General features: G+C 42.3%; 52 protein-coding genes (1 of these 52 running past the window's edge). 25 read left to right on the forward strand and 27 right to left on the reverse strand.

All coding sequences use genetic code 11. The features are described from left to right. Positions 1 to 928, forward strand: a 928-nt coding sequence (locus AC1DRQ_RS12180; protein ID WP_477424697.1) for a hypothetical protein, incomplete at its 5' end; no start/stop codon positions are given. Positions 929 to 952: 24 nt separating this feature from the next. Here the strand turns inward: AC1DRQ_RS12180 and AC1DRQ_RS12185 are convergent. Further along, complete coding sequence (locus AC1DRQ_RS12185; RefSeq protein WP_429400586.1) at positions 953 to 1,270, reverse strand: ArsR/SmtB family transcription factor; 318 nt, start codon at positions 1,268 to 1,270, stop codon at positions 953 to 955. 214 nt (positions 1,271 to 1,484) lie between these two features. On the opposite strand from AC1DRQ_RS12185, the gene AC1DRQ_RS12190 reads away from it, so the two are divergent. From AC1DRQ_RS12190 to AC1DRQ_RS12200, 3 genes are all read left to right on the forward strand, one after another. Beyond that, a complete protein-coding gene (locus AC1DRQ_RS12190; RefSeq protein ID WP_477424699.1) occupies positions 1,485 to 4,256 on the forward strand; it encodes a TonB-dependent receptor in 2,772 nt (923 codons plus the stop codon). 68 nt (positions 4,257 to 4,324) lie between these two features. After that, complete coding sequence (locus AC1DRQ_RS12195) at positions 4,325 to 5,758, forward strand: hypothetical protein (protein ID WP_477424701.1); 1,434 nt, start codon at positions 4,325 to 4,327, stop codon at positions 5,756 to 5,758. A gap of 82 nt (positions 5,759 to 5,840) precedes the next feature. Further along, positions 5,841 to 6,518, forward strand: a complete 678-nt coding sequence (locus AC1DRQ_RS12200) for a helix-turn-helix domain-containing protein (RefSeq protein WP_477424703.1) — start codon at positions 5,841 to 5,843, stop codon at positions 6,516 to 6,518. Positions 6,519 to 6,542: 24 nt separating this feature from the next. Here the strand turns inward: AC1DRQ_RS12200 and AC1DRQ_RS12205 are convergent, their stop codons facing one another. The 5 genes from AC1DRQ_RS12205 to AC1DRQ_RS12225 all read right to left on the reverse strand — a co-directional run bounded on the left by AC1DRQ_RS12205 (position 6,543) and on the right by AC1DRQ_RS12225 (position 11,621). After that, positions 6,543 to 7,526 carry an NAD-dependent epimerase/dehydratase family protein gene (locus AC1DRQ_RS12205; RefSeq protein WP_477424705.1) on the reverse strand — a complete coding sequence of 328 codons (984 nt, stop codon included), beginning with the start codon at positions 7,524 to 7,526 and terminating at the stop codon, positions 6,543 to 6,545. Between the two features lie 248 nt (positions 7,527 to 7,774). After that, a complete protein-coding gene (locus AC1DRQ_RS12210) occupies positions 7,775 to 8,005 on the reverse strand; it encodes a hypothetical protein (protein ID WP_429400591.1) in 231 nt (76 codons plus the stop codon). A gap of 74 nt (positions 8,006 to 8,079) precedes the next feature. After that, complete coding sequence (locus AC1DRQ_RS12215) at positions 8,080 to 8,445, reverse strand: response regulator (RefSeq protein ID WP_477424707.1); 366 nt, start codon at positions 8,443 to 8,445, stop codon at positions 8,080 to 8,082. A gap of 210 nt (positions 8,446 to 8,655) precedes the next feature. Beyond that, on the reverse strand, positions 8,656 to 9,285 hold the full coding sequence (locus AC1DRQ_RS12220) for an NAD(P)H-dependent oxidoreductase (protein ID WP_477424709.1): 630 nt from the start codon (positions 9,283 to 9,285) through the stop codon (positions 8,656 to 8,658). A 101-nt stretch (positions 9,286 to 9,386) separates the two neighbouring features. Next, positions 9,387 to 11,621 (reverse strand): transglycosylase domain-containing protein, encoded by a 2,235-nt coding sequence (locus AC1DRQ_RS12225; protein ID WP_477424711.1) that lies wholly within the window; start codon positions 11,619 to 11,621, stop codon positions 9,387 to 9,389. Between the two features lie 116 nt (positions 11,622 to 11,737). Here AC1DRQ_RS12225 and AC1DRQ_RS12230 point away from each other — a divergent pair, with 116 nt between their 5' ends. From AC1DRQ_RS12230 to AC1DRQ_RS12240, 3 genes are all read left to right on the forward strand, one after another. After that, positions 11,738 to 12,823: an Mrp/NBP35 family ATP-binding protein gene (locus AC1DRQ_RS12230; protein WP_477424713.1), complete on the forward strand. Its 1,086-nt coding sequence runs from the start codon at positions 11,738 to 11,740 to the stop codon at positions 12,821 to 12,823. A 146-nt stretch (positions 12,824 to 12,969) separates the two neighbouring features. Then, positions 12,970 to 13,248: a NifU family protein gene (locus AC1DRQ_RS12235; RefSeq protein ID WP_429400596.1), complete on the forward strand. Its 279-nt coding sequence runs from the start codon at positions 12,970 to 12,972 to the stop codon at positions 13,246 to 13,248. Between the two features lie 115 nt (positions 13,249 to 13,363). Continuing rightward, a complete protein-coding gene (locus AC1DRQ_RS12240) occupies positions 13,364 to 14,002 on the forward strand; it encodes a hypothetical protein (protein ID WP_429400597.1) in 639 nt (212 codons plus the stop codon). A gap of 154 nt (positions 14,003 to 14,156) precedes the next feature. Here AC1DRQ_RS12240 and def read toward each other — a convergent pair whose 3' ends face one another. Together def and AC1DRQ_RS12250 are read right to left on the reverse strand one after the other, a co-directional pair. Continuing rightward, entirely contained in the window at positions 14,157 to 14,729 is a 573-nt protein-coding gene (gene def, locus AC1DRQ_RS12245) for a peptide deformylase (protein WP_429400598.1), read from the reverse strand. 20 nt (positions 14,730 to 14,749) lie between these two features. Beyond that, entirely contained in the window at positions 14,750 to 15,976 is a 1,227-nt protein-coding gene (locus AC1DRQ_RS12250; RefSeq protein ID WP_477424780.1) for a M16 family metallopeptidase, read from the reverse strand. 159 nt (positions 15,977 to 16,135) lie between these two features. Here AC1DRQ_RS12250 and hpt point away from each other — a divergent pair, with 159 nt between their 5' ends. Continuing rightward, complete coding sequence (gene hpt, locus AC1DRQ_RS12255; RefSeq protein ID WP_477424715.1) at positions 16,136 to 16,675, forward strand: hypoxanthine phosphoribosyltransferase; 540 nt, start codon at positions 16,136 to 16,138, stop codon at positions 16,673 to 16,675. Positions 16,676 to 16,882: 207 nt separating this feature from the next. Continuing rightward, the gene (locus AC1DRQ_RS12260) at positions 16,883 to 17,365 is read left to right on the forward strand and encodes a hypothetical protein (protein WP_477424716.1); all 483 of its coding nucleotides are present in this window, start codon (positions 16,883 to 16,885) and stop codon (positions 17,363 to 17,365) included. 53 nt (positions 17,366 to 17,418) lie between these two features. Here AC1DRQ_RS12260 and mfd read toward each other — a convergent pair whose 3' ends face one another. Continuing rightward, positions 17,419 to 20,775, reverse strand: coding sequence for a transcription-repair coupling factor (gene mfd / locus AC1DRQ_RS12265; RefSeq protein WP_477424718.1), 3,357 nt, complete (start codon positions 20,773 to 20,775; stop codon positions 17,419 to 17,421). Between the two features lie 155 nt (positions 20,776 to 20,930). On the opposite strand from mfd, the gene AC1DRQ_RS12270 reads away from it, so the two are divergent. The 3 genes from AC1DRQ_RS12270 to AC1DRQ_RS12280 all read left to right on the forward strand — a co-directional run bounded on the left by AC1DRQ_RS12270 (position 20,931) and on the right by AC1DRQ_RS12280 (position 22,467). Beyond that, positions 20,931 to 21,338, forward strand: coding sequence for a DUF4199 domain-containing protein (locus tag AC1DRQ_RS12270; RefSeq protein WP_429400601.1), 408 nt, complete (start codon positions 20,931 to 20,933; stop codon positions 21,336 to 21,338). Then, the gene (locus AC1DRQ_RS12275) at positions 21,331 to 21,660 is read left to right on the forward strand and encodes a DUF2752 domain-containing protein (RefSeq protein WP_477424720.1); all 330 of its coding nucleotides are present in this window, start codon (positions 21,331 to 21,333) and stop codon (positions 21,658 to 21,660) included. The genes AC1DRQ_RS12270 and AC1DRQ_RS12275 overlap by 8 nt, the downstream gene beginning before the upstream one ends. 444 nt (positions 21,661 to 22,104) lie before the next feature. Further along, positions 22,105 to 22,467: a TM2 domain-containing protein gene (locus AC1DRQ_RS12280; RefSeq protein ID WP_429400603.1), complete on the forward strand. Its 363-nt coding sequence runs from the start codon at positions 22,105 to 22,107 to the stop codon at positions 22,465 to 22,467. 196 nt (positions 22,468 to 22,663) lie between these two features. Here AC1DRQ_RS12280 and AC1DRQ_RS12285 read toward each other — a convergent pair whose 3' ends face one another. Both AC1DRQ_RS12285 and serS read right to left on the reverse strand, forming a co-directional pair. After that, complete coding sequence (locus tag AC1DRQ_RS12285; protein WP_477424721.1) at positions 22,664 to 24,319, reverse strand: M28 family metallopeptidase; 1,656 nt, start codon at positions 24,317 to 24,319, stop codon at positions 22,664 to 22,666. A 376-nt stretch (positions 24,320 to 24,695) separates the two neighbouring features. Then, positions 24,696 to 25,967, reverse strand: coding sequence for a serine--tRNA ligase (gene serS / locus AC1DRQ_RS12290; protein ID WP_477424723.1), 1,272 nt, complete (start codon positions 25,965 to 25,967; stop codon positions 24,696 to 24,698). Positions 25,968 to 26,117: 150 nt separating this feature from the next. Between serS and rsmI the strand changes: the two genes are divergently transcribed. Further along, positions 26,118 to 26,846, forward strand: a complete 729-nt coding sequence (gene rsmI / locus AC1DRQ_RS12295) for a 16S rRNA (cytidine(1402)-2'-O)-methyltransferase (protein ID WP_477424725.1) — start codon at positions 26,118 to 26,120, stop codon at positions 26,844 to 26,846. A gap of 269 nt (positions 26,847 to 27,115) precedes the next feature. After that, positions 27,116 to 28,738: an apolipoprotein N-acyltransferase gene (gene lnt / locus AC1DRQ_RS12300; protein WP_477424727.1), complete on the forward strand. Its 1,623-nt coding sequence runs from the start codon at positions 27,116 to 27,118 to the stop codon at positions 28,736 to 28,738. 425 nt (positions 28,739 to 29,163) lie between these two features. Here lnt and AC1DRQ_RS12305 read toward each other — a convergent pair whose 3' ends face one another. From AC1DRQ_RS12305 to AC1DRQ_RS12330, 6 genes are all read right to left on the reverse strand, one after another. Next, the gene (locus AC1DRQ_RS12305) at positions 29,164 to 30,018 is read right to left on the reverse strand and encodes a BadF/BadG/BcrA/BcrD ATPase family protein (protein WP_429400608.1); all 855 of its coding nucleotides are present in this window, start codon (positions 30,016 to 30,018) and stop codon (positions 29,164 to 29,166) included. Next, positions 30,015 to 30,395, reverse strand: a complete 381-nt coding sequence (locus tag AC1DRQ_RS12310) for a response regulator (RefSeq protein ID WP_429400609.1) — start codon at positions 30,393 to 30,395, stop codon at positions 30,015 to 30,017. The genes AC1DRQ_RS12305 and AC1DRQ_RS12310 overlap by 4 nt, the downstream gene beginning before the upstream one ends. Before the next feature lie 65 nt (positions 30,396 to 30,460). After that, a complete protein-coding gene (locus AC1DRQ_RS12315; protein ID WP_477424730.1) occupies positions 30,461 to 31,780 on the reverse strand; it encodes a TolC family protein in 1,320 nt (439 codons plus the stop codon). A gap of 5 nt (positions 31,781 to 31,785) precedes the next feature. Further along, on the reverse strand, positions 31,786 to 34,914 hold the full coding sequence (locus AC1DRQ_RS12320) for an efflux RND transporter permease subunit (RefSeq protein ID WP_477424732.1): 3,129 nt from the start codon (positions 34,912 to 34,914) through the stop codon (positions 31,786 to 31,788). 5 nt (positions 34,915 to 34,919) lie between these two features. Then, positions 34,920 to 36,002 (reverse strand): efflux RND transporter periplasmic adaptor subunit, encoded by a 1,083-nt coding sequence (locus AC1DRQ_RS12325; RefSeq protein WP_477424734.1) that lies wholly within the window; start codon positions 36,000 to 36,002, stop codon positions 34,920 to 34,922. A 39-nt stretch (positions 36,003 to 36,041) separates the two neighbouring features. Beyond that, positions 36,042 to 36,476, reverse strand: a complete 435-nt coding sequence (locus tag AC1DRQ_RS12330; protein ID WP_477424736.1) for a MarR family winged helix-turn-helix transcriptional regulator — start codon at positions 36,474 to 36,476, stop codon at positions 36,042 to 36,044. Between the two features lie 168 nt (positions 36,477 to 36,644). Between AC1DRQ_RS12330 and AC1DRQ_RS12335 the strand changes: the two genes are divergently transcribed. Then, a complete protein-coding gene (locus AC1DRQ_RS12335) occupies positions 36,645 to 38,399 on the forward strand; it encodes a M61 family metallopeptidase (protein ID WP_477424738.1) in 1,755 nt (584 codons plus the stop codon). A 77-nt stretch (positions 38,400 to 38,476) separates the two neighbouring features. On the opposite strand, the gene AC1DRQ_RS12340 is transcribed toward AC1DRQ_RS12335, so the two are convergent. Then, the gene (locus tag AC1DRQ_RS12340; RefSeq protein ID WP_477424740.1) at positions 38,477 to 39,523 is read right to left on the reverse strand and encodes a hypothetical protein; all 1,047 of its coding nucleotides are present in this window, start codon (positions 39,521 to 39,523) and stop codon (positions 38,477 to 38,479) included. A 167-nt stretch (positions 39,524 to 39,690) separates the two neighbouring features. On the opposite strand from AC1DRQ_RS12340, the gene AC1DRQ_RS12345 reads away from it, so the two are divergent. Beyond that, positions 39,691 to 41,022, forward strand: a complete 1,332-nt coding sequence (locus tag AC1DRQ_RS12345) for an APC family permease (RefSeq protein WP_477424742.1) — start codon at positions 39,691 to 39,693, stop codon at positions 41,020 to 41,022. A gap of 7 nt (positions 41,023 to 41,029) precedes the next feature. Here the strand turns inward: AC1DRQ_RS12345 and AC1DRQ_RS12350 are convergent, their stop codons facing one another. Then, positions 41,030 to 41,443: a response regulator gene (locus tag AC1DRQ_RS12350; RefSeq protein ID WP_477424744.1), complete on the reverse strand. Its 414-nt coding sequence runs from the start codon at positions 41,441 to 41,443 to the stop codon at positions 41,030 to 41,032. A gap of 306 nt (positions 41,444 to 41,749) precedes the next feature. Here AC1DRQ_RS12350 and AC1DRQ_RS12355 point away from each other — a divergent pair, with 306 nt between their 5' ends. Beyond that, on the forward strand, positions 41,750 to 41,965 hold the full coding sequence (locus tag AC1DRQ_RS12355) for a hypothetical protein (RefSeq protein WP_477424746.1): 216 nt from the start codon (positions 41,750 to 41,752) through the stop codon (positions 41,963 to 41,965). Positions 41,966 to 42,396: 431 nt separating this feature from the next. Here AC1DRQ_RS12355 and gltX read toward each other — a convergent pair whose 3' ends face one another. Next, the gene (gene gltX / locus AC1DRQ_RS12360; RefSeq protein WP_477424748.1) at positions 42,397 to 43,920 is read right to left on the reverse strand and encodes a glutamate--tRNA ligase; all 1,524 of its coding nucleotides are present in this window, start codon (positions 43,918 to 43,920) and stop codon (positions 42,397 to 42,399) included. Positions 43,921 to 44,152: 232 nt separating this feature from the next. Between gltX and AC1DRQ_RS12365 the strand changes: the two genes are divergently transcribed. Both AC1DRQ_RS12365 and AC1DRQ_RS12370 read left to right on the forward strand, forming a co-directional pair. After that, on the forward strand, positions 44,153 to 45,367 hold the full coding sequence (locus AC1DRQ_RS12365) for a sensor histidine kinase (protein WP_429400621.1): 1,215 nt from the start codon (positions 44,153 to 44,155) through the stop codon (positions 45,365 to 45,367). After that, on the forward strand, positions 45,345 to 45,860 hold the full coding sequence (locus AC1DRQ_RS12370; RefSeq protein ID WP_477424750.1) for a DinB family protein: 516 nt from the start codon (positions 45,345 to 45,347) through the stop codon (positions 45,858 to 45,860). Before AC1DRQ_RS12365 ends, AC1DRQ_RS12370 begins: the two co-directional genes overlap by 23 nt. Positions 45,861 to 45,916: 56 nt before the next feature. Here the strand turns inward: AC1DRQ_RS12370 and AC1DRQ_RS12375 are convergent, their stop codons facing one another. Continuing rightward, the gene (locus tag AC1DRQ_RS12375) at positions 45,917 to 46,291 is read right to left on the reverse strand and encodes a DUF6249 domain-containing protein (protein ID WP_477424752.1); all 375 of its coding nucleotides are present in this window, start codon (positions 46,289 to 46,291) and stop codon (positions 45,917 to 45,919) included. 241 nt (positions 46,292 to 46,532) lie between these two features. After that, positions 46,533 to 47,222 carry an SIMPL domain-containing protein gene (locus tag AC1DRQ_RS12380; RefSeq protein ID WP_477424754.1) on the reverse strand — a complete coding sequence of 230 codons (690 nt, stop codon included), beginning with the start codon at positions 47,220 to 47,222 and terminating at the stop codon, positions 46,533 to 46,535. A 338-nt stretch (positions 47,223 to 47,560) separates the two neighbouring features. On the opposite strand from AC1DRQ_RS12380, the gene ku reads away from it, so the two are divergent. The 5 genes from ku (at position 47,561) to AC1DRQ_RS12405 (ending at position 50,820) form a co-directional block, all read left to right on the forward strand. Beyond that, positions 47,561 to 48,331 carry a non-homologous end joining protein Ku gene (gene ku / locus AC1DRQ_RS12385; protein WP_477424756.1) on the forward strand — a complete coding sequence of 257 codons (771 nt, stop codon included), beginning with the start codon at positions 47,561 to 47,563 and terminating at the stop codon, positions 48,329 to 48,331. A 255-nt stretch (positions 48,332 to 48,586) separates the two neighbouring features. Continuing rightward, the gene (locus AC1DRQ_RS12390) at positions 48,587 to 49,132 is read left to right on the forward strand and encodes a YciE/YciF ferroxidase family protein (protein WP_477424758.1); all 546 of its coding nucleotides are present in this window, start codon (positions 48,587 to 48,589) and stop codon (positions 49,130 to 49,132) included. Between the two features lie 210 nt (positions 49,133 to 49,342). Beyond that, positions 49,343 to 49,498: a lmo0937 family membrane protein gene (locus AC1DRQ_RS12395; protein WP_429400627.1), complete on the forward strand. Its 156-nt coding sequence runs from the start codon at positions 49,343 to 49,345 to the stop codon at positions 49,496 to 49,498. A gap of 237 nt (positions 49,499 to 49,735) precedes the next feature. Beyond that, the gene (locus AC1DRQ_RS12400) at positions 49,736 to 50,317 is read left to right on the forward strand and encodes an RNA polymerase sigma factor (RefSeq protein WP_477424761.1); all 582 of its coding nucleotides are present in this window, start codon (positions 49,736 to 49,738) and stop codon (positions 50,315 to 50,317) included. Then, positions 50,314 to 50,820, forward strand: a complete 507-nt coding sequence (locus AC1DRQ_RS12405) for an anti-sigma factor family protein (RefSeq protein ID WP_477424763.1) — start codon at positions 50,314 to 50,316, stop codon at positions 50,818 to 50,820. The genes AC1DRQ_RS12400 and AC1DRQ_RS12405 overlap by 4 nt, the downstream gene beginning before the upstream one ends. A 403-nt stretch (positions 50,821 to 51,223) precedes the next feature. Here AC1DRQ_RS12405 and dapF read toward each other — a convergent pair whose 3' ends face one another. Further along, a complete protein-coding gene (dapF, locus tag AC1DRQ_RS12410) occupies positions 51,224 to 52,021 on the reverse strand; it encodes a diaminopimelate epimerase (RefSeq protein ID WP_477424765.1) in 798 nt (265 codons plus the stop codon). A gap of 200 nt (positions 52,022 to 52,221) precedes the next feature. Here dapF and AC1DRQ_RS12415 point away from each other — a divergent pair, with 200 nt between their 5' ends. Next, positions 52,222 to 53,760: a Do family serine endopeptidase gene (locus AC1DRQ_RS12415; protein ID WP_477424767.1), complete on the forward strand. Its 1,539-nt coding sequence runs from the start codon at positions 52,222 to 52,224 to the stop codon at positions 53,758 to 53,760. 353 nt (positions 53,761 to 54,113) lie between these two features. On the opposite strand, the gene AC1DRQ_RS12420 is transcribed toward AC1DRQ_RS12415, so the two are convergent. The 4 genes in view from AC1DRQ_RS12420 to AC1DRQ_RS12435 are tightly spaced (at most 30 nt apart) and all read right to left on the reverse strand, a layout consistent with a single transcriptional unit that may run on beyond the window. Continuing rightward, positions 54,114 to 55,814, reverse strand: a complete 1,701-nt coding sequence (locus AC1DRQ_RS12420; protein ID WP_477424769.1) for a carboxypeptidase-like regulatory domain-containing protein — start codon at positions 55,812 to 55,814, stop codon at positions 54,114 to 54,116. 21 nt (positions 55,815 to 55,835) lie between these two features. Continuing rightward, positions 55,836 to 56,816, reverse strand: a complete 981-nt coding sequence (locus AC1DRQ_RS12425) for a FecR family protein (protein ID WP_477424771.1) — start codon at positions 56,814 to 56,816, stop codon at positions 55,836 to 55,838. Between the two features lie 4 nt (positions 56,817 to 56,820). After that, complete coding sequence (locus AC1DRQ_RS12430) at positions 56,821 to 57,444, reverse strand: RNA polymerase sigma-70 factor (RefSeq protein WP_429400634.1); 624 nt, start codon at positions 57,442 to 57,444, stop codon at positions 56,821 to 56,823. 30 nt (positions 57,445 to 57,474) lie between these two features. Further along, positions 57,475 to 57,671: the 3' portion of a DUF6134 family protein gene (locus tag AC1DRQ_RS12435; protein ID WP_477424774.1), read on the reverse strand. It continues 484 nt past the right edge of the window; only the last 197 of its 681 coding nucleotides appear in the window; its start codon lies off the right edge, out of view; the stop codon is at positions 57,475 to 57,477.

Below are 57,671 nucleotides of genomic sequence, written 5' to 3' on the forward strand. Positions count from 1 at the left end.
GCTCTACTACCAGCTTATCCGTAAAACGGCCCAACAAATATCTCCGAAGGAAAAAAACTATGGTAATTATACTTTGTATAAGTGGTTTTTGCTTTCAAAATCGGGTTACGACGCTCGGCTGGCTATAACAACAGACAAGATCATATTTTATGTATACAACAGCGAGGATATCTCAGATATTCCATTTTTTATGATAGATGGCAAAAAATACATGTGCCTGAACATTCACGATTACCCCAAAGCCAATTTAAACCAGGACCCGCCTGTTCCGGTAAATGTTAGCATCCCTGAAGGAAAAAAAGCATTTTCATACAAAGTGACAAGGATGCCTGATTTTATTCCTGACAACTATTTTGAAAAAGACCTGCAATTTACTTATCGCCGCAAAGTTTATTACTTTAAAATAAAGCTTAATGCCGATGTAGAGCGGATTTTTGCAAATTACCCCGGGGTTGATTTTGAATCGTATTTTAATATTCCGTTAAGTAAGGAAACATATAGTTCTCTTATACCATTGCTCAGAAAAAACACACAGGGAATGAGTAAAACAAAAGGGGTTGACTACCTGATGCGCTTTACCCGTTACGCTTTTTTATATGAGGATGATCATGCGAATTTTGGGAAAGAAAAAAGGTTGTCGCCCGAAGAAACCTTATTTTCTAAATACAGTGATTGCGATGACAGGGCTGCTCTGTTTTTTTATTTGGTAAAAGAAATTTACAACTTACCGATGATAGCCCTATTGTATCCTACGCATATCAGTATGGCCGTTCAGTTTGATAAACCTGTTGGCAATACGGTTATTTACAAAGGCAAAGCCTACTCATTTTGTGAACCAACTCCACAACAGAAAGATCTTGGTATCGGGCAGATTTCGGCAACATTGAAAAAAGTGCCCTATCAGGTTGTTTATCAGTACAACCCTTAAATGAGGGGGAGGAGCAGTAAGTGTTTAGTTTCTACTCATTGCTGCAATCAGGAGGTCAAGCTCACCGGTATATTTATTCCAGCTATTCCAGTTAACATCATATAATGACTTCTTTCCGTCAATGGTAACGGTAATAAGCCCCGATTCCATCAATTCCTTTAAGTGATGAGAAACCGTTGGTTGGGCTAAAGGCAATACGTCTACAATTTCGCCGCAGGTAAATTGTTTGCGCAAAGCAAGAATCCGGAGTATAGCAATTCTGGCGGGATGCGAAAGCGCTTTTGCCACCATTGATATATGTTGATCTGTTGAGGCAAATTCCCCCTTTTTATGATTAGCCATGTTTAGAGAATGCACAAAGATAAAGCCCTTGATTATAATTTAATCACCAATTAATAGCCCTTCATAATTTCTTCATGAAATCTTCATTTTCCCTAAAGTTAATTTCATGTTGCTTATAGTCAAATCTAACATCTAAGATATTCGATTTGATAATCTTTTGTTAACATGGATTTAATGATGCCGGGGTAATTTTGACCCGTCATTAAAAATTATTATGTTGAAAATAAAACACTTACTCTTTATAGCTTTTCCTTTCCTGTTAATTAACTCAACGCTTTTTGCACAAAGTAGCGGAAAGATTGCAGGTAAGATCATTGACCAAAAAACCAGCGAAACACTGATTGGAGCAACTGTTGGCGTACAAGGAACAGCCCAGGGTGCTGCCACCAATGTTGACGGACGGTATGTTTTAAATAACCTGCAGCCAGGCAGGTATACTATAATTGTAAAGTATATAGGCTACCAAAGTAAATCAGTTTCTGATATTGAAGTAAAAGGCGGCGCAGTTACCAATCTTGATGTTGTTTTACAAGAAGCGGCCTCTACAGCACTTAAAGAAGTAGTTGTAAAAGCAACTTATCGCCAGGCATCTGTAGCCTCATTATACGCCATTCAAAAAAACAGCGTATCCATATCTGACGGTATATCTTCTGAGCTGATCAAGAAGTCACCAGACAGAAGCACAAGTGATGTTTTAAAAAGAGTAAGCGGTACTACCATTCAGGATAATAAATTTGTGGTGGTACGTGGTCTTAGCGACCGCTATAACAGCGCCTCACTTGATGGTACGCCATTGCCCAGTACAGAGCCTAACCGTAAAGCGTTTTCATTTGATATTGTTCCGGCCAACCTGATCGAGAATATCGTTATCAGCAAAACGGCAACTCCCGACATTGCTGCCGATTTTGCAGGAGGTAATATACAAGTACTTACTAAAGATATACCTGATCAAAACTTCGTTAGCATCGGAGCCGGTTACAGTTATAACTCGCAAAGTACCTTTAAAAACTTCCAAAGCGGCTACCGCAATACAAGCGATTATTTTGGTTTTGATGGTGGTGCAAGGGAGCTGGTTGATAATTTCCCAACCACAAAACAGGTAATTGGTCCGCCAAGGTTAACCAACCAGCAAAATATACAATCTATCAACTCGCTTAACAATGATTTTAACATCTATAACAAAAAAGCGTTTTTAGGGCAAAGCTATCAGTTTACCCTGGGTAACGTACAGGAAATAGGCGAAAACAAAAACCGTTTCGGTACTACCATAGCTTTAACTTACCGTAATGCCGAAACCACAATCCCTGATTTGATCAGGCAATATAATAACTTTGATTTTACAGAAAATCAATACAAGTTTTCTACAAATGTTGGAGCGCTGGCAAATTTTGCATACAGCTTTGGTAATAACAAAATAACCCTCAAGAATCTTTACAATCGTACTTTCGACGATATTTTCACCTATCGTACCGGCACAAACAATTCAAACGGTGCCAATGATAATAGGTTTTACGCGTATGATTTAACGCAAAAAGCGTTGTTTAAAACCACATTGGATGGTGATCATAAGCTTGGAGCGTCAAATGCAAAAATAGACTGGAGCCTGGGCTACAGCAATATTTTAAATAGCCAGCCCGATCAAAGAAAAATAAACTACGTACAGCCAAATGCCGGCAGTGCTTATGTGGCAAGCATAACCAATTTAGGAAAAGAAAATGCCCGTTTCTTTTCAGATTTGAATGAGAATATCTATTCAGGTAAAGTTGATTTCAAGTTGCCTGTTAAGTTATTTAATCAAACCAGCAATTTCAAGGTCGGCATTGCTTCTCAATATCGTAAACGTGATTTTAATGCCCGTTTTCTGGGAGTAATAATAAAAGACGGAACAAGTGATATCAGGGAAAGACCGATACAAACACTTTTCGGGCCAAATGCAGTTAACTCAGGAGCATTTGAGCTTGATGAAATATCTGCCCCTAATGATAATTACAATGCACACAGCTACACCAATGCGGGTTATGTGATGCTTGATAATAAGCTAAGTGATAAATTGAGAGTAGTTTATGGTGTAAGGGTTGAAAAATTTGATCTGAAATTAAACACCCTCGATCCTGATCAACAACAACCACAGGCCGAATTAAATAATACCGATTTCCTGCCATCAGTAAACATTACTTATAGCTTAACAACCAAAGCAAATTTAAGGGCATCGTACTATCGCACCCTGGCACGTCCGGAGTTTAGGGAACTTGCACCCTTTTCTTATTATGATTATGAGCTGTTAGCTACTCAGGAAGGTAATTCCAATTTACAAAGAACAGCTATTGACAACGCCGACTTAAGATATGAGTTTTATCCTTCTGCTGGTCAAATATTCTCCGTATCAGTTTTCTATAAGAAGTTTTATAACGCCATTGAGCCGAGTATTGATGACGTAAACTCATCAACTACTATAAGCTATTTCAATGCAAAATCGGCCTACGTTTATGGTGCCGAAATGGAAGCCCGTAAAACGCTTGATTTTATTGATGACGCCGGATTTTTTAAAAACAGTACGCTTTATGCCAACCTGGCTCTAACCAAATCACGTGTCCAAAACCCGGCTAACCCTAATCTGCTTGAACCCACCAGATCATTGGTAGGGCAATCACCTTATGTTATTAATGCCGGTTTTCAGCATAATGCCTTTAACAACGCCTTATCACTTAACATCCTGTACAACCGTTTAGGGAAACGAATTTTTTATGCCGGAGGGTCAAATTTCCCGAGTGTGTATGAAGCTCCAAGAAATGTACTTGATTTCCAGATTGGCTACAAAGTGCTCAAAAACAAAGGTGAGATTAAATTAAACGGTAACGATCTGTTTAATCAGAATTACAATTTTTACTACGAGCTCGACAAAAACCCTAAAGGCGGCACCGGTAATACATTCAAAAAATTCAAGCCGGGATCTACCTATGCCCTAACCTTCAGTTACAATTTTTAATACAAGCAATAAAGGAATCTCACAACTAAATTAACAATACAGATTTAATCGAACCCAAAAAGAAAATCATGAAAAAACAAGGATTATTTTTAGCGCTTGTTGTAGCTCTTTTCTCAGCTGCATGTAGCAAAAAATCGGCGACTATTGACCCGCCGGTTACAGATACTACTAAAACAAGCAACACTGTTACAGTAACCGGTGATATTGCAACAGCCACCACCTGGAAAGCCGATAAAATTTATTTAATCAAAGGCTTTGTTTACGTAACTAACGGAGCAACATTAACCATTGAGCCAGGAACCCTGATAAAAGGAGATAAAGCAAGTAAAGGTACTTTGACCATTACCCGCGGTTCAAAAATCATGGCAGAGGGTACTGCTGCCAAGCCAATTGTATTTACATCGGCATTTGAATCAGGTGCAAGGACAAATGGAGATTGGGGTGGTATCATCCTGTTAGGAAAAGCCCCGGTTAACCAGGGTGATAATGTAGGTATTGAAGGTGGTTTGGACGCTAAAGGCAATGCTGCTAAATACATTCAGTATGGCGGTACAGAGGTTAATGACAACTCTGGTACTTTAAAATATGTACGTATTGAATATGCAGGTATCCCTTTTTCACCTGATAACGAAATTAACGGCCTTACCTTTGGTGGTGTTGGTAAAGGAACAACTATTGATTATGTACAAGTTTACCGTTCTGGTGACGATGCTTTTGAGTGGTTTGGCGGTACAGTACAATGTAAGCACCTTATTGCCATGGGTAGCCTTGATGATGACTTTGATACCGACTTTGGTTTCTCTGGTAAAGTTCAGTTTGGGATAAGCCAACGCTTTAAAAGCCTTGCAGATAATTCAGGCTCAAACAGTTTTGAATCAGATAACGATAATAATGGCTCTGATAAAACACCTCAAACCTCGGCTGTTTTCTCAAACATGACCTTATTAGGCCCAATAACAAAAGTTGGTGAAGCTACCGTTAACGCCAACTATCAGCACGGTGCTCAAATTCGTCGTAACTCTGCTATAAGCATTTTAAACTCTGTATTTTCAGGTTATGTAGATGGTGTTTATATTGACGATTCAAAAGTAACTACCCCGGCTTCAACCTCTACCAATTACACCGCCGGTCGTTTAGTTTTCACAAACAATATCATTTTAGGAACCAAAACCAATGAAGTTAAAGGCGAAAACAAAGGTCTATTTGAGACTAAATTAAGAACAGATAACGTTTTTAACCCTGCTTTATTTGCTGATGCGGTTATCACTGATCCATTTAAGTTCTCATCTGATTTTGCAAGCCCGGGCACACCTAACTTTACAGTTAAAGCCGGATCAATCGCTGCTGCCGGTGCTTTATTCACTGATGCTAAGGTGACCGATGCTTTCTTTGAAAAAGTTACATACAAAGGTGCTGTTGGTACAACCGACTGGACAACTGGTTGGGCTAATTTTGACCCTCAAACAATGCCTTATACTACTCCTGGTGCAGTAACCAAGTAATATAAAAAACATATCAAAGGCTGCCTCAATAAATTTGAGGTAGCCTTTTTTTATAGAAATAATTGAAACGCATGGAGAACATATGAAATTAACGAACCTTAATTTCAACGATAATGAATTATCACAATTTGCCAGGGCCCTGGCATTGCCGGTAAGGGTTTTTATTGTTAGAACGATTATTGAAAATGGGTTCTCGATCAATAGGGATGCGCTCTATACTACAAGTTTCAATATAGAGACTATTAATAAGCATGTTTCAGAATTAAGGTCCCTGGGCCTTATAAAAGCCAATGGCGCAAAAGGTAACATCACCTACAGTATTGAGCAAAGCTGGTTTGAACAAATGTCTATTAGGTTTTCAAGCCTGTTTGAAAGTATAAACCGGTTCAACCCCAACTCGGTTGACGCTGATGCTCCTGTTGATATCCCTACTTTTGTTTCAAAAAAAGAAGAAAAAGATAAGCTGCCAAACTTCGGCGCGTATATTAAAAGGCAACGCCTTGAGCTAAATATTTCACAAGAAGACCTGGCAAAAAAGATCAAGATAGATCGTGCTCAGCTCAGTCGCATAGAGTGTGGCAAAAACCAATTAAACGCCGATAAATTAAAAGCGCTCTCTGAGGCATTGTATTTGAATACAGATGTTTTGACTAAAGAATATTATGGCTACAAGCTTGCAGAACTGATAGAGGAAAGCGGCTATAAAGAAATGATATTAAATAGCGCCAAAGAAAAGCTTAATAATTTATTTTCATTGTAAAATCGTTGCCGCGCCGCCTGCTCTTTATTCAACAGGATAGGGCCCGTGCTCAAATAGGGCGTCATGATACCCCTTGCTGCCAACTTCGCGTGCTAAGGGGCTTCTGAAATCCCTGCCTGTACGAATACATTCAAGTACGTACGGGAAATCATATTTCGGTCGCCATTCCAACTCTTCCTGAGCCCGGCTGTTTACATAAACACGATCAATACCCGGGAACATGTTCCATTGCTGTTTGGCAAAAAGACTGTCATAATCAGGGAATAAGCGCCGTACCACTTCTGGGGCATTCATGCGGAGCATGGTCAGGTCATCATGAGTAAACGGGGTTGTAGCCGATATAATATAGCGGCCAAATCCAATGTGCTGCGCTTTTTCAACTGCCTGCAAGTGGGCGCTAACCACATCTTCCATATCAACCCGGCGATAAAGCAATTCATTTGCCTGCACGTTGGCCGAACTGTATTTTCCTCTTATGGCGGCATCATCATCAGCTTCGGGAAAGAACCGTGATGTGCGTAAAACTATTGCAGACAAGTGCTGTTTCCGGGCAAAAAGCTCGCATAAATTTTCGGCTGCAACTTTGGTTACGCCATATATATTCCTGGGAATGGGAGCCACGCTCTCCGTTATCCATGCCGCGGGTTCATCTTCGGCGGGAGTAAGCGCCGACCCGAACGTGCTTGTAGTGCTGGTGTAAATAAAAGATCTTACGCCTGCTGCCGCAGCCTCCTCGAGCAATGCCAGCGTACCGCTGATGTTGGTGTCAATAAAATCCTGGTAAGTGTGGGTTGCAATATGTGGTTTGTGCAAAGTGGCTGTATGAATAACTGCCTGCACACCAATCATGCACTGTTTAATAAAACCTCTGTCGGTTACTGACCCTACAAAATTGGTAAAAGGCGACGGTTTGATATCCACCCCTTGCGCCTGCCTCCCCTGGGTGCGTAAGCTCCGCATAATGGCTTCGCCAAGGTGCCCTGCGCTCCCTGTTACAAGAATGCTCATGATCGCCCCTTGGTTAAAAACTTATAACAAAGGGTTGGGCTGGTCAGCGGGGTTTCCCGGTATGATCTCGGCTTTTTTAATGTTTTAGGTAATGGAATTGCAGGCATGATACAAAAATATCATGTTTGGTTGTCAAAATCAATAACGTTCAGGGCTGAAAAGCTATTAAGTATTATACTTAACGCTTCGGCGAGTGGTGGGCGGAGAAACTAATTAAATAAACGGAAAAAGATAGCAGGAGACAGGCCTTACATCCTGAACCGTAAAGAAACAGAGCGCCCCAGGGCCTGAGCAAATTCAGGATCGATCAATGGCCCTTCGCCCATTTGTACCCATGCGCCACGTATATCTTTTTGTAGGGTTATTTTTTCGCCGTTCAGCAATATCTCAAGCTCACAGGTAGTCTTGTTAATAGGTGTTGTGTTGATCTGGTAAACGTGGTCAGTTTCGTTATAAGTTATGCGTAGTGGCAGTCCCATCTTTTTCTCCTCGGGGGTAAATATACAACTGTTGCTAATAAATCAAGCATTTAAAAAAAAACGAAACAAATTATTTAGGCCGCTAACTGTAATTTTACCTTTTCAATCAGGTTATTCATATCAAAAGGCTTGTGCAGCACATCATCAGGAGCTCCCTTTTTTCGTAAGGATTCATCATTCTCATCACCTTCTGAACAAATAATTACCGGGAGATTTTTGGTTTCCTTGTTTAGCTTCAGCAGGCGGCATACATCCCGGCCATCAATTCCGGGTAAAAGTGTGTCAAGTATAATCAGATCGGGGTGGTTTAAGCGGATGTTATTAAATATATGATCGGGCCGGGTCAGTGAAATTACCTCATAGCCGTTGCTCGTCAATATATATGACATAACTTCTATCATTAACTCACTGTGGTCTACAATTAATATTTTCTTTGCCATGATCTTCCCATCTGTCCGGTTCAGATAATGCAAAGGGCATGCCATTGATTAACTTGCGGTTATGTGAGTGGATAACCCGAAATATGTACAGAAAGGCAGTCGGTTAAAAAACAATTGGGCCAACCGGACACAAAGAAAAGCCAATAACCCAATCAACTATCCCTAACAACAACATTATCAAAATGTGTCCGGTCAAACCCAATTATTAATTTATACGTGAATAAAAAGTTCTTCTTTTGGTCTGCGTACTTTGATCATTTTGCTGTAAACATCATCTTCGGCACGGAAACCAACTGCAGCTATTACAGATGTGGTTAAGCCCTTTTCTTTGAGCCCAAGTATTTCATCAAATTTTTGTGGGTCAAAACCCTCCATTGGTCCGGCATCAATGCCAAGGTCGGCAGCGGCGCTTAACAATACACCCAGGGCAATGTAAGCCTGTCTGTGTGACCAGGCCAGTTTTTGCTCATCGGTACGGCCGCTTAAGGTACCTAAAACCATTTGCTCATAACCTTCCAGGCTTTCACGTTCAACACTGCGGGTTGAGGCAACAAGATCAATGAATTTTTTCCCGAAGTCTTCATCGAGATTAGTTAAGGAGGCGAAAACAAATAACGCGGCAGAATCTGTGATTTGCGGTTGGTTATAACCCGCAGCCCTTAATTTTTCTCTTGTTTCGGCATCCTGAACAACAATAACTTTAAATGATTGCAGGCCCAATGAGGTAGGGGCAAGCTGTACAGCGCTTAAAAGGCCATCTAACTGTTCGGCAGTTATCTTTTTAGTAGTATCAAATTTTTTAATGGCAGCGCGCCATTGTAATTTTTCTATGAGTGACATGATGATTTCTTTTTTGTTTAAACAAAATTAGATGTTTAAACACACACTGGCGTCACCCGCATGTAAATTAGATGTTTAAACATCTAATTTACATGCGCAAGCTATAAGTTGGCCTTTTCTTTCAGCTCATCTTCCTTATCATTTTGCTCTTTTTTCAGACGCCGTTTTTCCTGCCGTATTTCCTTTTTAGTCTTTCCTGTAGTATCAACATTATCTATCCTGACTTTATAATCTTGTTTAAGCGCCTCAATTTGCTCTTTTAGTATTTCTTTGGCTGTTTTTTGCTTCTCTTCCTCTTTTTTAGCGGTAGAATCTTTTTTGCCAAAAAGGCGCTGAAAAAAGTTTGGTTTCTTTACAGGATCCTCAAGTACGGGTAAAATTTCGGTGTCGTCACTTTGTTTCATCAGGCTATCGGCAGTAGCGGTGTCAACAGGAGCAATGGTCCGGCGCAAGCCCTCTCTTAAACGGACGGTATAAAACCCGTAAGCACTGGTGTCGCGCTGTGTAAGCCCCTTGCCAGCCATTAATCTGCCAATTAGGTTAAAGTAGCCATGCAAACCCGGCCTAAGCGTGCCATCGGGCTGAAAAGCGTACAGACCGCCTTTGGGATACGGAACAATGCTGGCCAGGTAAATACTCTCGCCCAGGGTAAGCTCTGAAGGGGATTTGCCAAAGTAATAATGCGATGCCTCTGATATACCATATATACCGCGACCCCATTCAATAATATTCAGGTAAACCTCCAGCATCCGGTTTTTAGTCATGATGCGGTTGTTTTCGATTATCCAAACAATCAGAATCTCCTCAATTTTACGGGCAAGTGTTTTTTCCCTGCTCAAAAAAGCATTTTTAACCAACTGCATAGATATACCGCTGCCGCCGCGTTTAAATTTCTTGGTCTTAAAGTCTGTAACTAACGATTTGCGAAATGCTTCTTCCACAAAGCCGTGATTAGTGTAAAAAGAAGGGTCTTCGGCCGTCATTACGGCGTTACGCAGGCTGGGCGCAATCTGTTCAAGCGGCGTAAATTCCGGGTTTTCCGGACCAATCAAATGAGGCGACATCGGTTTGCCTCTTTCATAAGGTGTATGTACAAATGGGCTGTTTAGTTTAGTAAGGTCGGTTTTGCCATATTTCACCACCCTGAAATTATCCTTGCTAAGCCGTGAGTCAAACTGCAGATCGTCGGGCTTGCTGGCATCCATATAAAAATTAAGGGCATAGTTTAATTTACCGGAAACCTGTATGCCATCAAGCGCGTCAAACATCCCCGAAGGGAAAGAATCAAAAATATCAGTAGCATTTAACCAGCCGGTATTAATTTTAAGTTCATAAATTTTAACCGGGTTCAGGGTGTACTTGATAAAAGGCTTTGCTGTAAGTTTTTTAATATGTATAAGCGATGAACTGTCAAGAGAGATGTAATTACTACCCACAAATAAGTTAGCATCAATGGAAGCGTTAGGAAACACAATATCGCCGGAGGATATGGCCGGATGATTGATCAATAAATTATGCACCGCCCATGAACCATAAATTCTTGTTTCGCCGCCACTATGCTCCACTTTTGTTAGTTTGGTGCTGATGGTATCAAAATTCAGTCTAAGCTTTAGCTTTTTTTCGATGATAGGCAACTCTACTTTTTTACCATCGGCGTAAAGCTTTACGTCGATATCTTTATCAGACGGGTGCATTTTACCGGCAACATGCCAAATGGAAGCACCATTATCCACATTAATAGTTGATGTTAGATCACCATCTTTTATCAGCGCGGTTTTGGTCAATAAATTTATCCGGCTGCTATCGCCCTTAAAATTTATGGTGAAATTATTAAGATGCAGGTTATCCGGGATTTTGTAAAGTAACTCATTTATCAGGTTACCGGCCAGCTCAGACAGGTCGACCTTTGGACGCGTGACGGTGGTATCTTTTTTCTTTTTAAAAAGAAAATCAAAATTCTTAACCCCCTTAATATTGGTGAGTTTAATAAATCCATCCTGTAAAACAACATCGGCCAGTTTAATATCGCCAATTACAAGAGGTAACAGCTTAACACTTACTACCAGATTTTTGATGTTAAGCAAGCTGTCGCGCTGCTCGGGCACTATGGTTATATCAGAAAATGATACAGTGCTCATACCTGTAAAATGGGCCGACCCTATTTTTACATCTAAATTATAATCCCTTTTTGCTTTTGCTTTAGCTTTGTCAATAGCTTTTTGAAGCAGGGCCTCACGTTTTGAATAGGCTATATAACCGCCGATTAAAAATATAAGTAACAACGGTATCAGTATAAATGCGGCTATGCGTATGTATTTAGGATTAAGGCGCTTCATATGTAAATTTTTCCAAAACTAAACTAAATCTTATCCCCTGCAAACGGTTGTTTCTGCAAATTGTTTCTTTAACAAACACAAATCAACGGCCTGTTTTCATAAATTTGCCATATATTATGATAATTACCAAAGAACAAGTTTTACAAGCACTGGGCAATGTTGAGGAACCCGATCTGAAAAAGGACCTGGTTACCCTTAACATGATACAGGACATACATATAGATGGCAACAACGTTAGTTTTTCAGTCATACTAACCACACCGGCCTGTCCGCTAAAAGCAATGATAGAAAACGCGTGCCGTAATGCCATCAGCTATTTTATAAGTAAGGAGGCCGTGGTGAGTATTAATATGACATCAAGGGTTACTTCGCAAAAAAACACCGGGGTGCCCGGCGTTAAAAATATTATAGCGGTTGCATCGGGCAAGGGGGGCGTTGGCAAATCAACCGTGGCGGTAAACCTGGCACTGGGTTTAGCCAAAGCCGGGGCTAAAGTAGGTTTAATTGATGCCGATATTTACGGCCCATCGATACCTATTATGTTTGGTTTGGAGGGGGTGCGCCCGCAGGCCAGTCAGGTTGATGGCAAAACCCGTATAGAGCCGATAGAGAAATACGGTATTAAGTTATTATCCATAGGTTTCTTTACTGACCCTAACCAGCCGGTGCCATGGCGCGGGCCAATGGTATCAACCGCGGTAAAACAATTGTTTAATGATGCCGACTGGGGCGAACTGGATTACCTGGTAATTGACCTGCCACCCGGAACGGGCGATATACACATTACTGTTACGCAAACTTTCCCGGTAACGGGGGCGGTAATTGTAACCACACCACAAAACGTGGCCCTTGCCGACGCTAAAAAGGGGATAGGCATGTTTTTAATGCCGGCTATTAATGTGCCGATACTGGGTGTGGTTGAAAACATGTCGTACTTTACACCGGCCGAGCTGCCCGAAAACAAATATTATATTTTTGGTAAAGGCGGCGGGCAAAAACTGGCCATGCAACTTGATGTACCATTTTTGGGTKAAATTCCGTTAGTAAAAAGTATAAGCGACTCTGGCGATGCCGGTAAGCCCACTATACTGGAAGAGGATGGCGTAATGACCCAGGCGTTTTTAGAGATGGCCCGCCGCGTAGCGCAGCAGGTTGCTATTTCAAATGCAAAGGCGCTGGGTAATGAGGCTATTGTGAATTAGAGATAACGTTAAGAAACAAGAATCAGGAGATAAGACCTTTAGAACAATAATATTTATGAGGATAGTGTAATGGCCAGAGGCAAATTATTCGAATTAAAATATTGTAAATAATTAAGTAACTTTACTTCTGTTATAAATTAGTAAAAATGAGTTTATTAAGTCAGGTAGAAGCAGCTTTAGATACCATCCGTCCGTATTTGGAAGCTGATGGCGGGAATGTTTCGGTTGAGGAAATCACCCCTGAAGGTGTAGTTAAATTAAAGCTATTGGGTTCATGTGGGTCATGCCCCATGAGCATCATGACACTTAAAGCCGGTATTGAAGAGGCTATTAAGAAAGCGGTTCCTGAAATTACCGCTATTGAGGCTATTAATTTAACGGATATTGACGACCCCAACGCGGTACTTCCTGAAAATTTAAGGTAGTGTTAAGTATTGTTAAAAACCGGGTATATTTACGGTATTAACGTACTTTTGATTAAAGTTTTGAAACTTTTTCCGCCTATAACGGGTAGTATATTCAGGAAAGAGTGATTGGTATATGAAATATTTAATTGCCATTTTATTTTTATTTGCAACAATTGGTGCCTTTGCGCAAAACCACGAAGAAAGGCCGATTGTACAATTTACTGGTATCGTACATAATGCCGATAGCAGCAATGTTATAGTGCCCTACGTAACCATTACCAATACGTCTGTACGTAACACGATTAGTTTATCAAACTATAAGGGCTATTTTTCTTTTGTTGCGCATGAACAGGATACCCTGCGATTCACCTGTGTGGGTTATGGCCCGGTAACTGTAGTAATACCAGCAAATGTGCCCAATAAAAGCTATACCCTGCAGGTATCGCTTAAAGCGCAAATTATAAACCTGCCAACCTTCCATGTATTCCCATGGGCTACCACGGATGAGTTTAAAAAAGACTTTTTGGCTATAAAGCTGGCCGATGACGATCTGGATATTGCCCGGAAAAATGTAAGCCGCACATCAATGGTGGCCTTATCGAACGTATTACCGAGGGATGCACAGGAAATACAATCAGCCAATGCACAAGGCATGCATACCAGTATCCTGAATTCGCATTCATTAACACCCAACCCACTGCTTAATCCGCTGGCCTGGGGTAGTTTAATCAAGCAAATAACCGAATCAGATAATAAGAGCAGTAATAATTAGTCTTAAGTCTAAGGTCCTCAGTTCTAAGTAGGAAATACTATTAAAAAGATAGTCCTAAGTCGAAAATCGTAAGTCTAAGGAGGATATTTAAACGGCTACTTAAGGCTAAGGGCTTTGAACTTAGGACTCAAAAAATTGAACCTAATATTTAAAACTACCGCCCTTTTTTAACGGCCGGGAATTTCATTTTATAGTCTACGTCAACCATCCCTTTTGAAATATCGTTCAGCTTTTTCTCAATAAGGCGCTTGCGCAGGGGGCTAAGTTTATCGGTGAACAGCTTGCCTTCAATATGATCATACTCATGCTGTATAACACGTGCCGCTAAACCATTAAAGGTTGCTTCATGGTGTTTCCAGTTTTCATCATAGTAGGATAACTTTACAACCGGCTTGCGGTACACATCTTCTCTTATATCCGGAATGCTCAGGCAGCCTTCGTTAAATCCCCATTCTTCGCCGGTTTCCTCTAAAACAGTAGCATTTATAAATACTTTTTTAAAGTCCTTAAGATCGGGCTCCTCATCACTAAAAACAGTAGCATCAACTACAAACAAACGCATGGACATACCCACCTGAGGAGCAGCTAATCCTACGCCGCGCGCGGCATACATGGTTTCGAACATATTTTCAACCAACTCTTTTATATGCGGGTATTCTTCAGGTTCAATTGCTGTTGCTTTTTTCCTTAAAACAGGGTCTCCGTAGGCGATGATAGGGTATTTCATTATGCAAAAATACAGGATTATTATTTAGGCTCAAAAATCAATGTAATCAACTTGTCAATATCAAATATTTCATTGCTTATTTCAAGCATTTGTTCGGCGGTTACGGCGTTTATCTTTGCAAAAACATCTTCCAGCGTATCAATGTGGTTAAAATCGAGCAAACTTTTAGCCATTGATATGATCAGACTCATCCGGTTTTCTTCGGCAAGGGCTATCTGGCCAATAAATTTTTCTTTGGCCTGGTGCAGTTGCAGGGTGCCCAGTTTTTGTTCGCGCAGTTTTTTAAGTTCCTTATGCACCAGTCGGGCCGCCTTGTCGGCTTTCTCGGTATCGGTTCCAAAATAAATAGAAAAAATACCCGTATCTGTGAGGGCCGTATAGTTCGATTCGATGGTATAGGCAATGCCGTGCTTTTCGCGGATCTCCAGGTTAAGGCGACTGCTCATACCCATACCGCCCAACAGGTTATTTAACAACAACAGGCCATTTTTGTATTTGTGCGATGATGAATAGGCCTGGTTGCCAATAATACAATGCGTTTGTGATATGGTTTTTTTAACAAGATGGATACCGCTTAAGTTGGCCTGCGGTACGATCCTGTTTTTTTGAGGTTGATTTACAGCAACGGCACCAAAATACTTTTCAGCTAACCTGATGATCTTCTTAAAGTCATAATTGCCATGAACCGCGAATATCATTTCTGATGTGCTGTAATTGGCCTTAATAAAAGCCCTTACATCATCGCCATTCATTTTGGCAACGGTATCGGGTGTTCCTAAAATGTTTTTACCGATAGGATGATCGGCAAAAAGCAGTTCCTCAAAATCATCCTGTATGGCCTCTTCGGGCTGGTCAAGATATGAGGCTATCTCGTCAAGTATTACGCCCTTTTCTTTTTCCTGCTCATCTTCCGGAAATGTGGRGTGGAACATGATATCCTCAAACAGGTCCATAGAACGCTCCAGATGCTGGTTAAGCAATGACGCGTGTATGCAGGTATATTCTTTGGTAGTATAGGCATTAAGATCGGCGCCAACCAGTTCAAGCCGGTTTAAAATTTGGGTGGTGCTACGCTTCTCGGTTTCCTTAAATAGCAGGTGTTCAATAAAATGAGCAAGACCCTCCTGTTGCGCGCCTTCATCGCGCGAGCCGGCGTTTACAATAAAGCAGCAGTGTGTTATGGCAAATGGTGCATGTTTATACAATATCCTGATGCCATTGGGTAAGGTGTAAGCCTGGTAATCGATCATGAGCAGCAAAGATAACGTTATATACGTTACAATTATTTTCGTGTTATTGTAAGCGATTTATACTATTTTCGAAAAAAAAACAAAATGAACACACAGGTTAACTAATATGCATATTAGTTAAATACCCCCAAAACATTTAAAGTAGCCCCATCTCCTATGAAAATTAAAATTTCCGACCTTGAATTTGAGCCCCTTATCAATGAAAAATTAATAATAGAACGTACCAAAGCCATTGGCCAACAGTTAAATACCGATTATCAGCATAGTATACCCATATTTATTGGCGTGCTGAATGGCAGCTTTTTGTTCATCGCCGATCTGATTAAACAAATTGATATCCCCTGCGAAATTGCTTTTACCAAGCTGGCTTCCTATTATGGAGGTACAACCAGCAAACTTAAAATACGTGATGATATCGACTTGATCATGGATATAAAAGACCGTGACGTGGTGATCATTGAGGATATTGTAGATACCGGCAATACCCTGCATTACCTGATAGATAAACTAAAACAACGTAACCCGGCATCAATAACAGCATGTTCCCTGTTGCTTAAACCCGCCGCGCTGCTTACTCAAATTGAAGAGCTTAAATATGTAGGCTTTGAAATTGAGAATGAATTTGTAGTAGGCTATGGCCTTGATTACCAGGAAATGGGTAGGAATTTGAGGGATATTTATAAAAAGGTGGGGTGATGCAAGCCTAAAAATCAGCCCACGCGTCATTGCGAGGTACGAAGCAAAAAGCCCCCTCTAAATCTCCCCCAAAAGGGGAGACTTAAAAAAGCATTTTAAAGCCCTCTCCAAAGGAGAGGGTTGGGTGAGGCTTCTTGCTTCGTACCTCGCAATGACGCGTTTTATCTTAAAAGTTTAGTATTTAAGATTATTTGTATTTTAGCGATCATGAAAAAACCTAAACTTTTGATATTATCCTGCCTTGCTGGTATTGCTTTATTGTCCTGCAGTAAAAAAGGTTCGGCCTCTTTTGAAATAACTGTAACCGATGGAAGAACTGGTGTTGCATCAAACGGAGCACTAATAAAACTATATGTAGACTCGGCCGCGGTAATTAATAATAATCCAAAAGAGACTAAAACAACCGATAAAGAGGGGAAAGCTAAATTTATTGTAAGTAATTTAACCAAGTATTACGTCCTTGTTCAAAATGGAAATGAAAAAAACCTTTATAACGGATTTATCCCTACTGGTATTTTTAAAACGCAGGTAGATATAACGTCGCACCCCATACAAACACCTCCGGGTATAATTGGAGGTCTTATGTTTAGAGATATTAATGGGGACGGAGCAATGGATCATTATGACCAGGTTATTGCCCCTGTAGTTAATCTATCTTTAGATTATACAAGGGATATCAAAATATTTTGAGTTATATAGATAGGGGACGCAATTATGGGCCTCCCTATAGTTACGCTCAATCCCTAATCAACCCCAACCATTCCTGCTATCTCATTTAAAAATAATACCGCCTGGTCAATACTGTTTACGCCTTCAATGCTTAGGCGCAGGGTGTTTTTAACTTCCTTTAAATTGGTGCGGCGCATGTTTGATTGTACAAAGGTAAGTACGTTGCGGAACGCATCCGATTCAAAATATGGCGACTGCTGGTTGCTGATAAAATAACCGCGCAACACATTCTTTTTAAGGGATATCTTCTCGAACCCAATAGTCTTGCCCAGCCATTGCAGGCGCATAGTGTTCAACAGGTCGTTTACCTGTGGTGGTATAGCCCCGAAACGGTCATGCAGTTGTTGCTGAAACGCGGATAGCTCTACCTCGTTTTCCAGTTTGGAAAGTTCGGTGTACAGATTATATCGTTCAGCTATGTTAGTTACATATTCATCCGGGATCAGGATCTCCAGATCGGTATCAATTTGGGTAAAGGAAATAAATGGCCGAGGTTTATCATCCGGGAACACGCCTTTAAATTCATCTTCTTTCAGCTCCTGTATGGCTTCGTCCAGGATCTTGTGATACATGTCGAAACCAATTTCGGCAATAAAGCCGCTTTGCTCGGCACCAAGCAGGTTGCCGCTACCACGGATGTCCAGATCGCGCATGGCCACATTGAAGCCGCTGCCAAGGTCGCTGAATTCCTCAATTGCGCTCAGGCGTTTGCGGGCCTCACTGGTTAATGTTGACAACGGCGGACTTAACAGGTAACAATAGGCTTTTTTATTGCTTCGCCCAACACGTCCGCGCATCTGGTGCAGATCGCTCAGGCCAAACATATGGGCGTAGTTAATGATGATGGTATTGGCATTGGGGATATCCAAACCAGCCTCAATAATGGTAGTGGCCACCAATACATCATACTCATGGTTCACAAATTTGAGCATTACATCCTCCAGCGCGTCGCCTTCCAGTTGCCCGTGTGCTATGCCTATGCGTGCTTTTGGTACCAGCTTATGGATCATGCCGCCCAATTGCGGTAAATCGGCTACGCGGTTATGAATAAAGAAAACCTGGCCGTCACGCTCTAACTCAAACTCAACGGCACTTTTTATCAGGGTATCATTAAACACATGCAGTTCGGTAACTACCGGCTGCCTGTTTGGTGGAGGTGTAGATATAATGGAAAGGTCGCGCGCACCCATGAGCGAAAAATGCAGGGTACGCGGAATTGGGGTAGCGGTTAAGGTAAGCGTATCCACATTGGCGCGCATTTGCTTAAGCTTCTCTTTGGTTGATACGCCAAACTTTTGCTCCTCGTCAATGATCATCAGCCCAAGGTCTTTAAACTTTACATCTTTGCTTACCAGGCGATGGGTACCTATAATAATATCTACCTTGCCTTCCTTCAGTTTCTCGAGGGTATCCTTGATCTGCCTGCTCGATTTAAAGCGGTTCACATAATCAATATTGGCAGGGAAGCCTTTGAGCCTGTCGGTAAATGTTTTGTAGTGCTGGGCGGCTAAAATAGTGGTTGGTACCAGTATGGCCACCTGTTTGCTATCGGCCACAGCTTTAAATGCCGCGCGCACGGCCACTTCGGTTTTACCAAAGCCTACGTCGCCGCAAATCAGCCTATCCATAGGGTGGGGCGATTCCATGTCCCTTTTAAAGTCGGCGGTAGCTTTTTCCTGATCGGGAGTATCCTCGTAAAGGAACGATGCCTCCAGCTCAGTTTGCAGATAGCTATCGGGCGAAAAGGCATTTCCCAATTGTGCCTTACGCAGCGCGTAAAGCTTGATCAGGTCACGGGCGATGTCCTTAACTTTTTTTTTTGTGGTTTTCTTGAGTCGTTCCCAGGTATCAGTACCCAGCTTGTTCATTTTGGGTACGGTACCCTCTTTGCCGCTGTATTTTGATATACGGTTAAGCGAGTTAATGTTTACATACAACAGGTCGTTATCCGCATAAATAAGGCGGATCATTTCCTGCTGTTTGCCGTTAACCTCCACTTTCTCCAGGCCGGCATATTTGCCTATCCCGTGATCAATATGGGTTACGTAATCGCCGGTCTTAAGGTCGCGCAGCTCTTTAAGGGTGATGGCCTGCGAACGCTGATAGCCTTTTTTAAGCTTGTATTTATAGTAGCGATCAAATATCTGGTGATCGGTGTAGCAGGCCAGTTTTTGTTCATGGTCCACAAAACCTTCCCGTATCGAAACGCTTATCGGGGTAAATTTTACCGTTTTGTCAAGGTCATCCAATATAGCATATAAACGCTCTACCTGCCGGGCCGAATCGGTGAGTATAAAATTCTCGACATGTACAGACTCGTTATTTTTAAAATTGTGGATAAGCAGCGTGAAATCTTTATTAAAAGATGGCTGCGGCCGCATATCAAAATTTATAGTGGCATTTGGCTGGTAAAAAAACTGTTTGCCAAACTCCACCACCGGGAAATCATGCAGCTGGTCGGCTATCAGTTTTTCGTCAGTAAAGCCAAATTTTGGATCTATCCACTCCGGGTTTTGCGCTTTTTCGTCGGCAGACAAGGCCTTCCACAAGTTTACCGCTTTCTTAAAGCCGGATTGGATAATATCCAGTGTAAACTGTACATCTTTTATCCACACCTGTGTGCCGGCATCTACATATTCCAATAAGGAGATATTGCTCTCGGTTAAAAATTTGGATTGTACATTAGGTACAATGGTGATGCTTTTAACCTGCTCAACAGATAGCTGGCTTTCAATTTCAAACGTGCGGATAGATTCAATAAAATCGCCAAAAAATTCCACCCGGTAGGGCAGGTTATGCGAGAACGAAAATATATCGACAATGCCGCCACGGATAGAGAACTGCCCCGGCTCATACACAAAGTCAACCCGGTCAAAATCATACTCAATTAAAAACTCATTGATAAAATCAAGACTAAGCTTATTACCAACGGCAATTTCAAGGGTGTTTTTTTCGAGCGAGGCCCGGTCTATCACTTTTTCGGCCAGGGCCTCGGGATAGGTTACTATCAGTTGCCCAAACGCTGACGAATGGTTAAGCTCGTTCAGTACCTCGGCACGGGCCAGCACATTGCTGCTATCGGGCTGGGTAAATTCAAATGGCTTGCGGTATGATGATGGGAAAAGGAGCACTTCTTTACCGGTAAGATTTTCCAGATCTGCCTGGAAATAACCGGCTTCTTCACGCTCGGGCAGCACAAATATCATGTGCTTATGCTGCAAAAAATACAATGCTACCGCCATGGCCGAATCACTTGACCCGACTAAACCTCGAAGCTGTATTCTTGGATTTTTGGAAGCGTTAAGCGCGGTTGCCAACGCCTTGATCCTTTCATCAGCTTTATATCTGTCTAAAATATCACGGATGTTCAAAACTGAGGCAAATGTACGTAAAAAAGACTTTTTAAATAAGCTAAGATAAATAGTAAACAATTATGCAAACAATATGTGGGTATAATCACTTTTTAATGGTAAATTCATATATATCATTTAAGCCAACCTATTACTTTAACCAAATTTTATAATTTATGAAGAATGCAATTTTATCGGGTATTTTTATCGGAGTTTTAAGCATATTATGGATGTTTGTCATGCACCAATATGGCATAACACCACAGAAAGATACCGTTGCCACAGCAGAATACTTTTCGTTTTTGATACCCGCCATCGGACTATTGTTAGGTATCAGAAGTTACCGCGCCAATGATTGCAAAGGACAAATGGGTTTTTTAGAAGCATTAGTACAAAGCTTTAAAATATTATTGGTTGGTGGTATTATTGCGGGCTTTGCTGGTGTACTTTATATCAGCTATGTATCTGCTGGCGAAAATCTGATGGCCTTTTCAGGAAGATTATTCGGAGCCCTGCTGGTAGGTGTGCTATTGGCTTTCGGCGTTTCGCTGTTGTATCACAATAAATCAAATAAGGTTGATTAAAAAGCTCTTTTCAAAATATTTTGAACTCGTTTTCTGGATAGCGGCAATGTTGTGCCTGGCCTTTACAAGCCCGGTGGCCGAATCGCACTTTCCCTTGTGCCCTTTAAAGCTGATGGGGATTAAATGGTGCCCCGGTTGTGGGCTGGGGCATTCTATTATTTATTTGTTTCATGGCGATATCCGCAATTCTTTCCAGGCCCACTGGCTGGGTATCCCGGCCGTGATCGTTATTTTTCACCGCATATATGTTTTGGGGAAAGACAGGTTGGGCTATGGGCCGCGGTTTGAAAATGGCAGCAATCACTCAGCTCTTGAAAAATAAAATACTTCAATGTCATGCTGAACGCAGTGAAGCATCTATTGTACAATATGCAAAGCTCAGCAATAGAGCCTTCTTTCCTACCCATGCCGTATTCGATTTTCAAGGTGTAAAGGCCTGCCAGTCCGAGCATGTCGAAGACTCGCGCGGAAGGGCCTTTGCCCGCTATGCTTCGACAGGCTCAGCATGACAGCCCTTTTGGCAATGTTATTTCCTCTTCAGAGTCCCCGGATTTTATCACTCAGGATGACAAATTGTAGTTGATGATAAGAAAATCAGGAGAATCCTTTAATCCGATAAATCCCGGTTCAGACAAAATCTTTTCACCGCCAAAACCCACCCACTCACCGACTTGTTTTTGCTGCTAACCAGTTTTGCATTGGTGTTTTTTACCCGCCGCAGTACCTTTATATCATAAAACAAACGATAACCTTAAGCTTTACTAAAATGAACACTTACCAAAATCCATATATGATGTTCGACGGAATGACACCCGAAGAATTTACTTTTTTACAACAAGCCACAGCCTCCTTAACTGAAACCCAGCAACGGTACTTTCTGAATATTTACGGGGGTAAAAGAAAAAATCCGCAGGATATTATGCTGGTTACTTTGATAGGATTTTTGGGTGTATCGGGCATACAACGCTTCATGACCGATCAGATAGGTATGGGCCTGCTTTACTTTTTTACTGCCGGCTTTTGTTTTATAGGTACCATTATCGACCTGATAAACTATAAAGACATAGCTACAGAGTATAATAAAAAAATGGCTTTCGAAAGCTTCAACATTGCTAAAATGAGCAACTAAAGATCCCTCTTAAGGGGATAATAGTTTCACTATATATCCAAAAAAATCCACCTTCTGTTACGGGGTGGATTTTTTAGTTTTAATGAATTTGTCTGGACCTGGATTAAACAGATTTATCTGATTAAAGGATTTTACTTCAGATTGGAAGAAATCATGGGAATCCCTTAATCCCCAAAGTCCGGGTTCAGACATTTCCCTATTTCCCCATCGATTTATCCCTTACTGCTTTAAATTCAGAACCGGGTTTCCAGCCGGGGAAAGTTGTTTCATTACTTAGTTTGGTGCCTATCCGGTAAAGTATATCGGCTATTTGGGCCATGCCGGTGGCGTCCATGTCATCACTGTAATTATCTGCCGGCTGGTGGTAGCGCTGCTCATTGTATTCTTTTTGCTTATCCTCGCCATAAGTTGGACCTTGTGTTTTGCTATTACTGCCGTTATTAATGTCGAGCGCGGGTACACCCAATTTGGCAAAGTTAAAATGATCAGACCGGTAATAACTACCCGATCCGGGATGACGGTCGCCTACAATAGTGAGACCATCCTGCTTAGCTATATCGCTTACATAATCTTCCAGCTCATTTTGTCCCTTGCCGGTAATGGCAATGTCTTTAGTTTCGCCATAATTGCCCAGGGCATCCATATTCAGATCGGCTATGGTTTTGTTAAGCGGATATATGGGGTGGGTAGCATAATATTCAGAACCAAGTAAACCCTGCTCTTCGGCAGTTACTGCCAAAAACACAATAGAGCGTTTAGGTTTTTCTTTTGCCTGCTGAAATGCTTTTGCCACACTGATGATAGCCGCAACGCCACTGGCATTATCAACCGCACCGTTGTAAATACTGTCGCCTTTGGCATCGGCTTTCCCTATACCCAGGTGGTCCCAGTGAGCGGTGTACAGCACATATTCCCCTGGTTGTGAACTGCCTTTTATAATTCCTATTACGTTGTGCGATGTGGAATATTTTAACTTATTATTTAAGGTTAAGGATACATCCATATTCAAGGGGATGGCCTTAAAATCTTTTTTACGGGCAATGGCACGGATATCGCCTGTGATGCCTGCAGCGGCCAATAGTTTTTTGGCGGCATCCTCGGTTATCCATCCCTCAACTTTACAGCGCGACAGGTGCTTATCCTTTTGCTGCAGGTAAAGCTTGGCACCGCTAAAGCTGTTGGTCACCACACTCCAGCCGTAGCTGGCCGGTTCGGTTTGGTGCACAATGATCACTCCTGCGGCACCCTGACGGGCAGCTTCTTCGTATTTGTAGGTCCAGCGGCCATAATAGGTCATGGTATCACCTTTAAAAAAGGTTGGATCGCCATTTTTAAAACCCGGATCATTTACCAGTACAATTACCGTTTTGCCCTTTACATCAAGACCGGCATAATCATTCCAATGATATTCGGGTGCAACAACGCCATAACCCGCAAAAACAAGCGGCGATTTTTTGAGATCCACAGTAGGAAGTTCCTGGCGAGTGGAGGTTACAAAATCTGTTAATGCATGTAAGGTCATGGGTGATTTGCCACCGGTGATCTCCATCGTTTCGGACGGTGTGCTGGTGATCTCAACCATAGGCACATCCTGAAAATAGGCGCCGTTGTTGCCAGGTTCCAATCCGGCTTTTTTAAATTCGGACGCGATGTAGGCAGTGGCTTTTGTTTCGCCGGCGGTAAAGGGTTTGCGGCCCATCAAAGAGTCATTGGCCAGCACCGCGATATGCGATTTTATTTCATCGGCTGATATGGCTTTTGTAGCCTCCTGATCATTATTTTTATTTTGACTGCACCCGGTTAATAAGGCAAAACCAGACAATGCCAGCAAGTAGTTGTATTTATTAATCATATATGCGATGTGTTTATCCCAAATGTAATTAAAGGAAAGGCTTGTTGCAAGAGTGGGAGTGTAACAAAAGCTGTAAGCTTTTAATATGTTTACCACGGGCTGAAAGCCCGCGGTAGCGGAGAGGGGGCTTCTATGCAGTCGCTCGGCTCCAGCCGAGTGACTGCTATTTTCCGGCGGGACGCCGCAGTTATTTCTTATCAACCTCGCAGGCCGGAGGCCTGGTAATAATGGTCACTCGACTGGAGCCGAGCGACTGCGGAGATGATAAGAGGTTTGTGAAGACACAAACCTCGGCGTAAAAATTCTTTGCTATCGCTCAGAATGACAATTGAATAAAACACCACGCATATAACTCCCCCTTTAGGGGGCCGGGGGGCTAATCAATCCACTCAAACTTGGTATAAGGCACCAGTACTTCAGGTATTTTAATGCCTTTTTCTGTCTGGTTATTTTCCAACAAGGTAGCTACAATACGGGGCAGGGCCAAAGCGCTGCCGTTTAGGGTGTGGGCCAGTTGGGTTTTACCTTCGGCGTTGCGGAAACGTAATTTTAGGCGGTTGCTCTGGAATGTCTCGAAGTTTGATACGGATGATACCTCCAGCCAGCGTTGTTGTGCCGCGCTCCAGGTTTCCATATCATAGGTTAAGGCAGAGCCAAAACCCATGTCGCCGCCGCAAAGACGCAGTACGCGATAAGGTAAACCTAAATTTTGCAGCAAGCCTTGCACATGGGCGCTCATTTGCTCCAATGTTTCGTATGATTTATCCGGGTGTGCCACCTGTACAATCTCTACTTTGTCAAACTGGTGCAAGCGGTTCAGGCCGCGTACATGAGCTCCATAAGAACCGGCCTCACGACGGAAACAAGGAGTATGCCCGCAATGTTGTACCGGCAGTTCATCAGCCTTTAATATCACATCGCGAAACATATTGGTGATAGGCACCTCGGCGGTTGGTATCAGGTATAAATTATCCAAACCAACAAAGTACATTTGCCCCTCTTTATCTGGCAATTGTGATGTTCCAAAGCCAGATGCTTCGTTTACCATTAAGGGAACGCTTACTTCGCTGTAACCCGCTTTTTCGGCCTCGTCAATAAAGTAATTGATGAGTGCACGTTGTAGTTTGGCGCCTTTATTTTTATAAACAGGGAAACCGGCACCGGTTATTTTAACACCCAGTTCAAAATCAATCAGGTTATATTTTGCGGCAAGCTCCCAGTGGGGCAGGGCATTGGTAGGCAATTCAGGTTTTGCACCGTTTTCAAGCACCACTTCGTTTTCCTCAGGTGTTAAGCCTTTAGGTACTGAGCTATGTGGCAGATTGGGCAGCAATACCAGCTTTTGGTAAAGCTCTTCTTCGGTAAAAGCCAGCTGTTCACCAAGTTTTTTGATATCTTCTTTCCAGGTACCGGTTTTTGATTTGATAACTTCGGCTTCATCCTTTTTACCGGCGCGCATCAGATCGCCAATTTGTTTGGCGGCTGCATTGGCCTCGGCCGAAATGTTATCCATGCTGGTTTGAGTCTGACGGCGTTTATCGTCTAATTGAAGAATTTCATCAACCAGTCCGGTCTGTTTAAAATTTTTTACAGCCAAACGTTCCAAAACCTGTTCCCTGTTATCACGGATATAACTAACTTGCAGCATTATTTTATTTTTTCGACAAAGATATAACGAGTTGGCAGTTTAGAGTAGTGAGTTATGAGTTTTTTGTAAATAGTGCTAATTATATAGGCGTATTTACACTAAACTTTTGCAGTTACTACCCACAACTCATAACTCACAACCCGAAACTGAATGCCCGGTAAACTTTACTTAGTTCCCACCCCAATAGGCAACCTGGAGGATATCACCCTCAGAGCCATCCGTGTTTTAAAGGAAGCCGATCTGATACTGGCCGAAGATACACGCACGTCTGCACCCTTGCTGAAACATTTCGACATCCATCAAAAGGTGTTTTCGCACCATCAGCATAATGAGCACCAATCGTCAAACGAGATCGTAAAATTTTTACTGGAAGGAAAAAATATCGCGCTGATATCAGATGCCGGTACGCCAGCCATATCTGATCCCGGTTTTTACCTGGTGCGCGAGGCTTTAAAATTTAATATCGCGGTGGAATGCCTGCCTGGTGCAACGGCCTTTGTGCCGGCACTGGTGAACTCAGGTTTCCCTACCGATAAGTTTTGCTTTGAAGGGTTTTTGCCGTTGAAAAAAGGCCGCCAAACCCGCTACAAGTTTTTGGCCGAAGAGGAGCGTACTATTATACTATATGAATCGCCGCACCGTTTACTGAAAACGCTCGACGAAATGGCTACCTATTTTGGCGCCGACAGGCAACTTTCCGTTTCACGCGAGCTCACCAAAATGTTTGAGGAAACCGTTCGCGGTACCGTGGCCGAAGTAAAGCTGTATTTTGAAACACACCTGGTAAAAGGGGAGTTTGTGATTTGTGTGGCGGGAGCATCACCAAAAACAACAAAGGAGAAATATAAAGAAGAAAGAGAAGAAGAGGATTCTGAATAAAAAGAGAGCCTGTCATACTGAGCCTGTCGAAAGAAGTGGGGAGAGGTCGCCCACCATGCTTCGACAGGCTCAGCATGACAGCTTGGATAAACGAACAAAAAGAAATAAAACATGTCATTGCGAGGAACGAAGCAATCTCACAGGACAGGTAGCAGACTTGCATGATGAGATTGCCACGCTGCGTTCGCAATGACATATAGCATAATAATAAAAGAGGACAAACAAGGCTCTCTCCTTTGATGGGGCTGAGTGGGCTCAATATCTAACAAATGAAAAAAAACCTTCCTTTAGCCATACTTTCCGGTTTATTGCTGTGGATAGCATGGCCGCCTACGCCTTATACCACTTTCCTGCTGTTTATTGGTTTTGTGCCGATGCTGCTGGCTATGGAAAACATTATCCAGTCTGCATCAGCAAAAAAGGGAAAGCAGATATTTAATGTAACCTTTATTGGTTTTTTTATCTGGAACACAGCCTCTATTTACTGGGTGTATAACGCGCTGAAGCAAGTTGGTAATCTGATAGCCATCCCCATTACACTGATCCCTTACGCATTAGGGCCATTGCTGATGGCTACGGCTTGCTGGTTATATTACAGGTTGAGGTTAGTAACTAATCGCGGCTGGGGGCTGGCTGGGTTGGTTTGTTTGTGGATAGGCTATGAATACCTGCACCAAAGCTGGGACCTGAACTTTCCCTGGATGACCCTGGGCAACGGATTTGCGGTAACCCATCAGTGGGTGCAATGGTACGAGTACACCGGCGTTTATGGTGGTACTATTTGGGTATGGGGATTAAATATCCTGGCGTTTTTAATATATGTTGGTCTGCGCGAAGCGCAATTAAAAACGGAAAGATTAAAGTTGATCACGGCGTTTGCCCTGTTATTGCTGCTGCCGCTTGGTTTTTCGTTATTCACTTATTATAATTATACCGAGCAAAAAAATCCATCTAACATCGTGGCGGTTCAGCCCAATATCGATCCTTATGAAAAGGAGGGGAGCATACCCGTAAACCTGCAGCTGGATATCATGATCCACCTGTCGCGGAGTGTGGCGCAGCCCAATACCGAGTTTTTTTTATGGCCCGAAACCGCCATTCCGGATTATATGAACGAGGATGGTATCAACAACAATATTTACTTTAAACAGGCGCAATATTTTTTAGGTAAATACAAAAACAGCACCCTGATTACCGGCGGTGAAACTTATCGCTTATATAGCTCGAGGGCTACCACAACGGCCAGCCCCACACAACAGCCCGGCGTGTTCGCGGATAATTTTAGCTCGGCATTAGCTATAGAAAACAGTGGGAATGTGCAGATCTACCATAAATCGCGACTGGTACCGGGTGCCGAATCCATGCCTTTTGGCAACACTTTATCATTTTTGAAGCCGGTATTTGAACATTTGGGCGGTGCTACAGGTGCGTATGGCAGTCAGCCGGATGCGGAGGTGTTTTATTCGCAAAGCGGGATTGGTGCCGACCCGGTGATCTGTTTCGAATCTATCTGGGGCGAGTATGTGGCCCGCTCGGTACGTAAGGGCGCCCAGTTCATAGCCATTATTACCAACGATGGCTGGTGGGAAAATACCTCGGGCAAAGACCAGCATTTAGATTATGCCAAGCTGCGGGCCATTGAAACCCGTCGTTGGGTAGCAAGGTCGGCTAATACCGGGATCTCTGCTTTTATAAACCAGCGCGGCGATGTGGTACAAAAAACCAAATGGTGGACAAAAACAGCCATTAAGCAGGATATTAACCTTAACTCCGAACTTACCTTTTACGTGGAACATGGCGATTACCTGCCCAAAGCAGGCAGCTTTATCGCGGTTTTATTGATTGGTTTTATTATAGTGAAAGGGCGATTTAGGAAAAGGGTGGTTGCGTGATTTTTGTCTGAACCGGGATTCACCTGATTAAAGGATTAACAGGATTTTTCTTTAATATTCAACTTGTCATACTGAACGTTTGAAGATCTATTATGCGATTTGCATATTCGATAACAGATCTTCGTTCCTACCCATGACGTGCTTGTTTTCATCAACAGTAAACCCCATCGGGGCATCGTGTTTATAGGACAATAATATCAGAGCATTAGCTCCATAGGAGCTTCCTTTAACGTTATTGACTTGATCAGGAAGCTCCTATGGAGCTGATATTTACTTCAATATTACTATTAACACGATGCCCCGATGGGGCGTGGATAAGCCTTTGCCCGTTATGCTTCGACAGGCTCAGCGACAGTCTCTTTAGCAACGTCATTTCTCCTTCAGGGTCCTCGGATTTGATTACACAGGATGACAAATTTATAATGCTACAACCCGTTCCGTTTCAAAATGAACGCCATTAGGTCATTGATGGGTTGTTTGATGATCTTGCCGGTTTTTACGCCCTGTTGTTGGCAAAGTGCGGTAAGCTCGTTGGCAAAGAAGTACGCAATGGAGCCCACAAAATGGCATTTATACCGATGGTACTCCGGGTATGATTTAATATTGCTTTCAATAAATTCCAGCAAGCCTTTTTCCAATAGTGCCTGTCCGTAAGGAGTTGCCTTTATTTCGCTTACAAATTTGGAAAATGAGGCCAGATAGGTATTGGCATTGGGCTTTTGATAAACATTCTTGATCACGATCTCTTTGTTAAGCCCATAAGCTTCATCAAACTTTTGGCTGATATCGACAGGCATATTGCCGTATAAAAAATCGGTGATCATGGCCTTGCCAAACCAGGTGCCAGAGCCTTCATCTCCTAAAACAAAACCCAAACCATGCTGCCCATCGTGTATGCTCTCGCCGTCAAAAAAAGAAATATTTGAACCGGTTCCCATTACACAGCAAATGCCTTTTTCATACCCGCAGGTAGCGTAGGCGCAGCCCAAAAGGTCACTGTCAACACTTATAAAGGCTTTACTGAATAACTGGCTTATGGCATTCGAAACTATCTCATGCCTGTCTGGACTGGAGCAGCCAGCGCCAAAAAAATATATCTCAGTAACCTCATTGGCATGTGCTACCATATCAGGCACTTGCTCCTGTATTATTTTTGCAATTTCCTTTTCGGTTAAAAAGTATGGGTTTAATCCGGCGGTTTTAAATGATATAGACTCCTGCGGTGAGGTACTAAGCAGCCAGTCTGTTTTTGAAGATCCGCTATCGGCAACTAAGATCATGGACAAATTTCTTCAAGTGCTTTAAGGGTTAATGGCTTATGTATAAACTGGGTAATATATTTGTTCCCTAATGATTGCTTCATATCCATAGGATCAAGGGACGAAGAAAGCATAAATATTTTTGTATCGTTTTTATCAATTAAAAGCGCATCATATTCCCGCAAAAACTCAAACCCGTTCATCACGGGCATACGGATATCCAAAAATATAACATCAGGTTTTATACTACCTTCCCTAAGCGACTCAATAGCCTCAGCAGGCGATTGCCTGACAATGATCTGCTCGGCAAAGTGGCTGCTTTCCAAAATCCTGCGCGTAATAAAGTTGTCGATGTAATTATCATCGATCAACAGGCAGGTTTTGTAGGGATTTAACATTATTTCAAAAGTAGCTTTTTAAAACAATTTAAAAAACATACACCATAAATAAATACTTATTCGTCTTAATTAATACTGATACTGTTAGTGATCTGCTTTAAAGTAACCTCGGCAAGCTTTGACTGGTATTGAGCTGCAAAAAACTTTGACTGGGCATCCAGGTAATTACGCTGTGCTTCCCTTATTTCTAAAGGGGTAATATTACCCAGCTTATATTTTTCTAACGATATATCAAGGTTCTTTTTAGCAATAACCACATTTGCCTGGCCCAGCTTTATCAGGTCGAGCCCGGATAAATAGCTTACAAAAAAATTGCTGATCTGCGCTTCAATATTCAGTTTGGTCTGTTTAGCATCAATAGTGGCATTATCGATCTGTATTTTCGCATTTTTTTCGCGCCGGTTCTGGTTAAAACCGTCAAAAATATTAATGGTTGCTGTTAAGCCATAATTTAAGCCGTGTGTGTTTTGTGACAACGTGAAGCCGGCCGGCGTTTTATTATTGCTAAAAGTATAGCCCGATGTTACGGCAACCTGAGGGTAGCGGGTTGAACGTACCTGTTTTAAACTAATTTCGGCCAGGCGTTTATTTATTTGTGCCGATAAAATTGCCGGGTTTTGCAGCTGTGCGCTATTAATAACATCGGCTAATATTAATTTTTCATCAATCACGATAGTATCAGCCACAGAAAAATCTGTTTGCAGATCGCGGATCAATAACTGGTTAAGCTGAATTTTTACCGCTTTAAACAGCTGGTATTGTGTAACGAGGTTGGCAGTATCGGTGTTCAGGTTTACCTGTGCGTTTAAAACATCCAATTTTGAAGCCCTGCCCACCTGGAATTTATCATTGGCATAATGCAGCTGGGTGCGTGAAATATCAATAGCCCCCTTCAACGCTTTTATTTGCTCGGTTTGACTGATCAGATCATAATAAGTAGTAATTACATTGGCAATTGTACTTTGAATAGTATCCTTTAACCGTATAGCTCCTAAAGTATCCTGGGTTTTTAACTGATCATAATTGGCAAACATATTAAAGCCGTCAAAAACGGTCCAGTTAAGATTTACGCCGTAATTTATGTTTGAGTTTTTGGCATTATTGATGTTATTAACGGTGCCATCGTTACGGGTTTGCTTGGTGGTTTGTCTGCTGTTGGTTGATGCAAAATTGCCGTTAACCCGGGGTAGTACACCGGCATTACCCAGGGTTACATTATTTGATGCAATGGCCGAGTTATTTTGCGACAGCTTTATATTATAGTTGTTTTTCAGGGCTATCTCTACCGCGTCTTTCAGGGTAAGCATCGGCGCATCCTGTCCCCATGTGTTTACACTGAAAAGTATACTGCAAATAATAAAGAAAGCTGTTTTTTTAGTGATCATATTGCTTAGAGGTTTTCAATCAGTATTGGTGTTTTTTCTTCCTGTTTCTCGGCATCCTCTGGTTCGTGGTCAGGATCGCGACGGGTTTTTGAAGCAAATATCACATACATCAACGGAATAATATAAAGCGTTAACACCAGCGAAAACAACATACCGCCCATAATTACAATACCCAGTGATACGCGGCTTTTTGCACCGGCACCCAATGCAAACGCAATAGGAACAGAACCAAGCACCACGGCTAAACTGGTCATTAAAATGGGGCGCAAACGGGCAGTAGCGGCCTCAACGGCGGCTTCATATTTTGCTATGCCATGCTCCATGCGCTGGTTGGCAAACTCTACAATGAGGATACCATTCTTGGTTACCAGCCCCACGAGGGTTATGATACCAATCTCGCTGAAAATATTAAGTGTTTGGTTAAACAGCCAAAGCGATAAAAACGCGCCCGAAATAGCCAGCGGTACGGTAAGCATCACTATAAAAGGATCCATAAAACTTTCAAATTGTGCTGCCAGTACCAGGTATATCAGCAATAAGGCAAAACCAAAGGCAAACAAAATATTTGATGAACCTTCGGCATAGTCACGTGATGGACCGCTTAGTGCCGTGCTGAATGTTTCGTCGAGCATACTGGCGGCAATCCGGTCCATTTCTTTAATACCATCGCCTACGGTACGGCCCGGAGCTAAACCCGCCTGTATAGTTGCCGATTTATAACGGTTAAAGTGGTATATGGCCGGCGGTGTAGCACCTTCAGAAACTTTTACCACGTTATCCAGCTGTACCAGGCCACCCTTGGTACTGCGTACATAAACAGATTTTAAATCCAGCGGCTGATCGCGGTTGGCCCTATCAACCTGGGCTATTACCTGGTATTGTTTTCCGTTTATCAGGAAGTAATCCAACCGGCCTGCGCTATAATACAACTGCAGGGTTTGGGCAATATCATCAACAGATACACCCAGGTCACGGGCGCGGTCACGATCTGTTATTACCCTAAGCTCAGGTTTGGTAAACTTAAGGTTCACATCCGTGCCTTGAAAAACAGAACTTCTGGAAACCTCGGCAAAAAACTTGGGCAATACCGCTCTTATTTTTTCAAAGTCCTGGTTTTGAATTACGTATTGAACCGGTAACGAGGTTCGTGAACCGCTACCGCCACCACTTATAGTTTGTTCCTGTACTACAATGGCACGGGCATCAGGCATACGGCTTAATTTTTTATTCATCCAGTCGGCAATTTGTTGCTGGGTTCTGTTACGTTGATCAGGTGGAACCAAACCAATACGGCCAAAACCGGAGTTGGCAGCCCCCCCGCCGCCAAACGAAGGCGATACGATCTCGAGGTTCACGTTTGCCTCGGGTATGGAATCTTCAACTATGCCGGCCACCTTGTCCATGTATTTGGTCATGTACTCATAGGTGGCACCTTCTGAGCCTGTAACGCTATACCTTAACAAGCTGCGGTCATCTAATGGAGCCAGCTCAGATGGGATAACGTTTACCAATACGCCAATGATGATCAGGGAAACAGCCAGTATAACAAACGATACCCATTTTACCTTCATAAACTTAACCAGCGTTTGCGTATACGAATTGGTCATGTTTACAAAGAAGGGTTCGGTACGTTCATAAAACTTTGATTTTTTGTTGCTTTTGCGAATCAGTTTTACGTTAAGCATTGGTGTTAATGACAATGATACAAATGCCGATATCAACACCGCCCCGGCTACCACTACCGCAAACTCCCGGAATAAACGACCCGTAAAGCCCTGTAAAAACACAATGGGTAAAAACACAGCCGCCAACGTAACCGATGTGGATACTACCGCGAAAAAGATCTCGGCCGATCCTTCAAAGGCTGCTTTGCGGATAGCCATACCCGCTTCTACTTTTTTATAGATATTTTCTGTTACCACAATACCATCATCAACCACCAGTCCCGTTGCCAGCACAATACCCAGCAGGGTTAATATGTTGATGGAGAACCCGAAAACATACATGATAAAGAAGGCCCCTATCAATGAAACCGGGATATCAATTAGCGGGCGGAAAGCGATAAGCCAATCGCGGAAGAAGAGGTAGATAATAATTACCACCAGTACAAATGAAATAATAAGCGTTTCCTGTACTTCGGAGATAGACTGGTTAATGAAGCGGGTATTATCCAACGCTACCTTTACGGTAATATCCGGCGGGAGATCTTTTTTGATCTGGTCAAGCCGTTTATAAAAATCTTTGGCAATTTGGACATAGTTGGCGCCTGGCTGCGGCACAATGGCCAGGCCCACCATGGGTATGCCCGATTCCTTAAATATGGTTTCTTCATTGGCCGATCCTAAAACCGCATAACCAATATCGCTCAGGTGTATTACCCGGCTGCTATCAGCCCGAATAATGAGGTTGTTAAAATCTTTTTCGGTTGATAGCTTACCGAGCGCCCTGATGGTTACCTCGGTATTGTTGCCTGAAATTTTACCGGCAGGCAGCTCCACGTTTTCTCTTGCCAGGGCGGCTCCTATATCGGTAGCGGTAAGGCCCAGGGCCGATAGTTTGTTTGGATCGATCCATAAACGCATAGCATACTGACGTTGTCCCTGTACATTGATGGTACTTACCCCGGGTATAGTTTGCAAGCCCTCCTGTAATACATTTTCGGCATAATCATCCAGCTGGTTAATGTTACGGGTGTTACTGCTAACGGTTAAGGTAATAATGTTATCGGCGCTGGCATCGGCTTTGGTTACTACCGGCGGGGCGTTAATATCCTGTGGTAACTGGCGTTGTGCCTGTGATACCTTGTCGCGTACGTCATTGGCAGCGGTTTCCAGGTCGGCATCAAGATCAAACTCAACAGTAATGTTACTGGAACCAACCGAGCTTGTTGACGATATGTTGCGGATACCCGGTACACCGTTGATTGATTTTTCGAGCGGCTCGGTAATCTGCGATTCAATTACATCGGCATTAGCGCCAGAGTAACTGGTTGATACCGAAATGATAGGCGGATCGACCGAAGGAAAATCCCGCACCCCTAAAAATTTATAGCCGATGATGCCAAACACAACAATAGCTACTGACATTACTGTTGCCAGTACCGGCCTTTTTATACTAACTGAGGATAAACTCATGGTGTTTACTTAATTACTTTAACAATTTTTAAAGGAACTTTTGGTCGCATTTGTATAAGGCCTGATACCACCACGCTATCACCCGGTTTTAATCCACCGATGATCTGTATTTTGGTATCTGTACGCATATCGGTTTTTACCGCTTTGGTTGCAGCAACACCGTTATGATAAATATAAACAATGCTGCTTTTTAAATCGGGTATAACCGCTTCAGTTGGTAATAAAATTGTTTTTGGTATTTGATCAAGTGTTAAATTAATCTTGGCAAAGCTGCCCGCGGTAAGCAGGCCTTTTGGGTTTGGTGCTTTTGCACGCACGGTAATTGTACGCGAATTAACATCAATTGATGGCTCAATGGCATAAACTGTGGCGTTAAAATTTTCCCTTGAACTTTCGGTATTGAACCTGATTTTACTACCCGGGCCAATGATGGATAAATATCTTTCAGGAACCGAAAAAGTAACCTTTGCCGGGTCGATATTTACCAGTTGCGCAATAGGTGATTGTGGCGACAGGTAACTACCCGGGCTCACATTCCTTAACCCGATGGTGCCCGAAAACGGTGCCCGGATTTCGGTGCGCGATATCTGGGCTTTTATTACATCGGCTTGTGCCTTTAGTGAGTTTAATGAGGTTAATGAGGTATCGTATTCCTGCTGGCTTATAGCTTCTTTTTGCAGTAATATCTTATTGCGGTATTCATTTTGTTTGGCCAGTGTTTCCTGATATTTCACCTGCTGCAGGGAAGCTTCCAGGTCCTGGTTATATACCTTAACCAGCAATTGCCCTTTTTGCACCTTGCCACCTTCGTTAAAATATATACCTGTAATATTGCCTGCGGTTTGGCTCACCAGGCTTACCTTTTCGTTAGCATCAATTGATCCGGTTACATCAATAATATTATTTACCGCGGTATCCTTTACAATCAGAATGTTCACAGCTACAGGGCCGCTCTTACGCTTGCCGCCTTTGCCGCCGACAGCCATAGCCGCAGCCGACTCTTTGGCGCTTTGGCTAAAGAACTTGTTGTAAATTAAATAAGCAACCAGCAATGCCAGCGCAGTGTAAATGATATACCTTGTTCTCATATTGAATCAATCATTTTTTGTGATATAGTTTATAGCTGATTAGGGTGTTGTGAATGGATTTATGTTGCTTTGCATACGCAACAAAACACTTTCAAATGTTTTCATATCCGCTGCAGATATTCCTTCTGTAATATTGGTATTGATGTTTTTAAAGGTCTCCACAATATGCGGTACAGCTTGTTTGGCTTTGTCAGTAACTTTCAACAATTGTTCACGGCGGTCGTTAGGGTTATTTTCACGGTAAACAAATCCTTTGGCGGTAAGCAGGTTAATAATACTTACCATAGCCGATTTATCTTTACCCAGTATTTCTGCCAGTGCTTTTTGCGATAGCTGCCCGTCATGATAACAAATAAGTGACAATATATAGTGATACCGGTTTACATCCAGGTGCGCTGTATGTTTAGCCAGTACACTTTGGTATAGTTTACCAAGACGTATCAACTTCCTTGAAATAGGTTCTACCAATTGCATTTTATAATGATACAAACATAAGCAGTACCCTGTAAAAATAGTTGCATGTATCAACCATTTTACAAGTGTCAAACCAGGGTCATAACTTTTTTGAAGCTATAATTTTTTTAAATTGCGACCATGAATCCAAATAAACTTATCATTACTTTTTCTTTAATGTTACTTTTTATGAATCTATCTGTCAGTAAAGCGCAAAGTACTGCTACCATATCCTACACTGTTTCTTTCCCTGAGGCTCAGGCGCACTATGCTGATATCGAAATGCATATCTCGGACTTAAAACAAAACATATTAGACCTTAAAATGCCGGTTTGGACACCGGGCTCGTACCTGATAAGAGAATTTGCAAAAAATATTGAATCGTTTAGCGTCGATGCAGGTGGAAAATCGCTGGCATCGCCCAAGATCAACAAAAATACCTGGCGCATTGCATCCAAAGGCATATCGGCCCTAACTATTAAATACCGTGTTTATGCTAATGAAATTTCGGTACGCACCAGCTATATTGATGCATCGCACGGCTTCCTATCATCATCGGGTATCTTTATTTACCCAGCCAATATGCTGCACCAGCCATCAACCATTCATATAAAACCTTATAAGGATTGGTCCAGGGTTTCAACCAGCCTGGAAATGGTTAGCGGCGATCCTTTCACACGCGTTTCTCCCAATTATGATATCCTGTTCGATTCGCCTATTGAGGTGGGTAACCAGGATGTTTTTGGCTTTGATGCATCGGGTGTAAAATATGAGATATGTATGTATGGTGGCGGTAATTATGATAAGGAACGCCTTAAAACAGATGTGCACAAAATAGTGGAGCAGGAAGCGGCAATTTATGGTGAAAACCCGAACAAGCATTATGTTTTCATTGTACATAACCACTTAAGGGGCGGCGGTGGCCTGGAGCACCTGGGCTCAACTGTTTTAGGCGCCTCGCGCGATGCTTATGGAACCGAAAAAGGATACCAAAGCTTTTTGGGCCTGGTGGCACATGAACACTTCCATTTATGGAATGTAAAGCGTTTACGCCCCATAGTTTTAGGACCGTTTAATTATGATACCGAAAACTACACTACCAATCTTTGGATAGCCGAAGGTTTTACGGAATATTACCAGGGGATAGTGGTGCGCCGTACCAACCTGTTTCCACCCGAAAACTACCTGGATGTACTGGTTAGCGAATTTAACATACTGGAAAACCTGCCGGGCAAAAACGTGCAAACCGTAGCCGAATCGAGCTTTGATGCGTGGATAAAGGCATACCGGCCAAACGAAAACTCTAACAATGCTACCATATCATACTACAACAAGGGCGCGATTATAGCAATGATGCTCGACCTGAAGATCATTAACAACACCAAAGGCGCTCATTCTTTGGATGATGTAATGAAATACATGTACACAGAGTATTATAAAACCAAAAAACGCGGCTACACCGATGCTGAATTTAAAAAAGCGTTTGAAAAGTTTGCAGGCAAAAAGCTGGATGATTTTTATAAAAATTACATCAATGGCCTTACCCCGGTTGACTATAATAAATACCTGGGCTATGCCGGATACAAAATAACCGATGAACTTGCCGATAACAATGACCCGGCCCTGGGTTTAACAACCGTAACCAATGGCAATAAAAAAGTTATTGTTACTACCGTTATGCGCGGTACTGCCGCTTATATTGATGGCATTAATGTTGGCGATGAACTTACAGCGATTGATGATAACCCCATTACGGATGCCGCCACCATGTTGAACGGCAAAAAGCCGGGCGATAAAGTTAACGTAACCCTTATACGCGATGGGTTAACAATTACTTTGCCGGTTACCTTATTGAAAAACGCACGGGTAAAGTATAAAATTGTACCTGTTGATAACACCACCACACAGCAATTGCTGGTGCGGAAGAAGTGGCTGAGTTTGTAATCAGAATAAAAATAAAAAAGGGGCCGTTTATAATCATAAACAGCCCCTTTCTGTATAAATATTATTTATGTGTATAATTACCTTAAATAGAGTTTCCGGATACTGGAGTTGTCGCTAAAGTAAATTGTACTTTCGTCTTTTGATAACGCCAGGCTCTGGGCATAAACACCTGCTTGTGACCCAATTCCATCAATGCCATAAGGGTATCTATTATTTGGCCCTACAAGAAATTGAAGTTTTCCGTTAACTATACTTTTTATTGCTCCCTGGTCGGCAATATATAAAACCCGGCTATCTTTTGAAGCCACTATGCTTGTAATGCCATTAAATTTCAGGTCTTTATAAATCTCGGTAAATAGCCCCGACGGGGTGTACTTATATATATGTTTACCGTCCATAGCCAAATATTTTATTCCGTTATATGCGCAATAAAGGGTCTGAATGTGATACGATGTAAAAGGATTTGGCAAATATTTTAATGAGTCGACGGGGACGTAGTATGGATTTGTTCCAATATTTCCGGCATTATCCGGCAAAAATTTGCGGAAGCTGGCATTGGTGCTCATCCAAAGAACATCACTATAGGGGTCATGTTCCAGAGAGGTAATCCCGTAGAATTCGCCCTGGCCGCTTGTTAAAATTGATGGTGTCGACAGTGCCCCTCCCGGTTTCAGGGTCCAAATAATATGCGTTCCATCTGTAATTATATTAATGGTTCCGTCTTTTGATACCCTTACGAGTTTAGGAAACAACAAACTTCTCCCATCGCTTGCATTAGGGACCGGTACTGTTGACACCACATTGTCCGGTGTTATTTTGCGGATCTTGTTATTATAACTATCGGCCACATAGAGTGTCCCATCGTCTGTTAAATCAATCCCTACGGGATAATTGAACCGGGCCGAACTACCCGAGCCGTCAGCATTTCCAAATAAATTTACACGCCCGGCATAGGTAACTACCGTTAAGGAGGTATGAGCTATTGCTGCGGCTGTTATACTCGTTACACCCAATTTATCTGATTCAGCAACCGGTGAAGGAGCTTCTGTGTTTTTTTTACAGGCAGCGATAAATAAAATAATACTAATGCTAAGCAGTAGAATAGGTTTATTATTGGTCTYCATATTGGTTAAAGTTTAATATGAAGTTAAATATTAACACCTTCGATTAATTAACTATAGCTTGGTTGTATATTATTCTGTATAAATATGTGATATTAAATATTATAGTCAGTTTTAAATAAAAACGTATTACTTTAATAAATACCACATAAATTATATTTTTATAGCTTATGCCATCAGCCATCGCGTTAAGAAAGATCAGGCCCATACAGCTTATTGCTGTTGTTTTCTTTACCGTTTCAGGAGGCCCTTACGGGCTGGAGCCGTTATTAAGCTATGCCGGTGATCATGGCGCGTTGGTGTTGCTATTATTAACACCCCTGCTTTGGGATGTGCCCGCCATATTTACCGTGTTGGAGCTAAACAGTATGATGCCCATAACCGGCGGTTATTATAAATGGGTGAAATACGCGTTGGGTACCCGCTGGGGGTTTTACGAGGGCTGGTGGACCTGGCTTTATACCTTTGTTGATCTGGCTATTTATCCGGTTCTGTTTGTACAATATGCCTCGTTTTTCTTCCCGGTTTTACTGCAATACCAGGTTCCGGGTTGTTTGCTCATTATCTGGGCGTCGGCAGGGTTAAATATATTGGGTATTGTGCCCGTAGGTAAGGTGTCGTTGTTTTTAAGCGCGGCTGTATTGGCCCCGGTTATTATATTAATTGTTCTGGCCATTCATCATCATGGTGGTAACTTGTCTATACCTGCGCCTTCGTTAAAAGGTATAACTTTTCCTTCCTTCGGGATGGCGCTATATACGGTAATGTGGAACTGCCTGGGCTGGGACAACATCACTACCTATGCCGAAGAGGTTGAAAAACCGGTGCGGTCATACCTGGTATCCATGATCATTGCTTTTATACTGGTCATGGTGGTTTATTTCTTTGTGGTTTGGATAGCGCAGCAATCGGGCATTAATCATGATACCTTAACCAACGGTGGTTTCCCGGCGCTGGGTGTACTTATTGGTGGCCGCTGGCTGGGGATAGTAATTGCAGCTGGCGGAATGGCCAGCACCCTGGGTATTTATGCAGCAGTACTGCTTTCGGTATCGCGGGTGCCACAGGTAATGGCCGGGGACAATTTACTACCTGCCGGGTTAAACAAACTGCACCGCCGTTTCAAAACGCCATATGTATCTATTATCATCTGTTCGCTGGTAGTTAGTTTAATGATATTATGGACCTTTGCCGACCTGCTTATTATTGATGTAACGGTTTACGGTGCTGGGTTGTCTTTAGAATATATTTCGCTCATAAAACTCCGGCAAAATGAACCGGATAAAGTACGGCCATTCCGTATCCCTTTAAGTACTACGGCGCTTTGCCTGGTATTGCTATTCCCTTTTATTGTTTACGCGGTTGCCCTTGGCGGTGCGCTTTCATCAACGCCCGAAGCGCTAAAAGCAGCGGTATTTGCAATTACCGCGCTGTTAAGCGCCGAAGTTGCCTGGCGCATCATTTTAATAAGCCGGCCGCATTTAAAAAGTGATAAGGTTTAGGTTTGTTTTAATGCGATACTCTTGCCAGCAGATTTATGATTGGGGCATCAAAAATGCTTGAAAAAACACCGGTAGCAGTTTTATTATCGGCAGATTTTTTAAGATCTTCCGGGTAAAATATATAATCAACCCCAAGCGCTTTTAACAGGCTATCGGTTTTTGTGTGTGATGTGTTTTTGTAGCAGCAAATTTTTATTTTACTGTAAGCGGGATTGGTAGCTATACGGCGTAATATCTTTTCAATATCCTTAATCAGGTGATCATAGTCAAATATGACCAGGTTGGGTTTAAGTTCATGTATAGCTGGGAAAATACTGCCCGTTGTGGAAATGTGCCTGAAAAGTTTATTATTCGGCAGTAACTCTACCGAAAACGTATCGGGAGCAACCAATAACACATTCTTAGATCGGACGCTGATCATAACCAGTTAATTAAGGGGGCTTAAAAGTAAATCATAAATATCATTCGGTCAAAATATTATAGCCAATTGTAATAATATTGATACACAACTCTACCGTTACGGGTTCAAATAATGGCCTGATTATCAGTCGTTTTCTATTCTAAACAATAAATTAATTTAAAGTAAAAACAAAAATATTATAATTGGCTATATCTCATCCACCCACGCTGCCTAATCTGCCTTAATACGAAGGGAGAATTACGTTTGTTTCGATATTATAAAATAATAAAAGCTATCTTAGTTTTATTAACCTAAACTTAAAATCACATGGGTGCTCCAGAATTTGTCCTGATGCTTTTGCCTGTTATTTATATAGTTGGCCTTGTTGTATTAATATTTATTGCCAGACTTACTTTTAGTATCCCTGCATTTTTGCGTTATCAAAAAGCACAAACACAATTATTATCTGAAATTGCTATGGAGAAGGGTGTAGCAACCAGTAGGGTAAATGAAATTTTGAGTGGAATAAAAAAGCAGGAATAACAGATTGTTTTGTCATCATTCGCTATCCATGACGTGTTTGTTTTTAGTTCCCCTCCTGAGGGTAATAGCCTATGAAAAGACAGGATTAAATTTTAAAGTGTTGGCCTGTGCGATTCCCTCCCGACGGGAGGGTGTAGGGAGGGGTTTATGCAACCTACATCACGAATAAACCCCTCCCTGCCATTACACAAACCATCGCGCCCCTCCCCAAGGAGGGAATTTAATCTACCAAATAACCCAAACTGTCTATTGATAGGCTATTCCCCTCTTGAGAGGGGGCGCGTAGGAATCGTGGGTGGAGAGGTGTGTTTATACGAGGGATGAAAAGGACACTCCCCTCCACCCCTCTCAAGAGGGGAATCGCACAGGCCTCCGCTTCCTGCCTTATTTAACCTTTAGGTACCTCTGATATCTCAGGATAACAAAAAATATTAAGAAGTGAAGCTTTCCAAAGCTTTCACAATCCTGCTGATGGTTTCTGATTTTCCCAGCAACGCGGCTATATCAAATACATGCGGGCCAAATTTACCGCCAACCAGCATAATGCGGAAGGGCAGCATCACATTGCCAACCTTCAGGCCCTTTTCTTCGGCAAGAGCCTTAAATTGTGCTTCGAGTTCATGGGCATCCAATGCCGCTTCGCCGTTATTTAACAAAGCGGTAAGCGCGTTAAAGAAATCAGTTTTGGCATCGGTCCATTTTGGTTTAACCGCATTCAGATCATACTCCCTGGGTTGTTCAAAAAAGTAACCGGCCTGCTGATAAAAATCAGCCAATAAAACACAGCGATCTTTTATCAGGTTAATAACCGTTAAAAGATAATCCTCATCGGTAATAACAATGCCTTTATCTTCCAAAACAGCTTTAACTTTCGGTTTTAGGTTTTCAGCATCAAGTCTTTTTATCCACTCAGCATTGAACCATTTAGCTTTTTCAAAATCAAATTTGGCCCCGGCTTTGCTTACCCGCTCAATAGAGAATTTTTGGATCAGTTCATCCAGTGTAAATATTTCCTGGTCAGTACCATCGTTCCAGCCCAGTGTGGCCAGCAGGTTTAAAAATGCTTCGGGCAAAAAGCCCAGCTCACGAAAACCAGGCGTAAGCTCACCAGTTTTAGCGTCGAACCAGGTCATGGCATATACCGGGAAACCCAGGCGTGCGCCATCGCGCTTGCTTAGCTTGCCGTGCCCATCTGGTTTTAATATCAAAGGTAAATGCGCCCATTGCGGCATATCGGCTTTCCAGCCCAGGTAATCCCAAAGCAGCAAATGCACAGGCGCCGATGGCAACCATTCCTCGCCCCTAAAAGCATGCGAAATTTTCATCAGGTAGTCATCAACCACAACAGCTAAATGGTAAGTAGGCATACCATCAGCCTTAAGCAGCACCTTATCATCAACCTGGTTGGTTTCAAAACTCACGTACCCGCGAATCATATCATTAAAGCTGATGGTTTCATCGGCCGGTATTTTTATGCGGATCACATGCGGCGTGCCGGCGTCAAGCAGCGCATCAACCTCATGCTGTGGTAACGAGAGTGAGTTGCGCAGGCTATCGCGATAGGCCTGGCCGTATTGAAAATTAGGGATCTCCTTGCGGTTTTTATCCAATTCTTCGGCAGTATCAAAAGCATAGTATGCATGTCCCTGCATTACCAGCCTTTCGGCATACTCGCGGTATATGGCCTTGCGTTCGCTTTGGCGGTAAGGTGCAAATGGTCCACCAGCAGCCGGACTTTCGTCTGGATGAAGGCCGCACCATTTTAAACAATCTAAAATATATTCTTCGGCACCTTCCACGTAACGGGTTTGGTCGGTGTCCTCAATTCTCAAAACAAAATCGCCGTTATGTTTTTTGGCGAATAAATAGTTAAACAATACGGTGCGTACRCCGCCCAGGTGCAAACCACCTGTAGGACTTGGTGCAAAACGAACTCTTACTTTTTTATCGGTCATGATGGGGGCAAAGATAAACTTAAAATGGATGTGCAGATACGCGGATTGTAAATGTGCAAATGATATGATAAATCTGCTGATTTCAGATGTGCAGATATGCAAATTTCAAATGTGCAAATGAAAAAACTATTAAACCCATCGTTCAATAATCTGCATATCTGCACATCTGTAATCTGCACATCTACAATCTGTACATTTGAAATAATTTTACGTTATTTGGGGCTTGGCCAGTATGAACCCATATCAACAGAAAAAACGCTGGAAATACTTTCTGCTCGCCTTCGCGACAGTTATAGCCAGTGGTTCGCTATTTTATACCAGTTACCTGGTTAAAAACATTGCCCGCTCCGAGCGTACGCGCGCGCAGGTATGGGCATTGAGCATGAAACAGGTATTAAATTCAGACGATAACGACTTTTTAAATTATGTTTTTGCTGTACGTGACAGCCTCACCGTGCCCGCCATTGTTACGGATGCTGAAGGCGAAATTGTTGTACAGCGCGGGTTGGATACTACCAAAACCAATATAAAGCTGGAAGCCGAAGGGAATAAGAATAAAAGGTATGATCCGGACTATTTTAAGTCAGAACTGGATTACATGAAAAAACAACATGAGCCTATTAGATTAATGGTATTGGGTACACAATGGCTTGTTTATTATAAAGATTCGCCCCTGCTTACCCAATTAAGGTTGTTTCCCTATATCCAGTTATCGGTTATTGCTATATTTTTGCTGATGGCGTATACGGCCTTTAGCTCGTCCCGTAAATCTGAGCAGGACCAGGTTTGGGTTGGGTTGGCTAAGGAAACGGCTCATCAGTTGGGTACGCCCATATCATCGTTAATGGCGTGGATTGAGCTGATGAAGGAGAAGTTTAATGCTGAAGATGATGTGCTGGTGGCCGAAATGGAGAATGATGTAAAGCGACTGGAAATTGTAGCCGACCGTTTCTCGAAAATTGGATCAAAACCGGTTTTGGAAGAACATCCCGTTTACGAAGTGGTAAAAGACTTTGTAGACTATTTTAAAGTACGTGTAAGTAAAAACATAGGCTTTGAAATGAGCGGTAATCCGCATCTTAAAGCCGGGCTTAATATTCCCCTGTTTGATTGGGTACTCGAAAACCTGCTCAAAAACGCGGTTAACGCTATTGACGGTAAGGGTAATATTCATATAGAAATAGGCGGCAACAAAGTAAAGAACCAGGTATTTATTGATGTAACTGATACCGGCAAAGGTATACAGCGCTCCAAGTTCGATACCGTTTTTCAGCCGGGATATACTACCCGCAAACGTGGCTGGGGCCTGGGTTTATCATTAACCAAACGTATGATAGAAAATTACCATAACGGGCAGATATTTGTAAAAGATTCAGAAATAGGTAAGGGAACAACATTTAGGATAGTTTTAAAAAACACACGCAATGATAAGCAAACCAAACCCTGATGAATATTCGCCATTTGCGGCCGGGTATGTTAACCTGGTTCCTGATAATAATGTAATTGAACTGTTAGAGCGGTTAATGGAATCGAGCTATAAGTTATTCAGTAATCTTACTGATGAGCAGGCCTCCTATGCCTATGCCCCGGGTAAATGGACCGTTAAGCAAGCCCTTGGCCACATGATTGATACTGAACGTACATTTGCTTATCGCGCCCTGGTTTTTTCGCGAAACTCCATTGAGCTGCCCGGCTTTGATCAGGATATATATGTAAACAATACTGATTTTAACAGCCAGAACATCCAGGATCTTGCCGCCGAGTTTAAGGCTACGAGACAGTCAAATTTATATATGATCAAGGCTTTTACCGCCGAACAGTTGCTACGTTCAGGCATTGCCAGCAACCATTTGTTTTCGGTTAGGGCATTTGTTTATATGTTGGCAGGGCATGAGCTGCACCACTTAAACACTTTTAAGGGGCAATACGGAATTTCTTAGTAAAAAAAATGCCCCGGTTTTAACCGGGGCATTTTGCTTTTGACATGTTATAATATTTACTTTGTTAAAGTTTGGTCTTCCTTATCCAATACTTCCCTTTTTTCTATGCGGTAAGATAGGTACAAGCCTAAGCCGCCGAATATGGCAATAAGAGAAATGAAAAGGAAAGCTACATCGTCACCCAGGTCATTAAACGCGGTATGGTTTAAAATAAAGGCTAAAAACAATCCAATACCTGATCCTATAAGTAACAGCCCCCATTTTAAATTTTGATAAGGTGCTGACTGAGGTTTGTAGGTCCGGGGGTCCATTCCCCTTTCAATCATTGCCAGTTTTTCGCGTTTGTTCAAGTAAACGATCCCGAAGATCATTATAAAAAAGCCGAGGGGTATTAATATTCCTGCTATTACCCCTAATTCACCTGCGCCCATAATATTTAATGTTTAAATAGTTAATAAATTTTTCTTTTCTAAAAATCACCAATGTGGTGTATTTGTAAACTATGACCACACTGTTTTAAAACAGGTTACACCCTTTTGTAAAAAAAGATTGAGCCCCCCAGCCCCCTAAAGGGGGAGCTCTTTAATTGGCATTAATCCAACAAAAAACGCCATGCTTACAAAGCATGACGTTCAAGTAATTTAAAAACTCCCCCTTTAGGGGGCCGGGGGGCTACTTTATTTCAAATACAGCCTGTATCTGGAAACTCAGTTTTATCTTTTTAAAGTCGATGTCTGATTCGGCCGGACCAGATGCATCGKCGGCTGCCGATTTAAACATCATCATGGTGCGTGGCTGCGGAAAGCTGCTGTTGTCGCTTTCAGTAATATTAAGTGCCGAACCCAGCTTGTCGCCCAATCCGTTCACCAGGAATGTGGCTTTATCGCGGGCGGATAGCAGTGCTTTTAATTTTAGGTCGTTTTTCAGATCGTTGATCTTTGAATAATCGTAGCTATCAATATTGGTTGATTGTATGCCTTTAGGGTCAACTTTAGCCAGTATCTGATTAAATTTATTCAGGTCGCGTACCTTAATAAGGTATTGCTTGCTGGCTAAAAAATCTGGTGCTTTTTTCTTTTGATAAGTATTGTTCCAGGCCGATACATTATTCATTGTAAAATCGTCTTTGGCAATACCCGCCTCTTTTACGCCTTTTTCAAGCTGGCTTTCCAATACATCAATAGTAACGCGTTTTTTACCGTCCATGTATTCCTGTAACGAGATAGACACATTTATAATATCAGGGGTAACTTCCTGTTCGGCAATGCCGGTAACTTCAATTTTGCGGCGCAGGTCAACCGTTTGTGCAAAAGCGCCATAAGTAAACATAAGTGATACGGCAAGGATAAGTAGCTTTTTCATGTGATAAATTGTTTTTTAAATGGATGAAGCAAGCAGGAGCAATGTTTTGTTTTTTAAGGCGCTCATGCCGGTTTCATGTGATAGATTGTTTTATAAATATTAAATATGGTATGTGACTATGATAACGTGCTTAGGGTTTAATATGTAACACGCCCGATGATTTATTTGTTTATAGCATGACAGTTTTAGCTTATATAAAGCTACTACTTGTTTTGATTTAATAAAGTCCTCTCCTTTGGAGAGGACTATTACATGAAGGCTTCGCCGTTTAGGTGAGGCTATATAAAACTGTTTAGGCCCCCCGGTGGTTATACTTAAGCATTTTAAATACCTGCGTTATGAGATCTATCTGGAAAGGTTCAATTGGTTTTGGCCTGGTGAGTATACCGGTAAAACTGTATTCGGCGGTACAAACCAGTTCGCTTGATTTTGATATGTTGGATGGTCGGGATCATGCCCGTATACGCTACCAGCGGGTAAATGAGCATACCCATAAAGAAGTACCATACGATAAAATTGTAAAAGGGTACAAACTGAATGATGATTATGTGATAGTGGAGGATCAGGACTTTGAGGATGCAGCTCCCGAAAAAAGCAAAGTGATAGAGATTGAAAACTTTGTGAACATTACCGAGGTAAATCCCATGTTTTACGAAACATCGTACTATACTGAACCCGATACCAAGAATAACAAAGCCTATGCGCTGTTGCTAAAAGCGTTACAGCAATCAAAAAAAGCTGGCCTGGCCCGCTTTGTACTGCGCAGCACCGAAAGTTTGTGTATTGTACATCCGGTTAAAAATGTGCTGGTTGTAACCCGCATACGTTTTGGCCAGGAGATACGCGACACCGATGAATTAAACATAGCCGATGATGTTACGGTAAGTAAAAAAGAGCTGGATGTAGGCCTGGCCCTGATAGATCAGTATGCATCAAAGTTTGATGTATCAAAGTTTAAGGATGAGTATAATGATGAGCTGTTAAAGATCATTAAAGCCAAATCAAAAGGTAAGCGGGCAACGGTTAAAAAGTTAAAGCCGCATAAAGCCACAAGTGATGATTTGTATGATCAGCTGATGAGCAGCCTGAAAGCCAGAAAAGGGGCGTAGGAACTAAAGCTCTAATTCATATAAACTCTAAAGATAAACGCTAAACTGTAAAGGGTGAGGGTGTTAGCGTTTGAATTTGTGGATTCCCACTATACTATTTACCATACAAAATTAATCTTTATTGCTACACTATTTTGCTGTTTAAGAATGTGTATATTTATTTACTTGCTTAGTAATTAATATTATTGATAAACAGGCAAATACGGCATTGCCTTTGCTTCTTTATTGATAGAAAAAGTAAAAAAAAATCCTGCCATGATAACCACAAAAGTAAAAGTGCCAGAACCAACAGGGCTTGGTCTGGAATGGGCATTAAATGAGCTATTTATTGACGAATTAAGGGACATTTATTGGGCCGAAAAACACCTGATCAGGGCATTGCCCAAAATGGCAAAAGCGGCAACATCCGGTGAGTTGAGGTTGGCAATTGAAAATCACCTTATCGAAACCGAAAACCATGTTACCCGCTTAGAGTCGGCCTTTGAATCAATAGGCGAAAAAGTAGCGGCTGTAAAATGTGAAGCTATGGCCGATTTAATTAAAGAAGGTGATGAGATTATTGCTGAAACAGAAAAGGGCAGCTTTACCCGTGATGCAGGAATTATATCGGCAGCTCAAAAAATCGAACACTATGAAATTGCATCATATGGTACATTAAAAACACTGGCAGACGTATTGGGCTATGACGAGGCTGCCGCACTGCTTGACTCCACACTACAGGAGGAAAAAAATTCGGACAGCTTATTAACCCAGATTGCCAAAAGGGGTTTCTATCAGGCATCAAGATCAGGGGAAAAGTGATCAAAATTGAAGGCCTGTACCGCGTATAAGGCACCAGGCAATCATCCGCTTATATATTATGTAAGCGGATGATTATCAGCCTGCTATTTTCCTTGCAATAGCGCATTTTATCCCATACGTGGGTTCATTTCCAACTTTTTTTTAAAACATTTTTAAGCATATGGGTATTATATAAGTATCTATGAAATCGTTAACTAAAACTAAATTACTATGAACTCACTACTGTATATAATTGCAGTTATCCTGCTGATAGGCTGGGCAATTGGCGTGTTTTTTACATCTGTAGGCAGTTTGATCCATGTACTGCTGGTTATAGCAATAATTGCGCTGCTATTAGGGATCATTAGGCGACCAACGGCTATTTAAGCCGATTAAACAATAAATGAAATGCCCCCGGGAGAATCGGGGGCATTTTTATTTATAAGGCAACTGTGATAGCAGCAACTTAATATTAAAATGCCGGTTTAATTACATCGTTCAATTAAGCTAATGCAATCAAAAACACCCCTTCAGAGGCCTGGGAGCTTTCCGCTTTTATTTTATTAAATTTACATAACCAATGTAACCTAAGTTAAAACCACGGCGTCAGAGAGGTTGTAACAGATGCAGAGCAAGCTTTCAGATATCGAACTTATAGAACAAACCCTGGCAGGTAACCAGTCGGCCTATGCTGATCTGATTAAACGGCACCAGCGTTTTGTATTTACCCTGGCCATGCGTTTTGCGAAAGGGCGGGAGGATGCTGAAGAGATTGCCCAGGATTGTTTTATAAAAGCGTACCGCTCGCTGGCTTCGTTCCAGGGACAGTCAAAATTTAGTACATGGCTGTATAGTATAGTTTATACTACAGCAATGACATTTTTAAGAAAAAAACGCGTAGCAACCGATTCGATAGACGACGAAAACACCTATATACAGGTTGAAAACCATGAATCGGGCTATGATACGGATAATGTAGAAAATAAATCAAGGTCGTTTTACCTTAACCAGGCTATTGAACAACTGCTGCCCGATGATGCTACCATTATTACCTTGTTTTATAAAGGCGAGCAATCATTAGAAGAAATTGGCCAGGCATTGGGTATGGAGGCTAATACGGTTAAGGTTAAACTATTTAGGGCACGCCAGCGTTTAAAAGAAAAGCTGGAGCGCAATTTAAAGCAAGAGGTGAAAGAACTGATATGAACACGATTGAAGAAAAACTCTGGAACTATATTGATGGAACCTGCACTCCGGCTGAGCAGGATGCCATTGCCAGGCTTATTGAGCAGGATGAGGTGTATGCCAAAAAGTATCAGGAACTGCTGGCGCTTAACCAGGAGTTTGCAACTATGGAACTTGATGAGCCGCCTATGGCCTTTACTTATAATGTTATGGAAGCCATACGCACCGAAAATGCCATGAAGCCCCTTAAGGCGGCTATTGATAAGCGTATCATTTTGGGCATATCTGTTTTCTTTGCGTTCACTATACTGGCCTTGTTGGTGTTTGCATTTGCCAACACAAATATTTCAGGCATTAATGTTAGTGTTACTGATATTAAGCTGCCGGCCAGCGTTAAACTGCCCAGTACTAATAGCCTTTTAAGCGGACCATTTTTAAAATGGTTTTTAATATTTGATGTAGTACTTGCCTTGTTTTTAACAGATTCCTATTTGCGCAGAAAGAAAACCGCAAAGCAAATATAAGTTTTGTACACAGGTGTATGCCAAAACCGACAATTGCCTATACAATTAGTCAATCGTCGGTTTTTTATATAATTTAAGAGTCAGTTTTTATGCGCTCTTCCTATATCTGTAATGATATAGGCCATAAATTCAACACGATAAGCAATTTTGGTATAGTAATTGTATTAACATACATGAACTGGTAAACTTACCGGTTTAATTGTGATAAGGTTTAGGTTGAAAGTCCCCCGGAGCAAGTCTGGGGGGCTTTTATTTTTTTAGGCCCAATATATCATGTGTTGTCATCCTGAACTTGTTCAGGATCTCTCAGGAACAGTTTAACTGCTATTGAATAACCTTACATGTGGGATGCCGAAATAAATTCGGCATGACAGGTGGGGGTTAATGGCAAAAAGCTCTCCCTTTAGGGGGTTGGGGGGCTGTCCACCTCGCCGCTAAACACCTGCACAGCCGGGCCTTCTAAAAAAATATCGGTAAATACTTTGCCATCGTAATTAAAGCGGATGTTGAGGTTGCCTCCTAAAACTTTAATGGGGGTGGTGATATGCCCGGTTTGTTGTTTATGGCTGGCCATAGCAAGAGCAACGGCGGTAACGCCTGTTCCGCAGGCAAAGGTTTCGTCTTCTACGCCGCGTTCAAAGGTGCGTACAAAATAGCCGTCATCGGTTGGTTCAACAAAATTTACATTAATACCTTTTTCGCGGTAGGTTGCATTATTGCGAATGGTTTTACCCTCCTGATATACGTTGCGGTGTTTCAGATCATCCACCTGCTTTACATAATGGGGCGATCCCGTATTGAGCACATAAGCGTCCTTATCGGTATTAATTTGGGCTACATCAATCATTTGCAGGCTCACCCAATCGCCACTATCGGTAATTTTGGCATGGTGCGGGCCATCAACCGCCAAAAATTCAGTATCGGTTTTAATGATTCCTAAAAACTTAGCGAAGGCTACAATGCACCTGCCGCCATTGCCGCACATACTGCTGGGCTGTCCGTCGGCATTGTAATAAACCATCTCAAAATCAAAGCCCTCTTTATTTTGCAGAAACATCATCCCGTCGCCGCCTATACCAAAACGACGGTCGCACAGGGACGAAATAAGCATAGGATTGGTATGATCTATCTTATTTTCGCGGTTATCAACCAGTATAAAATCATTGCCGGCGCCCTGGTATTTATAAAATCGTATCTTCACAATAATGTCATTTAATATCAGCTACTTAGCGTTAACCTAAGCTGGGATAACAACCATCGTAACAGTGTAATTTTAATTTAACAAATTTTAACAAAAAATGTAATAACTTATCGTTGATATTATCGTCTATATGGTATTAAATTTGAGTTGTTAAATTATATAAGCATAATTATAAACGTAATAAAGAAAGGCAAATATAAATGAAAAAGATAGGTTTAACACTATTAACCGCTTTTGTAGGAGGTGCACTGGCTTTGGGTGCATATAAGGTAATTGAAAGTAAATATGCCGATAATATGAGCTTTGAAGAAAAGCAAAAGGTTTATTTTACCAGTAATAAAACTGCTCCTGTTGTATCGTCAACCGGGTCGCTTGATTTTACAGAAGCAGCAGCGGCGGTAACCCCCGCAGTCGTGCATATTCGTACAAGTTACAGCAGCAAGTCGGGTGGTAGCGGACAGGACCAGTTAGAGCAAATGTTTGGCGATATGTTTGGCCAGCGTATGCCTCAGCGTGGACCACAGCAGGCATCTGGCTCTGGCGTCATTATTTCGACCGATGGCTATATTGTAACCAATAATCACGTGGTTGATAAAGCCGATAAAATTACAGTAGCTACCAATGATCACCGCACCTTTGATGCTAAGGTGATCGGTACCGATCCAAGCACCGACCTGGCGCTGATCAAGGTTAGCGCTACAAACCTGCCAATAGTAAAATTAGGTAACTCTGACGAGGTTCGTGTAGGAGAATGGGTGTTGGCGGTTGGTAATCCTTTTAATTTAAATTCAACCGTAACCGCGGGTATTGTAAGTGCCAAAGGCCGTAATATTGGTATTATTGGCAGCAATGATAGCGAGGACGATAACCCGTTTGGCCGTACACGTAGCCAGCAATCAACACCAAAGCTAAACAAGGCCATTGAATCATTTATTCAAACCGATGCAGCCATTAACCCAGGTAACAGTGGTGGCGCCCTGGTAAACACCAAAGGTGAACTGGTTGGTATCAACGCGGCAATAGCATCGCACACTGGGTCATACGAGGGTTATGGCTTTGCTATACCCGTTAACCTGGCCAAAAAAGTATTGAACGATATTAAAAAGTATGGTACTGTAAAACGTGGCTTTGTTGGTGTAAGCTTTACTGAGTTAAATCCTGATGTTGCACAACAATTGGGCATCAACAATTCAAACGGTTTATATGTGAATGACCTTGTAGCTGGCGGTGGCGCTCAGCAGGCCGGTATTCAAAAAGGTGATATCATTGAAAAAGTTGAGGGTGTACCTGTATATGAATCATCAGATCTGCAGGAACGCGTGGGTCGTTTACAGCCCGGCGATAAAATAAACATGACCGTATTGCGTGATGGTAAGGAGAAAAACTTTGAAGTAACGCTTAAGGCAGATGCCGCTCCATCAACCCGTACCGCGGCTGTTTCAAAATCGGCCGAGGAACTGTTTAACAGGCTGGGTGCAAGCTTCTCGCCGTTAACCCCGGCCGAAAAAGCTAAGTTCCATGTGAGCTCAGGCGTTAAGGTAACCCAGGTTCGTCCGGGCCGCGTGTTTGATAACTTTGAGATTCCGGTTGGTTCAATTATAACCAGTATTAATAAATCGCCAATAAACAGTGTGGCCGATATTGATAAGGCCATCACCAACCTGCGCAACGGTAACCTGGTAATTTCAGGTTATTACCCAGACGGAACAAACTTTAACAACATGTTCCAGGTGCAATAAGCAAATTTTATAATAAAGTGATTGATAAGAAAAACCCGGCCATATAGCCGGGTTTTTTGTTTGGCTGTTAACAACCCCACGCCGTCGTTCGACTCACATGTGTTGAGAAGATTATAATCTCCGCACTTATTCCCTCCCCACGGGAGGGGTGCGGTGGATTGTGTAATGGAAGGGAGGGGTTTCTTCGAGCGATTGAAATATCCTATAGCGAATAAACCCCTACCTGCACCTTCCCCAAGGAAGGAATCGCACAACCTCCGCTTTCCTTCTTATTCCTTTCCAATACCTATGAGCAAGAGCCAAGCGACAGCTAATCTTTTTTTAATCCCTGTGAGAAAACAAACAATCATGCATCAAAAGAAACTAATCCCCACACTCCACCCAACCCAGCCGCTCCAGCTATTACTGCCATTGATAAAACTATGATGCAGATCCCGAACATAAGCATAACCATTAACCTGACTGCGCTGATCTGAATAAAAAATGTTTAACGACGGACCTGCATTTATGGAGAAATTTTTTCCAAACTTATAAGTTAACCCGGCATCAATTCGGCTCAATTGATTGGTCCTTGTCCAGTTGCCCTGGTAAATATATTGCTGGGTTAATTCGGGATTGATAGCGAGGCGCTTGCCCAGGCCCAGTTCCCTGCCAAAACCAAAGCCAAAGCCATACAGTTTGCTGTTATCGTTAAAACGCATACCTCCCCGCCAAATGGTGTAAAAGTTTTTACTGCCCGTTTTAAGGGCCACGTTGGCATCCAGGGTTTCGTTGACGGATAGGGCCAGCTTATGATACCCATAACGTACAATGTTTATTAAACCTATGCTATAGCCCGATGAGGTATCGGCAATGTTTACAAGGCCCAGTTGTATACCGCGCAGGTTGCGGGCATAGTTAAAAAGCCCGGCCAGTTGTATGCCGCTAAACTTTTGACCGGCTATATTGCCTAAAGCTCCAAGTTGTATTCCCCTAACATTACCACGGGTATGATTATATAATCCGGATATTTGTAAGCCGTTAAGATCGCGCTTTACGCTGTTGTGCAAAAGGGATAGCTGTATACCCCTAACGCTGCCCAGCACATTGTTGTACAGGCCGCCCAACTGTATGCCGTTAACATTGCCGCCCACCACATTGAATGCCCCGGCTATTTGTACAGCGCCCACATCGCCTTTATCTAAATTAAATATCAGGCCAAGCTCAAAGCCATCAACCCCGGCATTGTAACCGCCTACGGCGTTTAATGAAACCGTGTTAACCACCTGCCCACTAAATTCGGCATGGGTACTTACCCCTGGTATGGCCGATGCCTGGAACGGGGCCTGCGCGATGAGGCCATGCAGGTTGGCTGCTTGTATTTGTTGTTTGGTTGATATGAAAAGTCGCCCTAATGAAGTGTTCTCAATACCGTCACTATCGCCGCTGATCACATAATCGATCAGGCTTTTGGATTTACCGGTGTTGGGGTTTACGGTTACCCCGGCCAAAAAAGTAATGGTGGTATCTTTATAAAACTCCTTGCTGATGGTTAAAGTAACCGGCTGACCATTGTTTTTAAGATGGAGCTCAAAATGCCCGTCTTTATCGGTGAGGGTTGATTGCAGCAGAACGCGGTCATATACACTGGCGTTCTCCAGTCTTTTGCCGCTTTGCTCATCGGTCACAAAACCACTGATGCTGTATTCATCATCTTCGGCAGCGGCCTTTTCGGTGGTTAATGATAGCTGTAGCGGGGCATAGCGCAGGATTACGAAGTTGTGCGTTTCTTTATACTCAAAACGGTTCATGAGCATATGGTCAAGCACTTCCTTAATGGTCCAGTTGTCGGCATTAACCGTTACCAGGCTATCGGTTTTTACAATGTTGCTGTTGTACGAGAAAGTGAAATTGCCTTTTTGTTCAATGGTTTTTAGCACCGTTCCCAGGCGCATATTGTTTACGTGCACCGATATGTTTTTGGCCAGAATAGATTCGACAGTGGTTCCCCGGCAAATTACCGGGAGCGCTATAAGCATCATAGCCGAAAGAATATAACCGCGTAAACAACCCATTGTTATTTATGGTAGATAATGTTATTTAAGAATGATCTGCCGGTTTTTATGAACCACTGTGATCTTAAACGTTTCGGAAATGACCCCCAATATTTCATCAAGCGACTGGCCCCGGAAAGTAGTGGTAATAGGCAAACGCTCCAATGATTTATTGGCTATAATAATATGCGCTCCAAATATCTCGTTAAGGGCCTGTACTACCTCGGGCAATGGCGTTTTATCGCAAACCAATTGCCGGGTTATATAATAGTTATACAGCTTGTTATTACTGGTTTCCTTTAGTAGACCCTTTGTTTTGGTAATGGTTACGCGCTCGCCGGGGTTAAGGTCAACGCTGTTTTGTTTTTTGCTCACTTTTACAATACCAGTTTCTACAATCACCTCGGTTTTGCCGTTCCGGCTCTTTATATTGAATGACGTTCCAACCACCTTAACCGTTACATCGTTCACTTTAATTATAAAAGGTTTTGTTTTATTGGGCGTAACTTTAAAAAAAGCCTCACCTAATAGGCTCACCGGCCGGATGTTGCCGGTAAACTTGCCCGGATAAATAATGGTTGAACGGGTGTTCAATGTAATAACCGATCCATCGGGCAGGGTTTGGATATGTACCTTGTTCTTGCTATCAATCCTCACAAACGAAACCGAGCCGTTATCATAGGTGTGATTAAAGGTTAACCAAAGCACCGTGCATATTAAAATTACTGATGCCGCCAAACCTATCCACTGGGAGCGGTTTAATTTTTTGATAACAGCTTTGCGCGGTGCCGCCGGAGCGTTTTTAATGCGGTTTTGCAGGCGAATAAAAGCATCATCTTTATCCACATTTCTTTCGGTTACCGGGCTTTGGTCCCATATCAGCTTAAAATCATTAAAAAGCTTACGGTTGGTTTCACTGGCAGCAATCCATCCCTCAACCAGCGAAATCTCGGCCGGCGTAGCTTCGCCTGCCAGGTATTTTACCAGCACATCATCAACTATATTTATATTGGCATTACTCATAATGCTACCATTTCATTAATAAAAGTAAAATAATCGGTAAAAATTCCGCCAGTTTCTGGCGCATCACCCGCAGGGCCTTACCCATCTGGTTCTCTACCGTTTTTATGGAAAGTCCCATGTGGTCGGCAATTTGCTGGTATTTAAGCTGCTCAAACCTGCTCAGCTGAAAAATAGTGCGGCATTGCTGCGGCAGCTCGCTCATAGCGGTATCAATACGTTGCTGCAGCTCGGCGGTCAGCACTTTTTTTGATGCCTGTTCCTCCTCGTCCTGCTGCAATTGCCCGGCATAATATACCCCGAAGGATGCCTTTACCTTTTGATGTTTTAAATAGTTAAGGCTTTCGTTATGCACGGCACGGTACAGGTAAGCTTTAAGCGAACCATCTGTTTTTAGCTGTTCGCGCTTTTCCCAGATGCGGCAAAATACATTCTGAACAATCTCTTCGGCCATTTCATCATCCTTTAAAAAAGTATAGGCATAGGCGTGCAGGCTTTTAAAATGCGCTTTAAATAACCATTCAAATGCCTTTTCGCCGCCTTGTTTTAATAAACTGATGACCGTACTATCGCTATATTCCACTTTAAACGGGTGAAAGTTTGCGCTAAAGATAGCTTGTTTGGCGGTCATATTCATGAAGGGAGCGTGAAAAGCAACAGGTTAGGCCAACTGAATTTGAATGGTATAAAACGAGTGGTGGATATCAACCTTGCTACAAACCCCATTGGTGTACGAGTAATAATTATAATTACCATCGGGCAGATCAATGCGGTACACGTGCGGCGAAACTTGTTTTACCTGCAAAAACTGCTGAAAATTATCGGAGTAAACCTGCGCGTTATCATCAGGCTCCCGGC

It is taken from the genome of Mucilaginibacter sp. P4_E8 (genome assembly GCF_056401495.1).

What these genes read in the sequence shown, in the direction of transcription:
- AC1DRQ_RS12310 (WP_429400609.1), bottom strand. Translation starts at nt 30,395, where the DNA reads ATGTTAAATCCCTACAAAACCTGCCTGTTGATCGATGATAATTACATC.
- AC1DRQ_RS12210 (WP_429400591.1), bottom strand. Translation starts at nt 8,005, where the DNA reads ATGGGACTGCCACTACGCATAACTTATAACGAAACTGACCACGTTTAC.
- AC1DRQ_RS12415 (WP_477424767.1), top strand. Translation starts at nt 52,222, where the DNA reads ATGAAAAAGATAGGTTTAACACTATTAACCGCTTTTGTAGGAGGTGCA.
- serS (WP_477424723.1), bottom strand. Translation starts at nt 25,967, where the DNA reads ATGCTGCAAGTTAGTTATATCCGTGATAACAGGGAACAGGTTTTGGAA.
- AC1DRQ_RS12350 (WP_477424744.1), bottom strand. Translation starts at nt 41,443, where the DNA reads ATGATCAGCGTCCGATCTAAGAATGTGTTATTGGTTGCTCCCGATACG.
- AC1DRQ_RS12260 (WP_477424716.1), top strand. Translation starts at nt 16,883, where the DNA reads ATGAAAAAACCTAAACTTTTGATATTATCCTGCCTTGCTGGTATTGCT.
- AC1DRQ_RS12225 (WP_477424711.1), bottom strand. Translation starts at nt 11,621, where the DNA reads ATGAAGCGCCTTAATCCTAAATACATACGCATAGCCGCATTTATACTG.
- AC1DRQ_RS12235 (WP_429400596.1), top strand. Translation starts at nt 12,970, where the DNA reads ATGAGTTTATTAAGTCAGGTAGAAGCAGCTTTAGATACCATCCGTCCG.
- AC1DRQ_RS12375 (WP_477424752.1), bottom strand. Translation starts at nt 46,291, where the DNA reads ATGGGCGCAGGTGAATTAGGGGTAATAGCAGGAATATTAATACCCCTC.
- AC1DRQ_RS12345 (WP_477424742.1), top strand. Translation starts at nt 39,691, where the DNA reads ATGCCATCAGCCATCGCGTTAAGAAAGATCAGGCCCATACAGCTTATT.
- AC1DRQ_RS12425 (WP_477424771.1), bottom strand. Translation starts at nt 56,816, where the DNA reads ATGAGTAATGCCAATATAAATATAGTTGATGATGTGCTGGTAAAATAC.
- AC1DRQ_RS12370 (WP_477424750.1), top strand. Translation starts at nt 45,345, where the DNA reads ATGATAAGCAAACCAAACCCTGATGAATATTCGCCATTTGCGGCCGGG.
- AC1DRQ_RS12395 (WP_429400627.1), top strand. Translation starts at nt 49,343, where the DNA reads ATGAACTCACTACTGTATATAATTGCAGTTATCCTGCTGATAGGCTGG.
- AC1DRQ_RS12280 (WP_429400603.1), top strand. Translation starts at nt 22,105, where the DNA reads ATGAACACTTACCAAAATCCATATATGATGTTCGACGGAATGACACCC.
- AC1DRQ_RS12365 (WP_429400621.1), top strand. Translation starts at nt 44,153, where the DNA reads ATGAACCCATATCAACAGAAAAAACGCTGGAAATACTTTCTGCTCGCC.
- AC1DRQ_RS12190 (WP_477424699.1), top strand. Translation starts at nt 1,485, where the DNA reads ATGTTGAAAATAAAACACTTACTCTTTATAGCTTTTCCTTTCCTGTTA.
- AC1DRQ_RS12335 (WP_477424738.1), top strand. Translation starts at nt 36,645, where the DNA reads ATGAATCTATCTGTCAGTAAAGCGCAAAGTACTGCTACCATATCCTAC.
- AC1DRQ_RS12205 (WP_477424705.1), bottom strand. Translation starts at nt 7,526, where the DNA reads ATGAGCATTCTTGTAACAGGGAGCGCAGGGCACCTTGGCGAAGCCATT.
- AC1DRQ_RS12240 (WP_429400597.1), top strand. Translation starts at nt 13,364, where the DNA reads ATGAAATATTTAATTGCCATTTTATTTTTATTTGCAACAATTGGTGCC.
- AC1DRQ_RS12420 (WP_477424769.1), bottom strand. Translation starts at nt 55,814, where the DNA reads ATGGGTTGTTTACGCGGTTATATTCTTTCGGCTATGATGCTTATAGCG.
- AC1DRQ_RS12270 (WP_429400601.1), top strand. Translation starts at nt 20,931, where the DNA reads ATGAAGAATGCAATTTTATCGGGTATTTTTATCGGAGTTTTAAGCATA.
- AC1DRQ_RS12215 (WP_477424707.1), bottom strand. Translation starts at nt 8,445, where the DNA reads ATGGCAAAGAAAATATTAATTGTAGACCACAGTGAGTTAATGATAGAA.
- AC1DRQ_RS12430 (WP_429400634.1), bottom strand. Translation starts at nt 57,444, where the DNA reads ATGACCGCCAAACAAGCTATCTTTAGCGCAAACTTTCACCCGTTTAAA.
- ku (WP_477424756.1), top strand. Translation starts at nt 47,561, where the DNA reads ATGAGATCTATCTGGAAAGGTTCAATTGGTTTTGGCCTGGTGAGTATA.
- AC1DRQ_RS12330 (WP_477424736.1), bottom strand. Translation starts at nt 36,476, where the DNA reads ATGCAATTGGTAGAACCTATTTCAAGGAAGTTGATACGTCTTGGTAAA.
- AC1DRQ_RS12315 (WP_477424730.1), bottom strand. Translation starts at nt 31,780, where the DNA reads ATGATCACTAAAAAAACAGCTTTCTTTATTATTTGCAGTATACTTTTC.
- AC1DRQ_RS12185 (WP_429400586.1), bottom strand. Translation starts at nt 1,270, where the DNA reads ATGGCTAATCATAAAAAGGGGGAATTTGCCTCAACAGATCAACATATA.
- AC1DRQ_RS12390 (WP_477424758.1), top strand. Translation starts at nt 48,587, where the DNA reads ATGATAACCACAAAAGTAAAAGTGCCAGAACCAACAGGGCTTGGTCTG.
- AC1DRQ_RS12405 (WP_477424763.1), top strand. Translation starts at nt 50,314, where the DNA reads ATGAACACGATTGAAGAAAAACTCTGGAACTATATTGATGGAACCTGC.
- rsmI (WP_477424725.1), top strand. Translation starts at nt 26,118, where the DNA reads ATGCCCGGTAAACTTTACTTAGTTCCCACCCCAATAGGCAACCTGGAG.
- AC1DRQ_RS12195 (WP_477424701.1), top strand. Translation starts at nt 4,325, where the DNA reads ATGAAAAAACAAGGATTATTTTTAGCGCTTGTTGTAGCTCTTTTCTCA.
- lnt (WP_477424727.1), top strand. Translation starts at nt 27,116, where the DNA reads ATGAAAAAAAACCTTCCTTTAGCCATACTTTCCGGTTTATTGCTGTGG.
- def (WP_429400598.1), bottom strand. Translation starts at nt 14,729, where the DNA reads ATGAAATACCCTATCATCGCCTACGGAGACCCTGTTTTAAGGAAAAAA.
- AC1DRQ_RS12285 (WP_477424721.1), bottom strand. Translation starts at nt 24,319, where the DNA reads ATGATTAATAAATACAACTACTTGCTGGCATTGTCTGGTTTTGCCTTA.
- AC1DRQ_RS12320 (WP_477424732.1), bottom strand. Translation starts at nt 34,914, where the DNA reads ATGAGTTTATCCTCAGTTAGTATAAAAAGGCCGGTACTGGCAACAGTA.
- hpt (WP_477424715.1), top strand. Translation starts at nt 16,136, where the DNA reads ATGAAAATTAAAATTTCCGACCTTGAATTTGAGCCCCTTATCAATGAA.
- AC1DRQ_RS12305 (WP_429400608.1), bottom strand. Translation starts at nt 30,018, where the DNA reads ATGATCTTAGTTGCCGATAGCGGATCTTCAAAAACAGACTGGCTGCTT.
- AC1DRQ_RS12220 (WP_477424709.1), bottom strand. Translation starts at nt 9,285, where the DNA reads ATGTCACTCATAGAAAAATTACAATGGCGCGCTGCCATTAAAAAATTT.
- AC1DRQ_RS12400 (WP_477424761.1), top strand. Translation starts at nt 49,736, where the DNA reads ATGCAGAGCAAGCTTTCAGATATCGAACTTATAGAACAAACCCTGGCA.
- AC1DRQ_RS12325 (WP_477424734.1), bottom strand. Translation starts at nt 36,002, where the DNA reads ATGAGAACAAGGTATATCATTTACACTGCGCTGGCATTGCTGGTTGCT.
- AC1DRQ_RS12355 (WP_477424746.1), top strand. Translation starts at nt 41,750, where the DNA reads ATGGGTGCTCCAGAATTTGTCCTGATGCTTTTGCCTGTTATTTATATA.
- AC1DRQ_RS12200 (WP_477424703.1), top strand. Translation starts at nt 5,841, where the DNA reads ATGAAATTAACGAACCTTAATTTCAACGATAATGAATTATCACAATTT.